This is a genomic window from Neisseria sp. P0008.S002, from assembly GCF_051962805.1.
In the GTDB taxonomy this organism is placed as follows: Bacteria; Pseudomonadota; Gammaproteobacteria; order Burkholderiales; family Neisseriaceae; genus Neisseria; species Neisseria perflava.
Map to the genome: position 1 here is coordinate 33158 of NZ_JBQCUY010000010.1, position 44658 is coordinate 77815.

Sequence of the window (44658 nt, forward strand, 5' to 3'; positions counted from 1 at the left end):
CCGTTACCGTCTTTGATGGTTACAGTGTGAGTACCGTTGCCGTTGTCTTTAACATCGGCTTCAGCGTTCTTACCGTCAGCACCGGTTGCACCAGTTGCGCCGGTATCGCCTTTGGCACCAGTTGCACCGTCTTTAATGATGGTAGTAGTGGTGTTACCGTTACCGTCTTTGATGGTTACAGTGTGAGTACCGTTGCCGTTGTCTTTAACATCGGCTTCAGCGTTCTTACCGTCTTTAATGATAGTAGTAGTGGTATTACCTTCGCCATCAGTGATAGTTACAGTGTGAGTACCATCGCCGTTGTCTTTAACGTCGGCTTTAGCATTCTTACCATCTACACCGTCTTTACCGTCTTTAACGATGGTAGTAGTGACTGAACCGGTCTCAAGATCAGTAATAGTGATTGTATGGGTACCGTCACCATTATCTACAACTTCACCTGTGATGCTGCCACCTTTTTCACCAGTGTCACCTTTATCGCCTTTGTCGCCTTTAGCGCCGGCTGCGCCAGTGTCACCTTTGTCGCCTTTAGCGCCGGCTGCGCCAGTAGCACCGTCTTTACCATCTTTACCGTTTTTACCGTCTTTAACGATGGTAGTAGTGACTGAGCCATCACCTAGATTAGTAATAGTGATGGTATGGGTACCGTCACCATTATCTACAACTTCACCTGTGATGCTGTCGCCTTTGTCGCCTTTAGCGCCGGCTGCGCCAGTGTCACCTTTGTCGCCTTTAGCGCCGGCTGCACCAGTGTCACCTTTATCACCTTTGTCGCCTTTAGCGCCGGCTGCACCAGTATCACCTTTGTCGCCTTTAGCACCGGCTGCGCCAGTGTCACCTTTATCGCCTTTGTCGCCTTTAGCGCCAGCTGCACCAGTATCACCTTTGTCGCCTTTAGCGCCGGCTGCACCAGTGTCACCTTTGTCGCCTTTGTCGCCTTTAGCACCGGCTGCACCAGTGTCGCCTTTGTCGCCTTTGTCGCCTTTAGCGCCGGCTGCACCAGTGTCACCTTTGTCACCTTTGTCGCCTTTAGCGCCGGCTGCACCAGTGTCACCTTTGTCGCCTTTGTCGCCTTTAGCACCGGCTGCACCAGTGTCGCCTTTGTCGCCTTTGTCGCCTTTAGCGCCGGCTGCACCAGTGTCACCTTTGTCACCTTTGTCGCCTTTAGCGCCGGCTGCACCAGTGTCACCTTTGTCGCCTTTAGCGCCGGTTGCACCAGTGTCACCTTTTTCGCCAGTAGCACCGTCTTTAAGGATGGTAGTAGTGGTATTACCGTTACCGTCTTTGATGGTTACAGTGTGAGTACCGTTGCCGTTGTCTTTAACGTCGGCTTCAGCGTTCTTACCGTCTTTAACGATAGTAGTAGTGGTATTACCTTCGCCATCAGTGATGGTTACAGTGTGAGTACCATCGCCGTTGTCTTTAACGTCGGCTTTAGCATTCTTACCATCTACACCGTCTTTACCGTCTTTAACGATGGTAGTAGTGACTGTACCGGTCTCAAGATCAGTAATAGTGATTGTATGGGTACCGTCACCATTATCTACAACTTCACCTGTGATGCTGCCACCTTTTTCACCAGTGTCACCTTTTTCACCAGTGTCACCTTTATCGCCTTTGTCGCCTTTAGCGCCGGCTGCGCCAGTGTCACCTTTGTCGCCTTTAGCGCCAGCTACGCCAGTGTCACCTTTATCGCCTTTGTCGCCTTTAGCGCCGGCTGCGCCAGTGTCACCTTTGTCGCCTTTAGCGCCGGCTGCACCAGTGTCACCTTTGTCGCCTTTAGCGCCGGCTGCACCAGTGTCACCTTTATCGCCTTTGTCGCCTTTAGCGCCGGCTGCGCCAGTGTCACCTTTGTCGCCTTTAGCGCCGGCTGCACCAGTGTCACCTTTAGCGCCGGCTGCGCCAGTGTCACCTTTGTCGCCTTTAGCGCCGGCTGCACCAGTGTCACCTTTGTCGCCTTTAGCGCCAGCTGCACCAGTGTCACCTTTAGCGCCAGCTGCACCAGTGTCACCTTTGTCGCCTTTAGCGCCGGCTGCGCCAGTGTCACCTTTATCGCCTTTGTCGCCTTTAGGGCCAGCAGGACCGGTATCGCCTTTTTCGCCTTTAGGACCAGTAGCGCCGGTTGCACCAGTAGAACCGCCACCGATTACGCTCAGGGTGTACTCGTTAGTGCCGTTTGAGGTCATTGTCAAACCGTTACCGGCGATCAGTTTCAGAGTGTTATTGGCATTTGATTTAGGATCGTATTTGTATGTACCTTCAGCTGGTGAGCTACCGCTACCATTATGGCCTGAGAATACAAACGGATTCAGGTTTTCGATGCGGTTTGCAACAGCGTACAATTGAGAGCCGTTGATTGCATCGGTAGAAGTTGCAGAGATACGACCTGCAGCAACGTTTTGGATTTGACGTTCGTTACCTGCAGAACCTACAGACAATACTGCGCCATTGCCCAAACCGCTGGTTGCACCTGCGAAGCCGCTGTAAGTGTAGCTGCCAACAGTAGCAGTGTTAGTAGGTACGAAGTTGCTGGTTGTAGAACCGTTACCCAAAGCTACGCTGTTTTCGATAGTAGATTTAGCTTCTGTACCCAAAGCCAGAGTGTTTTTAGCTGTTGCTTGAGCACCGTTACCCAGAGCAGTTGCATATTCACCGCCATTAGCTTGAGCACCACGGCCCAATGCAATTGCTTGTTTAGAAGCAGCGTTACTTTGTACGCCCAAAGCTACTGAGTATTTACCAGTTGCTGTAGCAGCAGGACCGAATGCTGCAGCAGAAGTACCGTCAGCTACGGAACCACGACCGATTGCTACGTCAGAACCTTGTTTGGCTTGAGCGTCGCCACCCAATGCTACCGCGCCGTTTGCCAGAGCTTTAGAGCGCTCACCGATGGCTGTTGCTACGATACCGGTTGCTTGAGCTTCTGTACCGATTGCCATTGCCGAACCGGCATTATTTACTACGCCGTCGCCATCAGCGCCAGTAGAAGTACCGTCAGCTGTAGCAGAATGACCTACGGCAACGTCAGCAGCTTGCTTAGCAGTTGCACCGTTACCTTGAGCGATAGAGTTATTGCCAGCAGCTTTAGATTGAGTACCCAAAGCGATAGAGTTGTTACCGATTGCTTTAGCAGCAGAACCTGCTTTATTACCGAAATTACCATCCATCGCACCGCCAATAGCTACAGAATTTTCACCTGTTGCTTGAGCAGATGCACCACCAGCAAATGAGCCTGTGCCATTAGCTTGAGACAACACGCCGATAGCGGTAGCACGGTGAGCAGTTGATTCAGCATAAGCACCGACACCAATTGCGTTATCACCTCTAGAAACTGATTTAGTACCGACAGCAATGGAGTTATTGTTAGACGCAGTGGCAGTTTGACCCACAGCAATAGAGTTAGACTGAGCAGCAGTAGCGTTAGAACCTACAGCAATTGCAGCTTCTTTATTGGCTTGCGCATATGGACCAACTGCAACTGTCAGATTACCTTCTGCTTTTGTATATGAACCAACGCCGACAGCTTGAATACCTGACGCATTTGCGCTAGTACCTGCTGCAATCGCGTGGTCTTGGCTTGCCACAGTATCTTTACCGACAGCAATAGCATTGGTCCAAGCACCATGAGCGTTGTTACCAATAGCGATAGAATCTTGTTTTTCAGCGTTTGCATGCGTACCTACAGCAACTGCAGCAGCATTTGCATTGGAGTTATCACCAATAGCTGTTGCAAATTGTGCACCAGCATTTGCACGGTTACCGAATGCACTTGCGGAGTCTTGAGTAGCAGTTGCACGGTTACCTACTGCAGTCGCACGAATTTGAGTTGCTTGGGCTACATTACCGATTGCAACAGAAGCTTCACCACTTGCAACAGAGCTTACACCCATTGCAGTCGATGCACCGCCGGTTGCGATATTGTTATTACCTACTGCCAATGCTGCGTTTGCAGTCGCAGTATTGTTCGCACCGTAAGCGATAGTGCCATCTTGACTGCTGGCAGTATTTTGATAACCCACTACAACAGAGTTGACACCAACGTTTCTGTTAGAACCGTTGTAAGTACCATCAGGAGTAATGTCTACTGCACTACCTCCCAATCTTACAGCGGCCTCTACTCCGCTAGATGCCATCAAAGCACCTGCAGCAACCACCGCAGCAGCTACGGCTTTACGCTTGTCAGAAGCGGATTTTTTGCCGTGTGCATGGCTGATTTCGGAAACCGCGGTCCATGTCTGGGTCGCGTGGTTCCAAATGACTTTAAAGACTTTATTCATATCGATTTTCCTGTAAGGGGTTTGATTTCTTTTGGGACGTGTTGCTCGGCTGTAAACCGCCTGTCCACACATTTGCCGCATTTCAGAGTTTCCCCTTTATGCGGTTTCATGCCGTAATCTCCTGTATGCAATTCCCGTGCCAAAAGTCTCCACTCGGCCGAATGGCAGCTAAATTCCTGTTTTATGGGATTTTATGCTGATACATTTTGGGAAGCTTGTGAAGTTTGGGAAACGATGTGCCGTTTTTTGTCAGCTTGTTTCTTAACCAGTCACTTTTTGTCAGCTTCTTTCAATGCATTCGGAATCCTTGTCCAAATTTTATATGCGTTTGGTTTCGTAAATCAACTCTTCCGATAAAGTGTTATTTTTTCGCCCTCAACGGTCATGCTGGTTAGATTTACTTGTTGCTTTTTTTAAACGCTTTTTTATAATTATATGATTTTTATTGAAATTTTCAAACAATAATGATTATTAAATAATATGTTAACAGGATAGTTATTTTAGTGATAGATTTAGATGTCAGCTTTTATTTAGAGAATTAATGAGATTTGTATTGAAGGTTGATTTGAATCATGTGATGGGTTTATACAGTCTGTTTTCAGACGGCCTTTAACGTTTTCTAACATTTAAATGGCGGCTTAATGATGCGAATTGATGCGTTATTGAGCCGCTAAATAGTATAAAAAAGGCAAGTGTAAAACTTGCCTTTACGTTTGGAATCGGTCTGTTTTCTATGGTGTAACACCATGCCGTATTTCAGACGGCCTTACCAACGGAATGTTTGGGTCACGCCTGCGGAAGCGCCGTTGTTTCCGGCATAGCCGTAGCCGCCGGTATGGCTGGAGGCGCAGGCGGTGAGTGTGGCGAGGGTCAGGATGAGGAGGATGTGTTTCATGTTTTTTCTCTGAGTGGGTTGGTTTTAGACTTGGGACGTTTTGTTGCCGTATGAATCGGAATAGATATGGCTTTGTTGCTTTGTCTTGATTTAATGTATTGAAAAAGGCCGTCTGAAATCGGTTTTCAGACGACCTTTATTTTATATCAGCTTATCAGTGGCGGAAATGGCGAATACCCGTTACTACCATCGCAATACCGTGTTCGTCCGCTGCGTCGAAGACTTCTTGGTCGCGCATGGAGCCTGCGGGATGGATGATGGCTTTGATGCCCTGCTCGGCAATGACATCTACGCCGTCGCGAAATGGGAAGAAGGCATCGGAAGCGGCACAGGCGCCGTTTAAGTCTAAGCCTGCGTCCTGCGCTTTGCGGGCGGCGATGCGGGTGCTGTCCACGCGGCTCATTTGGCCTGCGCCGATGCCGTAGGTTTGGCCGCCTTTGCCGAAGACGATGGCGTTGGATTTGACGTATTTGGCGACGTTCCAGACGAACATCAGGTCATTCCATTCTTGCTCGGTCGGTTGGCGTTTGGAGACGACTTTCAAATCGGCGCGGTTGAGGCGGTGGATGTCGGGGGTTTGTACCAATAGTCCGCCGCCGACGCGTTTGAGTTCAAAGCGGTTGGCACCTGCTTCGAGCGGCACTTCCAATACGCGCACGTTTTTCTTGGCGGCGGCGATTTCGAGGGCTTCGGCGGTGAACTTCGGCGCCATAAGGACTTCCATAAATTGGTTGTCGGTAATTTGTTTGACGGTTGCGCCGTCCACTTCGCGGTTGAAGGCGATGATGCCGCCGAATGCGCTGGTGGTGTCGGTGGCGTAGGCGAGTTTGTAGGCATCCAAGGTATTGGAGGCGATGGCTACGCCGCACGGATTGGCGTGTTTCACGATCACGCAGGCCGGCGCGTCAAAAGATTTAACGGCTTCCCATGCGGCATCGGCATCGGCGATGTTGTTGTACGACAATTCTTTGCCTTGCAGTTGTTTGTAGGCAGAAAGGCTGCCTGCGGCGGGGTAAATATCGCGGTAGAACGCGGCGCGTTGGTGCGGGTTTTCGCCGTAGCGCATGTCTTGCACTTTAATCCAGCTTTGGTTGAACTGGCTTGGGAATTCGCCGATTTGTGGCTGACCGCTCAAGACGTCGTCTGAAAGCGAGGTCAGGTAGTTGGAAATCATGCCGTCGTATTGGGCGGTGTGGCTGAATGCTTTGCGTGAGAGGTTGAAACGGGTTTTGTCGCTCAAGGCGCCGTTGTTGGCTTCGAGTTCGGCGGCGATGGCAGGGAAATCGGCTGTGTCGGTAACGATGGCGACGTGTTTCCAGTTTTTCGCGGCAGAGCGCACCATGGTCGGGCCGCCGATGTCGATGTTTTCAATCGCGTCTTCCAGTGTGCAGTTTGGTTTGGCAATGGTGGCGGCGAAGGGGTAGAGGTTGACGCACACTAAATCGATATTGCCGATGCCGTGTTCTTCCATCTTGGCGACGTGTTCGTCCAAATCGCGGCGGCCGAGGATGCCGCCGTGGATTTTCGGATGCAGGGTTTTCACGCGGCCGTCGAGCATTTCGGGAAAACCGGTATAGTCGGCAACTTCGATAACGGGAACACCTGCATCAGCCAAGAGCTTTGCTGTACCGCCGGTGGAGAGGATTTCTACACCGAGCTTGGTCAGGGTTTGGGCAAATTCGACTGCGCCTGTCTTGTCGGACAGGCTGATCAGGGCGCGTTTGATGGAAGACATGAGATTTCCTTTGTTGAAGGTTTAATCGATATGGGATGAATTTTCAGGGCGGTATTATCCGCTATTTTCGCCTTTTTGGCAGTAGGTTTTTATAGATATTGTTGACAATTTTATTGTAAAAGGCCGTCTGAAACTCGGTTTCAGACGGCCTGATGTTTTTGACTATTTAAATCCCATTTTCTTCGCCACGCATACTGCGCCTGCCATGCCTGCGCATAAGGGCATGAGCAAGGCAACGGGGGCGTAGGTGAGTTCTAAAACAAAGACGATGGCCGTCAGGGGCATTTTGAGGGAAACGCCGAGGAAAACGGCGGCGCCGACAACGGCCGCGCTTTCGGAGGACATGGCAGGAAAGAAAGTATTCCACGCGGCTGCGGCGGCAAAGGCAATGGTGCTGCCGAGCATCATGGACGGGGTAATCAGGCCGCCGTATGCACCTGCCGCCAGCGCCATCAAGACGACCAGCCATTTGACGGCGGTCAGCTCAAGGCTGTGTTGCCAGTCGGTCAATCCGCCAAAGGTCAGTTGGTTGCCTGCTTTGCCGTTGCCCAAAATTTCGGGAAACCAAACGGAAATCGCGCCAATGAGTGCAAACATACAGACGGCCAAGGGAATGATTTTGATGTTGTCGCGCTTGATGAAGGGGAACTTTTGGGCAGTACGCTGGAAAAAGACGGCGGTTGCGCCCAGTACTGGGCCGATGATGACGGAAAACCAAAGTAATGATGTGTTGATGGAAAGGTTAGCCGGATGATATTGCTGCACGTCGCCCAAGCCGATGCGCGCGACGGCAGTGGCGATGACGGAAGTCAGCAATGCGGCGGCGACGGCTTGCTGAGTCCATAAGCCCAGCATGGCTTCGAGGATAAAAAGTGTGGAGGCGAGCGGCACGTTATACACGGCTGCCAAACCTGCACCCGAGGCGCAAGCAATGACCAGCCTTGTGTCGTCTTCGCTCAACCCGAAACGGTTGACGCCTACTGAAGCAAAGGCAGCAGTCATTTCGCGCGGCGCAACTTCGCGGCCGAGCGGCGAGCCAAGCCCGACGGTAATGATTTGCAACAGAGCATGACTGACGGTTTCAAAAAACGGAAAACCGGCGAGCGGATTTTTAACCACAGCTTTAATGCTCGGTTGCGGCCTGCCGTAGCGTTTGAGCAACCACCACCCCAAGCCGACCACCGCGCCGCAAAAGGCCATCACTCCGATACGCCGCGCAGGACTTGCCTGCGATACGCCCTCTCGGAATGAAACGTATAGGCCGTCTGAACCGTAACCGTAGGCAAGATGTTGAATTGTATGCATGATTTCGGTTAATACAATGCCGACTATGCCGCCGATAATGCCGGTAATGATGAGGGCGGCCCAAAGTTTATGCGTTTCTTTCACGGGATTTGACTTGAGGTAGTAGTGGTTTGATCAAAGCGTTTTTCGAGGGAACTATTGTCCGCCCAAGGGATAGTTTTTGGGGGCGACGTGGGTTTTGCCGTTATAAGGGAAAATATATTTCTGATTTTTATAATTTTTCTTTCCTGATACGCCGCTGAGTTTTGCAGTCAGCGCCCATACGCCGGATACGGCAGGACGGCTTTTGTCAAAAGCAATTTTGGCTTCCAGACTGGTATATCTGTCTTTGCAGAGGCGTTTTTCACGCCCTTTCAATTCATCGCAATCGCCAAAATATGCGCCGTTATCGTTACCGCTGATCATGACGCTGTTGCGGATTCGGTTGCTATCATCGGTAAACAGGAAGTTTTGCGAAGTCGTCGTGTCGCCTTGGCCTGTATAACTTGATTCGGCAACATAGCCCCAGTTTTGTGCGCCCACCTGAACAAACTTCCATTCCTTATTCTCCGGCGGCTCGCCCCATGCGCCGATTTTATCTTTTCCGTGCTGTTTGATTGCCCACTTGCCGTCTGTTTTCTCCAAAACAAACAATTCTGCCAGACCGGAAGAAACATGAGCGTCCTGTTTTACTTTTTGTTCCATATCGTAGGCAAAACCTGTGTACAACACATAGCGCGCGGCTTTGCCGTTGCGCGTTACGGTATGATCGGCAACAGGTTTCATGCAATACATAATGTTGTCAGATGCTGTCTCACTGTCTTTCGGCGGCTTGGCGAGCTGGCATTTGTGCGCGGCAAGCGGTCGGTTGTAATACTTGGCAATGACGGCCTGTACAGCGGCTTTGTCGTTATCGGGTGCAGCCGACGTCAAAATAGGGCAGGCAAGCAAAAGCAGGGAGATAATGCGTTTCATAGAAATTTTCCCAAAATGTTTTATTGAAAAAAGTACTGCTTACTTCAGGCCGTCTGAAACCGTTTTCAGACGGCCTTTTTGCGTTTGTTGCTGACACGCGCCAACATACCGGCGACAAAAGTGGACGCAATAACGACGGTAATGCCCATCGCAGACATAGCACTTAAATGTTCGCCCAAAATTAACACCGCCATGATAACGCCAATGACAGGCTCAAGCGAAATCAGCAGGCCGGAGACGTTGGCAGGGACTTTGTTCATGCCTTTGTTCCACAACAGATAGGCAAGCCAGCTGCAACCGATCCCCATATACAAAATCGACAGCGTACCGCCCCACGACCAATTGATTTGATAGCTGTCTGCCAACACCAGCGAAAACGGCAGACACAACACCGCCGCCACCACCATAGAAGCCGCGGTAAATGCAGGCGCACCGATGCGGGCAATCATCTGCTGGCTCGGTCGTATCACGCCTGCAAAACCCAATCCCGCAAGCAAAATCAGCAAACAGCCGAACCAATCAATCGTACCACCCTCTTCCGCGCCGCCCATTACCATCATGCCCACGCCGGCAAACGCCGCCGCGCCGCAAATCCAGTGGTAAATTTTCGCTTTGTCGCTGAAAAAGAAATGACCGACAAAAACCACCAGCAAGGGTTCCAGCCCAACCATGGTAATCGCGCTGGCAGCAGACGTGTATTTCAAACCGATAAACTGAAGCATCAAAACGACAACGTAGTTGACAAAGGAAATCCATAACAACGGCTTCCACTCGCTCCGCGGAATCCTTCCCAAATGACGGCGGCACGACGGCAGCACCATCAACGCGGCAATCAACAACCGTGCCTCAACCATCAGCGCAGGGTCGATCATCTCGTAAGAATACTTGGCAGCGATAAAAGAGCTGCCCCAAATCAGCAGGGCAAGTATTTGATAGAACATGGTCCGACCTTTTAAAAAGGGTTAATCGTTTCTTCTCTATATTTATTATTCAGACGGCCTGGAGGGTTGGCCTTTTTTATTTTGTCTGCGTCAGCGAATCCAAAAAGTCGAAGAGTTTGGCATTCATTTCACTGAAATCCGCCGCTTCGATTTTATCCGGATGCTGGACATAAGTTTGGGCTTGGCTTTGTTCGGCCACATTTTCGCGTCCGTCCGCCGCAATCAGCAGCCCGACGGCTTCACGGTCAAACTCCAAATGAGCCTGGAAGGCATAATGTTTGGGCGCAAAACGGATAATCTGGCGCGGACAGCCTTTGCTGGTTGCCAACACAACCGCCTCATCCGTCAAACCGGGCATATCGCCGTGCCAATGGCCGGTATTCAGGGTTTTGCCCAACAGGGAAACATGGGCATCCGCCAAACCTTCCGCCGTCAGCTCAATCGGATAAATGCCGATTTCACGCTCAGGGCTGCGCGTGTGGCGCGCGCCGTAGGCAACGGATAAAAGCTGCGCACCCAAACACACGCCGACAATATATTTATCCGCCGCCATCGCCTGACGCATCAGGCGCAGCTCGGATTGGGGGTCGTAATACGGGAATGCCTGCCTGTCTTCATCAGGCGATTGCGGCCCGCCCATCACAATCAAAAAATCTATATCGTCCACATTGTCAGGCAGGGCTTCACATTCGTACACTTTGGTTGCACTGATGTTATGTCCGCGCCATTGCGCCCATTTCAAATATGCGCCCGGCACTTCAAATGCCTCGTGCAGGATGAAATGGATATTTAATTTATTCGGATTTTGCATTGTTATTTCTCCTTCGACCGTCAGGACGGATTGCCCTGCCGTATTACAGCATACCGTGCTGTTGTAATTTTTTACGCAGGGTATTGCGGTTCAAACCCAAAATAACGGCCGCTTTAGACTGGTTGCCGCCGCATTGCTCCATCACGCAGGCAAGCATCGGCTTTTCCACTTGATGCAATACCATATCATACACGCCGCAAGGTTCCGTACCATCCAAGTCTTTGAAGTATTGTCGTAAGTTTTGTTCAATACATTGCGCAATGTCAGTCGTCGTTTGATTCATCGTGATTGTCTTTCTTTAGATTTGTTTTTAGATGATGAGTCCGTCTGAACATTCAGACGGCGTTTATTTAATTTGATTGAGAAATTTACTCTATTCAATTCTTATTTTTTATCAAAATCTTATACTGCAATAGATTTCTGTAATTTACTATCCCAAAATGCCCGCCATATCCCGTTTTCTTGAGCCAGATAGATAACAAATTCATTATTGGCATGATCGGCAACGTAACGAATGGAATACGGTTTTTCTTCACAATTGACTATCCAAACATGAAATTTCCGTGCTTTTTCCCAAGATTGGCGGTTATATCCTATTTCTTGATACGCTCTAGGAATAGGCGATTGAGCCTCTTTTTCCAGAGAGGTTTGAACCTGATTATCCCATGCGTTCAAACTCTGCAGGATTTCCATACATTGAGCTTCATCCCCTGAGGTAAAATACAGCAGGATATTATGCGCTCCCTCACTTAACTCCAGCTCAACCGTATTACCCTGCTCGTCATAATGCCCTTCATCATTGACCAGCCGACGAGTGGCATCAGCCAATTCCTGTTCCCAATCCACATGTTCGAAACGATTGCGCGGAAACATGGAATCAGCTTGATGCTTTTTAGAAAATATACGTTTAATCAACTGAAACATAGGGTTTCCTGAAACCATCTCCTCACACAACCTACTCCTCAAAGCAAGTAATCTTACCAACCTTTTCTCCGTCAGGTTCGATTTCTGCTACATTATCTCCATATTTATTACCCCAAAAGAAACGCCCGTTCTCCTCATACAAAGGCTTGCCCAGAACATACCAAGCCTTATCCAAACTATCACTGGGACGGATGGTTTCGCATGTTGCTTTATCCTTACCTGCACTCAGCATACAAGCATCATGTTGACGACAATCAGGATTCATGCACCTGCCCTTGTCTTCATTCCAATAGCGATCCATTAATTTACAGGCTATCAGATTGTAGTCATAAGCATAAATACCAAATCCTGTCAGCAACAGCGCGGCTATGCCGAAGCGTTTGAACCGTGAGGTCAATTTCATATTTACTTCCCAAAAAGAAAAAGGCCGTCTGAAACCCTTTAGCCTTCCCGATAGCGGCATACCCAGCGGTCGGTTTTTTCTGAAAGCGTCTCAAAATAGGCGGCAAGGGTGTCGTATTGTGCTGCGGCGCTGTCCAAGCGGTTGATGTCCCGGCGTGTTTGTTCGCCGTCGGGCATTTCGTCGATGTACCAGCCGATGTGTTTTCGGGCGATGCGTACTCCGGCAATTTCTCCATAAAATTCATACATAGCGCGGATGTGGTTCAAAATGGTGGCGTTGCATTCTGCCAAGCTTAAGGCCGGCGGTAAAACGCCGTGTTCTGCATAATGTTTTAAATCACGGAAGAGCCACGGCTTGCCTTGTGCGCCGCGCCCTATCATGATGCCGTCGGCAGCGGTTTGCTTGAGGACGGCGGCGGCTTTTTGCGGCGAAGTAATATCGCCGTTGACCCAAACGGGGATGTTCAGACGGCCTTTGGTTTCGGCAATCAGTTCGTAACGCGCTTCGCCTTTGTACATCTGTGTGCGGGTGCGGCCGTGGATGGCAAGGGCTGCGATGCCTGATTCTTCGGCGATTTTGGCAATGGTCGGCAAGTTTTGATGTTCGTCGTGCCAGCCCAAACGGGTTTTTAGGGTAACGGGTACGTCCACCGCGTTGACAACGGCTTCCAAGATTTCGGCAACCAAAGGCTCGTTTTGCATTAATGCGCTGCCTGCCTGCACATTACAGACTTTTTTGGCCGGGCAGCCCATATTGATGTCAATCACCTGCGCGCCCAAGCCGACGTTATACCGCGCGGCTTCCGCCATCTGCTGCGGATCGCTGCCGGCAATCTGCACGGCCACCACTCCGCCCTCGCCTTCAAAATCGCTGCGGCGCAAAGTTTTTTTGGTATGGCGCAAGCTCGGATCGCTGGTCAGCATTTCGCATACCGCCCACCCTGCGCCAAACTCGCGGCAAATCCGGCGGAACGGTTTGTCCGTAATGCCTGCCATGGGGGCAAGTGCGATAGGATTGTCAATGAAATAGCCGCCGATGTGCATGATATTTGCGCCGAATTGAAAGGGCTGAAATTGTACAATTTTTAAGCAACTTTTCCAATCGTATTTACATGTTGCACAATGAAAAAGGCCGTCTGAAACTGAGTTTCAGACGGCCTTTTCAGCCAAAACATTTAAATAAACAACATGACAACCATCCGCACTGCGTCCTGAATCATGGCAATAATCGGCCAAATCAGTTTGGCCAGCAGGCCGGTAAACAACAGGATCAGGATAATCCATGTGCCGTATGGCTCGATTTTACGGAACTGCATGGACTGTTTGGCGTTGAGAAAGGTATCGATAAAAATACCGCCGTCCCAAGGCAATATCGGAATCAGGCTGAATGCGACCCAAATCGAGTTCACCATCACGCCGTAACCGGCCATCTGCGCCAAGGGCGCTTGATAAGACTCAGGCACATACGCAGCAAGTACGACGACAAAGCCCCAAAAGAACGCCAAAATCAGATTGGCTATCGGCCCCGAAATCGACACCCAACGCCACGCGCGGCGCGGATCACGGAAATTGCGCGAATCAATGGGCATAGGACGCGCCCAACCAAACAAAAAACTGCCTATCATCAGACACACCAGCGGCACGACAATCGTACCGACAGGGTCGATGTGCGGCAGCGGATTGAGGGTCAAACGCCCAAGCTGCTCGCCGGTATGGTCGCCCCAATACCGCGCCGTATAACCGCGTGCCACTTCGCGCACGGTAATGGCCAACAACACGGGCAATACTGCCAGCAGAAATACGCCTAAATCAAAATTTGCAAACATGGTTTTCCTTATCAAACATGCCGTCTGAAAACAAAAAATATCCTTTCAGACGGCCTGAGGCTTTAATCTTCTTCTGTCTTATCCGAATCGAAAGACTCTTTCAGCTCTTCCCAAGTAATGCCCTTACCTTGCGGATTTAGTTTGAAGACTGGTTCACTATAAAGTAATGGCGAATATCTTTAATAAAAGACCTGTCATGCTGAAATTTAACACGCAGTACCAATTCCATAAAGGTTTTCAAACAGTATGATTCATTGCTTCTCGCAATCATACCCAATTCGAGCACCCCATTTATTTCAAGCCTAAAGGCCGTCTGAAACTTCAAATCCAGTTTCAGACGGCCTTTGATTTCCTATTTAAAATGCCTCAGCTGTTTTACAGGCTGTAATACATTTCAAATTCCAGCGGATGCGGCGCCATGCGGATGCGGCGGACATCTTCCTCTTTAAAGGCAATGTAGCTGTCGATCCAGTCTTTGCTGAACACGCCGCCGCGCAGGAGGAATTCGTGGTCGGCTTTGAGGGCGGCCAATGCTTCTTCCAAAGAAGCGCAAACGGTTGGCACCAATGCATCTTCTTCCGGAGGCAGGTCGTACAGGTTTTTATCGGCAGGATCGCCCGGATGGATTTTGTTTTGAATACCGTCCAAACCGGCCATTAACAAAGCGGCAAATGCCAAGTATGGGTTGGCGGTCGGATCAGGGAAACGCGCTTCGATGCGGCGTGCTTTGCTGCTGTTCACAGACGGAATGCGGATGGAAGCGGAACGGTTTTTGGCGGAATATGCCAGTTTGGTCGGCGCTTCAAAGTGCGGCACGAGGCGTTTGTAGGAGTTGGTGGACGGATTGGTAATCGCGTTCAGGGCTTTGGCGTGTTTGATGATGCCGCCGATGTAATAAAGGGCGGTATCGGATAAACCGGCATAGCCGTCGCCTGAGAACAGGTTTTGACCGTCTTTCCAAATGGATTGGTGAACGTGCATACCGCTGCCGTTGTCGCCCATGATGGGTTTGGGCATAAATGTGGCGGTTTTGCCGAAGTTGTGGGCAACGTTTTGAATCACGTATTTCATGTCTTGGGTTTGGTCGGCGCGTTTGACCAAAGTGGCAAAGCGGGTGCCGATTTCCATTTGGCTGCCGGTACCGACTTCGGCGTGATGAACTTCCACTTCGATGCCGAGTTCTTCCAAAACATTGACCATGGCAGAACGCAGGTCTTGGCCGCAATCAATCGGCGCAACAGGTGCGTAACCGCCTTTGACGATTGGGCGATGGCCGGTGTTTTGACCGTCCATGTGCAGGCCGCTTGACCATGCGCCGCTTTCGGAAGTGATTTCGTAACGGGTTTTGTGCATGTCGGTTTCAAATTCTACGCCGTCAAAAACGAAGAATTCAGGCTCGGGGCCGAAATAGGCGGTGTCGCCGATACCGGAAGATTTCAAATAGGCTTCGGCGCGGCGTGCGATAGAGCGAGGGTCGCGGTCATAGCCTTGGCCGTCAGCCGGATCGATGACATCGCAGGTGAGGACGACGGTGGTGTCGTCGTAGAAGGGGTCGATGAAGGCAGTTGCGGGGTCGGGGCGCAACTGCATGTCGGATGCCTGAATGCCTTTCCAGCCGCCGATGGACGAGCCGTCAAACGCCTGACCGTTTTCAAACCACTCTTCAGGGTCGTCGAGGACGATGCGGGCGGGGATGGTGAAGTGGTGCTGCTTGCCTTTGGTATCGGTAAAGCGCAAATCTACGAAGCGGGCTTCGCTTTCTTCAATCAGTTTTACAGCGTCTTTGATGGACATCTTCAGCTCCTGAGGGATTGGGTTTAATTTGTTATTCTATCACGGTAAGGCCGTCTGAAATACATCAGGGCACCCGTTTTTACGCAATGAAATATAGTTTCAGACTGTTTGATTGTCAACAATTTTACATTACGCTTTCTTAACATAAAGACCGCTATAATAAGCACTCTTTTCTTTTGTTTTTTCAGACCCATTTTATGAACAACACTCCGCGTTACGCCGTTTTCGGCAATCCCGTTGCACACAGTAAATCGCCGCAAATCCATCAGCAATTTGCGCTGCAGGAAGGCGCGGCCATTGAATATGGGCGCATTTGTGCCGAAATCGGCGGTTTTGCCGAGGCTGTTGCGGCGTTTCGTGCCGAGGGCGGGCAAGGTGCGAATATAACTGTTCCGTTCAAGCAGGAAGCTTTTGCGCTGGCAGACGAACATTCCGACCGCGCCTTGGCTGCCGGCGCGGTCAATACGCTGGTGTGGTTGGAAGACGGCAGAATACGTGGCGACAATACCGATGGTATTGGTTTGGCCAACGACATCACGCAGGTCAAAAACATTGCCATCGAAGACAAAACCATTTTGCTTTTGGGTGCAGGCGGCGCCGTGCGCGGCGTGATTCCGGTTTTGAAAGAACACCGCCCTGCCCGTATCGTTATTGCCAACCGTACTCATGCCAAAGCCGAGGAATTGGCGCAGCTTTTCGGTATTGAAGCCGTCTCGATAGCAGATTTGAACGGCGGTTTTGATATCATCATCAACGGCACGTCCGGCGGCTTGAGCGGTCAGCTTCCTGCCGTCAGCCCTGAAATTTTCCGCAACTGCCGCCTTGCCTACGATATGGTTTACGGCGACGCGGCGCAGGCGTTTTTGAACTTTGCCCAAAACAACGGCGCGGCCGAAGTTTCAGACGGCCTGGGCATGCTGGTCGGTCAGGCTGCCGCCTCTTACCATATTTGGCGCGGATTTACGCCCGATATCCGCCCTGTTATCGAATACATGAAAGCCCTGTAACCATGTTCCGCATCATCAAATGGCTGATTGCCCTGCCCATCGGCATCTTCATCTTCTTCAACGCTTATGTGTACGGCAACATCATTACCTACCGCGCCGTCGCGCCCAGCAAAACCGCCTTCATGTCCATGCGCATGAGCCAGTTTGCAAAAGAAGGCCGCGATGTCGAGCTGGATTACCGCTGGGTGCCTTACGACCAAATCTCCGTCAACCTCAAAAAAGCCCTGATTGCTTCCGAAGACGCTAACTTTGCCGAACACAGCGGCTTTGACTGGAACGGCATCAAATACGCCATGAAACGCAATAAGCAAAGCGGCGAAGTCAAAGCCGGCGGTTCGACCATCAGCCAGCAACTGGCAAAAAACCTGTTTCTCAACGAAAGCCGCAGCTACATCCGCAAAGGCGAAGAAGCGGCAATTACCGCGATGATGGAAGCCGTTACCGACAAAGACCGCATTTTTGAGCTGTATCTGAACTCAATCGAATGGCACTACGGCGTATTCGGCGCGGAAGCTGCGTCCCAGTATTTCTACAAGAAACCTGCCTCCGCCCTCACCCGCCAACAAGCCGCCAAACTCACGGCGCGCGTTCCGGCTCCGCTGTTTTACGCAGACCACCCTAAGAGCAAACGGATGCACAACAAAACCAATATCATCTTACGCCGGATGGGTTCGGCAGAATTGCCCGAAAGCGATATGGATTAATTAAAAAGGCCGTCTGAACATTTCAGACGGCCTTTGTTTTTAGGCTTTCTCTTCCGGCTCCGGTACGTCAAACACTTGGCGCAGGTAAGCAAGGAAGGTGTTGTTGGTGGTCATGGTTTTGCCCGGGGAGTCGGAGAGCTTGGCGACGGATTGTCCGTTACACTCGACGAGCTTCAAGACAATGTTCAAAGGCGTGTGTCCCAAGTCGTTGGTCAGGTTGGTACCGATACCGAAACTGGTTTTGAAACGGTCTTTGAAGTATTGGTGCAACGCCCATGAACGCTCAATATCGAGGCCGTCTGAAAAGGTCAGCATTTTGGTGCGGCTGTCGATTTTGAGTTTTTTGTAATGCTCGTAGGCTTTGTCGCCCCAAACATAAGGATCGCCGCTGTCGTGGCGCAGGCCGTCGAAGAGTTTGGCGAAGTACAGGTCGAAGTCACGCAAGAAGGCATCCATGCCGACTACGTCGGTCAGGGCGATGCCGAGGTCGCCGCGGTATTCGTGTACCCAGCTTTCCAGCGCGGCTTTTTGAAAGTTGCGCAAACGTACGTCCAAGGCTTGGAAGGCTTGGAGGAACTCATGCGCCATGGTACCGATGGGTGTGATGCCGAGTTTTTTGGCCAGATAAACGTTGCTGGTACCGCGCACGATATCGGGAGCAGCTTCCAGCAAGGTGCGGATAACGTGTTCCTGCCATGCAAGGGTGTAGCGGCGGCGTGTGCCGAAATCGGAAATCAGGAACGGCGGATCATTCGGATTTTGAGTGGCCGCAATTTCTTTCAGCTGTTGCGCTTTGGCCTGCAGACGGCGCTCACCCTCTTCGATGACGGCAGGCGTTTCCAAGCGGCGGAAATAGAGTTCGTTGACGATGGCAAGAATGAAAATCTCGAAGAACATCGCCTGTATCATCGGGCCTTCGATGCGGATGTTCAGACGGCCTTGATCATCAGGGCTGACTTGGACGAAGCGGCGTTGGAGTTGAAAAAGTTCGAGATAATCGACAAAATCGCTTTTGATAAAACGCAGGCTGCGCAGATAGTCGAGTTCGTCATGGGTAAAGCGCAGCTGGCACAGGGCGTTGAGCTCGCGTTCCAAGTCTTCTTGAATATCGGCCAGCGGATACACCATCTCTTTGTTGCGGCAGCGGAATTCGTAGAGGCTGTGGGTTTGCGGGAATTGGTGCAACACGACTTGCAGCATGGTGAATTTGTACAGGTCGGTATCAAGCAGGGATTGGATAATGGGCTGATAAGCAGACATAAGTTTTCTCTGAGTAAACGTGGGCGTTGAGGTATCGATTTTAATGGGAAAGGCCGTCTGAAAGAAACCTTATTCAGACGGCCTTTATCTTATTAATCCAGCTGCGCTACGGAAACCGGCAAAGAGCGGATGGTAGACAACATCGTGCTGGCATCTTTTTGCTGTTTGCGGAACGCGGCCATATTGGTCGGGGTCAATTTCGGCGTCGGCAGGGCGACGGTAGTCGGGTTGACCGGCTGGCCGTTGACGCGTGCTTCGTAGTGCAGGTGCGGGCCGGTCGAACGGCCGGTTGTACCGACAAAACCAATCACTTCGCCGGCGCGGACTCTGCCGTCGGCAGGGCTGAACGCGCTCATGTGGCCGTACAGGGTTTCCACACCGTTGGCATGTCGGATCATCACGGTATTGCCGTAGCCGCCTTTCCAACCTTTGAAAATCACTTCGCCGTCGGCAGCAGCCTTAATAGGCGTACCGGTCGGCGCGGCATAGTCGATACCGGTGTGCATACGAACGGTATGCAAAACCGGATGGACACGGTAGCCAAACGGGGAAGAAATGCGCGTGTATGCAACAGGCTCGGTATTAAAGCCTTCTTTTTGTTGCAGGGACTTACCGTTTTGGTCGTAGTAGCTGCCGCTTTCTTCGTCGCCTTTGCCTTGGCTGTAATAATAGGCTTGGTAGGTTTTGCCGTCTTTAACCACTTCAGCCGCCAAAATATCGCCGACCGCCATTTGTTGGCCGCGGAAATACATGCTGTTGTACAAAAGACGCACGGTATCGCCTTCTTTCAAATCGCTCATATTAAACGAGTCGGCAAAGATTTCTTTGAGCTGGATATACACTTCGGAAGGGATTTCGGCACGGAGCATATCGCCGATGGCGGAAGTGCGGATTTGCACAGAACGCAGGGTCGGCATGGTTTTCATGTCGATTTCGGCATTGGAGATGCGCCATTTACCTTTGACTTTTTCCAAAGCCACCAAGTTGCGTTCCAATTCTTCATCAGTAAAGAATTGAACGTCGGTCACTTGGCCTGAAGAATCGATGCGGATGTTGACGGATTGGTTGGTCCGCAGGTTTTTCATGTCGAGGTTGGCATTGTTTTTCGCCATGATTTGCTTGATGTCTTCTTGGTTGACACCCATACGTGTCAAAACGTCTGCCAAAGAGTCGCCGGCTTGGACGGCTTCTTGCGCCCAATAGCTGGATTGATAGGTATTGGTTTCCACATAAACGGCAGGCAGCTCTTCGGAAATACGCTCGACTTTAAAATCGGTTTGTGCAGGTTGAGGGTCGGTAATGGCGTATGCGGTCATGATGCCTGAAGCCGGCAGCAGAAACGCTAAGAGGGTTGCTTTGAATCGAGTGGAATATTTGTTTTTAATCACGCGTTATCCTTAATGGGGCGGTCTGTTTTTGAGGTTTGCAGAATGCCGGCACATCCGGCCTGCTGCGACCGCCTGCTGGTTTAAACAGTTTTGGGGATAAAGGACTTTGAGTCTTTTTTCCGATCTGAAAATCAGGTTTTCATTCGGAATGAATGAGGTCGTGTTTGAGATTGACGTTATTATCAGGGCTATTGTGTTGATTTACACCCTGTTTTTCTGAAATTTACGCCACGCATTTTAGCATGGCAGCCCGTTTTTTCCAAACCGGCCGTCTGAACGGCTCTTTTTGAGTACGTGAGGGCAAGGTTCCGAAACGCATCATTTGTCGCGTAAAATAACGGTTTTTCTATCTATTTGCGCTTATGAAGCTGACCCTCGCCCTCCCCTCACTCAACCGCTTTGCCGACGAATCCGTCCCTGAGCTTGCCTTACCTGCTTTTAACCGTCTTTTGCGTTACGGCACATTACGCAAAGAAACACTCAGGCCGTCTGAATTTTACGGACGCCATTTGTGGGGCGGCAGCCTCATTGCCCAAGTGCAACGTTTACGCCACACAAGCCAAAAACGCACAGCCGCTTTTGCCTCTCCGGTTTGGCAACAGATGGGCATGCACCATGTCAACATTATCAGTGGCGAGTTTATCGGCATCCAAAAAGAGGAGGCGCAACGGTTATGTGCGGACTTGTCGGCGTTTTATCAAGATAAAGATTGGCAATTCGAGCCGCTTTGCGAAAGCATGTGGCTGCTCAGTATGCCGACGATAGAAGATTGGGGGGCGGAATGTGTTTTGGATGTGTGCGGGCAGCCGGAAATGGACGGTCAGGCGCACGGCAAAGATGCGGTGTCTTGGTTGGCCGTGCAGACGGAAATCCAAATGTTTCTCCACTCGCATCCGATTAACCAAGCGCGTGAACAACAAGGATTGCCGGAAATCAACGGTTTGTGGCTGTGGAACGATGCGAACGGCACACAGTCTGCGGATATTGTCGCCTCAGACAGCGCATGGGCGCGTTTTTTAGATACGCCCAAACTCGATGCGCCGTATGATTTGAAGGCTTGGTTTGAGATGGTTCAAGAAACAGGCAGCACAGTTTCAGACGGCCTTATCTTTTTGGACGACTTGGTTTCCACCTTACAGACAGGCGATGTTTGGGCATACAAAGATATTTTGGAAAGCTGGGAAACCCGTTGGTTTTCGCCTTTATGGGACGCACTCGCCTCAGGCCGTCTGAAAACTGTATGCATTACCACAGACGGCGAAAACGGCGGCACGCTGGAAATCGGCCGCCGTTCCAAATGGGCATTTTGGCGCAAAGCTAAAACGTTTAACGGATCGTGGTAAGCGGTTTTAAGCCTCCAACGCCTCCAATTTGGCAGAAATTCTATCCCACACATCCTGCAAAGGAATCGCTTTCAACAAACGTGTCGGATCGTTGGTATCGATACTGTCGGGGTGAGGCAGTTCGGCATAATCGCCGGCATAAATGACTTCGGCCTGCTCGGAATACGGACGCCATTTATCCACCCATGATGCGCCAAACAAAGCGATTTGCGGTTTATCCAAAGCTGCAGCGATGTGCATCGGTGCGGAATCGACACCGACAAACAGCTTGGCGCCCTCAATGGCCGCCGCCAATTCACGCAGGCTCAAACATCCGGACAACACATATACTTTTCTGCCTTCCGGAATATTCAGACGGCCTATAATTTCCTGAAGCATGTATTGTTCGACAGTGTCGGGAGAAGCAGTCAATACGACATTCTGTCCGCTGTTGAGCAGAAGTTGTACGATGGCGGCGTTTTTGCCGTCTTCCCAACATTTGAAATGCCAACGCGCACCCGGGTGCAGTAACACATAATCTTCACCGCTCCACCCCTGCTCACGCAATTTCTGCTGCATGCTTTCCCTTGCATCTTGTGCTACCCAAAGGCGTACCTTCGCATCGGCGACGTCTTCAGGCTGGATAAGCGGCGCAAGGATATTCAATTGGTTTTCAACGATATGATGGCTGGGATCAAGCTCATGGTTGATAAAATCATGACAGAAACGCCACCAAAAACCGTCGCGCTTGATGCAGTCAAAACCCACACTGCAACGGGCGCACAGTTTGGCGATTATTGCCGCGCGCCATTGGTCGGACAGGTTGAAAGCCCAGTCGTAATCGCGCGCCTTCAGCTTAGACAAAAGGTTTTTCTCACACGCCAACTGCTTGAATACGCCTAGCTTCTTCCAATTTCGATCAATGGTCAAAATCTGCGCAATCTGCGGATTATCAGCAATCAGCTGCTCCGTACCGGCATACACCAGCATATCGATTTCGCAATCGGGGAAACGGGTTTTCAGCGCATCGACCACCGGCGTGCTCAAAAGCACATCGCCATGATGGCGCAATTTGATGATCAGAATACGTTTGGGTTGGGCTAAAGACATACAAAACTTTCAGACGGCCTGTTGATTGGCTGCTATTGTAAAGCGGAAAACAGGTTTCATAAAATACAAAACAGGCCGTCTGAAAGCTATCCTGCTGATTCATCGCTATAAAATCCGCACAAGTCATGCAATTTATATTACAATCCGCACCCCGTGGTTCGAAAACCTCCCACATTAAAAAACTAAGGAAACCTCATGTCCCGCAACAACGAAGAGCTGCAAGGCATCTCCCTTTTGGGCAACCAGAAAACCCAATACCCAAGCGAATACGCGCCTGAAATTTTGGAAGCGTTCGACAACAAACATCCAGACAACGACTATTTCGTCAAATTCGTCTGCCCCGAGTTCACCAGCCTCTGCCCGATGACTGGCCAGCCCGACTTTGCCACCATCTACATCCGCTACATCCCCCATATCAAAATGGTGGAAAGCAAATCACTGAAACTCTATCTCTTCAGCTTCCGCAACCACGGCGACTTCCATGAAGACTGCGTCAACATCATCATGAAAGACCTCATCGCCCTGATGGATCCGAAATACATCGAAGTATTCGGCGAATTCACACCGCGCGGCGGCATCGCCATTCATCCGTTTGCCAACTACGGCAAAGCAGGCACAGAGTTTGAAGCTTTGGCACGCAAACGCCTGTTTGAGCACGATGCACAATAATCCTATTCAGACGGCCTAACGCCCTTTTCATTGCAAGACTTCATTTATTGCACAGTCTTGCAAGGCTTCATGCCGTCTGAAAAACTTCCGAAAGATTTCCATGTACGAATTTACTGCCGCACAGCAGAAGAAAGCGCTCTTCTGGCTGGTGCTTTTCCATATTTTTATTATTGCCGCCAGCAACTATCTGGTGCAGTTCCCCTTTCAGATTTTCGGTATTCTTACCACTTGGGGCGCATTTTCCTTCCCCTTTATCTTCCTCGCTACCGACCTGACCGTGCGCATTTTCGGCGCGCCGTTGGCGAGACGGATTATTTTTTGGGTGATGTTCCCCGCCCTTCTGCTCTCTTACGTCTTCTCCGTCCTCTTTCATGACGGCAACTGGACAGGCTGGGCATCTTTGGCCGAATTTAACACCTTCGTCGGCCGCATCGCATTGGCCAGCTTTTCCGCCTATGCGCTCGGGCAAATCCTCGATATTTTCGTGTTCAACAGATTACGCCGTCTGAAATCATGGTGGGCTGCCCCTACTGCTTCCACCGTGGTCGGCAACGCTTTGGACACGCTGGTGTTTTTCGCCGTTGCCTTTTATGCGAGCAACGATGAATTTATGGCGGCAAATTGGCAGGGCATCGCATTTGTCGATTATCTGTTCAAACTTGCCATCTGCACCCTCTTCTTCCTGCCCGCCTACGGCATCGTATTGAGCATCTTGACCAAAAAACTGACTTCCTTAAACGTCCGTCAAGAAATGCCCGAATCGGTTTTAGCCGAATAAGCAATAGATAAAAAACAAGGCCGTCTGAAACTGTAATCGTTCAGACGGCCTTTTATGTTTTCAAATGATTAACCGGTCAATTGTTTGGTAATCAGTTTTTTCAGCGGCGGGAAGTTATTGCTTGCACGCAATACCAAACCGCGCAGCAGTTTCGCCGGAGCAGTTTCATTGGTAAAGAGTTTCAGCAGCATATTGGTGCCGTGGTAAATCGGATGGGCGTGGAGCATATGCTTGGTGCTGTATTTTTCCAGCAGGCTCTTCGCACCAATATCCTGACCGCGTTGCTCTGCTTCGAGAACCAATTTAGCCAAAAGATCGGCACTTGCCAAGCCCAAGTTGAAGCCGTGCGCAGTAACCGGATGCATACCGACCGCAGCATCGCCGATCAACGCACTGCGTTTGCCATAGAAACGTTGGGCAATCATGCCGACCAAAGGATAATTGTGAATGGTGCTGGCCAATTCCATATCGCCCAAACGGCCTTTGAGTTGCTCTTTCACGCTGGCTGCCAATTCTTCCGGCGACATGTTTTTAATCGTCTCGGCTTTATCGCTGTCCACCGTAATCACCGTATTGGTTAAATGCTCTTCCAAAGGCAGCAACGCAATGGTACGGCCGTAGTGGAAGCATTCATATGCGGTATGCAGATTAGACAAAGTATGCTTCATGCGGCACACAAACATAGTGCGGCTGTAATCGTGCATATCGGAAGAAATGCCCAATTGACGGCGCGTTTGCGAGAAGCGGCTATCGGCGGCCAACAACAGACGGCCGGTCAATACTTCGCCGCTTTCCAAAATAACTTGCGCCTCATTGTCGGAAGTTTTAACTTCTTTAACATTGGTGCCGGTCAAGATTTTGACGTTATCCAATTTGGACACGACTTCATAAGCGGCTTTACGGATGTTGTGATTGGAAATCAAATAGCCCAAGCAGTCCGCAGGCTCACCGCGTGCCTCTGTCGGTTGCGGGAAGTGGAGCTGGTAATCGGAATGACCGTTCAACACTTTGGCATCGCGCAAAGGATAAATTTCGTCTTTTGGAATCAAATCCCACATACCCAATCGCTGCATGATTTCGCGCGACAAGTGCGTCAGTGCGATTTCACGGCCGTCATACGGCGGATTTTGCAACACTTCTAAAGGACTTCTTTCAATCAGGGTTATGTTCAAACCGCTTCCGGCCAACTCTGCGGCAAAACTTAATCCGGCAGGGCCTGCGCCGACGACGAGAATATCACTGTGTAAGCTCATGGGAGGAATTCCTTGTATTCAACTGATACGGATTTTTTCAGACGGCCTTAAGTTTACTGTGTTTAGCTACATGAGGGTAAATCAAAGGCATTTGATAGATTATATAGAAAGCATTGATAGAATAAAACAAATGTTATCAATTGTAAGCGCGTTTTTACTTTGGCCTTAATATAAATCAAGCTTCACGACATACGGATTTTATCAAACGGACAAACATTCAGATAAACAAAAACCGCATTCCGAAAAGGGAATGCGGCTTTCAATCGTAAAACGATTATTCTTCAGAACCGGTGTAAGGACGGATGCTGACAGTTTTACGGTTCAGCGCGCCTTTGGTTTTGAATTCAACGTAACCGTCGACTTTAGCAAACAAAGTGTGGTCTTTGCCCATGCCTACGTTGTCACCTGCGTGGAATTTAGTACCGCGTTGACGAACGATGATGGAGCCTGCCGGGATCAGCTCGTTGCCGTAGGCTTTAACGCCCAAGCGTTTGGCTTCTGAATCGCGACCGTTGCGGGTGCTACCGCCTGCTTTTTTACTTGCCATTTGTAATACTCCTGAACTTACTTGAAATTAGGCGATTGCCACGATTTCGATTTGGGTGAAATTTTGGCGATGGCCTTGGCGTTTTTGGTAGTGTTTGCGACGACGCATTTTGAAAATGCGTACTTTCTCGCCACGACCATGAGCAACGACTTTGGCTGTTACTTTTGCGCCTTCGATAAAAGGTGCGCCTACTTTTACAGATTCGCCGTCAGCAATCATCAAAACTTCAGTCAGTTCGATTTGGCTGTCGAGTTCGGCTGGTATCTGTTCTACTTTCAATTTTTCGCCAACGGAAACTTTGTATTGTTTACCGCCGGTTTTTATGACCGCGTACATACTCAACTCCATGAGAATTAGGTTAACATTCCGCACACCATGTGCGAAACGAGCTATTCTATTTCTATTTGCCTATTTTGTCAAAATTTATTTTATTTACAACTGAAAAGGCCGTCTGAAAGATATGTTGCATGCTTTTTAACTGATATAATCACGCGCTGGATTGCTGATATCTTTATGCAACGTTATTACCCCGACCGAATGTACGGGTTTAAACAGATTCATTGGAGCCTCCGCTCCGTTTTATCAACAGAGAATGTTTTATGCTCGAAAACCTGCCTTACTTCCAACGCCACCTGCCCGATGACCTTGCCAAAGTGAACGCGGTCATCAACCAAGCTGTTCAATCCGATGTCGCGCTGATTTCGCAAATTGGCACATACATCATCAGCGCGGGCGGTAAGCGACTGCGTCCGATTATTACCATTTTGGCAGGCAAAGCAGTCGGGCATGACGATGAAAAGCTGTATTCGCTGGCAGCGATGGTGGAATTCATCCACACCTCCACCCTCCTGCACGACGATGTCGTTGACGAAAGTGAATTGCGCCGCGGCCGTAAAACCGCAAACAATCTCTTCGGCAACGCAGCGGCCGTTTTGGTCGGCGACTTCCTCTATACACGCGCCTTCCAACTGATGGTCGGTTCAGGCAGTATGCGTATATTGGAAGTGATGGCCGATGCGACCAACATCATCGCCGAAGGCGAAGTCATGCAGCTGATGAACATCGGCAATACGGATATTACCGAAGAGCAATACGTCCAAGTTATCCAATACAAAACAGCAAAATTGTTTGAAGCGGCCGCGCAAGTCGGCGCAATTTTGGGCAAGGCTTCCCCCGAACACGAGCAAGCCTTGAAAGACTACGGCATGTACGTCGGTACGGCTTTCCAAATCATTGACGATGTTTTGGACTATTCAGGCGAAACCGAAGAAATCGGCAAAAACGTCGGCGACGATTTGGCAGAAGGCAAACCTACCCTGCCATTGATTTACCTGATGCGAAACGGCTCCGAGCAGGCCGCCAACGATGTGCGCTATGCTTTGGAAAATGCCGACCGCAGCTATTTTGAAAAAATCCACGACTATGTCGTCAACTCCGACGCTTTGCCGTATTCGATTTCTGAAGCGAAAAAAGCCGTTGACAAAGCCATCGCTTCATTGGACGTGTTGCCTGACAGCGAAGTCAAAGAAGCCATGATCCAACTGGCAAAAGAATCTTTAGCCCGAGTATCTTAATCCGATGAATTTCAGCTTTGTCCCTTTGTTTCTGGTTACGCTGATTTTTTTGGGCGTCGTCAGCAACAACAACTCGATTACGATTTCGGCGGCGGTATTGCTGCTCATGCAGCAGACGGCCTTGTCGCAATATCTTCCCTTGGTGGAAAAACACGGTTTGCATCTGGGCATCATCCTGCTGACCATCGGCGTATTGAGTCCGTTGGTTTCCGGTAAAATCCAGATTCCGCCGGTTTCCGAGTTTATCAATTTCAAAATGATTGCTGCCGTCCTTATCGGCATTTTGGTTGCCTGGCTTGCCGGACGCGGCGTTCCATTGATGAGCGAACAGCCTGTTTTGGTAACCGGATTATTAATCGGCACGGTCATCGGCGTTGCCTTTGTCGGCGGCATTCCGGTCGGCCCTTTGATTGCCGCCGGCTTATTGTCTTTTTTTGCTGGAAAGGTTTAAAATCCCCTCCTTTACCGCCTCGCCATAGTTCAACGGATAGAACGTATGCCTCCTAAGCGTAAAATACAGGTTCGATTCCTGTTGGCGAGGCCACAGTTTCAAGAAAAGCCTTCATACTTTGAAAGGCTTTTTTATTATCAACAATAAAGGCCGTCTGAAACTTTTCAGACGGCCTTCTCATTTCGCCAAACCGTTAACCCGGACGACCATCCGAACGCGGACGGATCAGCCAAGGAATATATTTCCATGCGTACAACAGCAAAGAGGCGGCAAACAAAGCGGCGGAGCAACGAATACTGTGCGTGTATGCCGTACCGCTCACAAAGGTAGCCAAAACACGGACAACCGTTGCGGCAATCATCAGCCAAAAGGCGACAGGAACCACTTTAGGCGGCGGATAAATGGAGTTGCCGGTATGGCCAAGCGCAGTTCGCGCCATCATGCCCAAAGTCAGCACGCCGATACCGCCAACGCCGATAAGGTGCACACCCAAATTCAGGAAACTTGGAATCCAATAAGAAAGACCGACCGCAATCAAGCCCAAGCCAGTAAACAGATAGCCGGCAAACAAAATCCAAAGCATAGGCTCTTTCAGCACGGCTTTATACCACCAGCGGTACACCTGCACGGTAAAAATCACACCGGCAGCCAACGCAAACAACGCGGCCAGTCCCGGCAAAATGTTATGCGCCATCAGCATGGCGGTCAGCATAGGCAGCCAAAGTGAAGCATGCGCCACCCATTGAGGGCTGGGGATTTGCGGCACGTTCAGGCGTTTGGACGTAAAGAACGAGATAATCCGCATACCGATCAAACCAATAAAACCGGCCACCATAATCAAACCGGATTGCAAACCGGTCATCAGCGCAATGGCATCAAACGGCTGCACTTTCAGATGGAAGGCGAAATGGGTGCCGCCCAAAACAAAAATAGCGAACACGGCAACATAGTTGCGCTTGTTTTGAGAACGAATTACCGGCAAAGCCATGCATACCGCGCCATACCAGAAAAAGATCGTACCGAATATGCCGCTTGCCGTTACCCCCCAACCAGGAATAAACATACAAATGCGGGCCAACAGCCAAAATGCGGTCAAACCGGCCAAAGCCTTACCGCGTGTCGGCGGCTGGCCTGTCCAAGTCGCCACGGCCGTCAATAAAAATGCAATGACAACCAATCCGGCATAGCCCCAAATCATTTCATGGGCATGCCAATAAAAACCCGGCAACTCAGGCGTACCCTGAAAGCCGAAGCCCCAAAGCAGTATAGACAATGCGCCATACAAAGCCGCCAACGAATAAAACGGGCGGAAGGCCATTGCCCAAACCGGGTGTTTGAACAAATCGGTCATGGTGGTTCCTTCAATTTTTATATCATCATAAAACAGCAACAGAGGCCGTCTGAAACTTTTCAGACGGCCATCAATTCCCTTTCCTGTTACACATTCTCAGGCAAAGGCAAAAAAGGTTCAATCGCAGGGAAAAGCTCGCGCTCCTCAAAGCGCGCATGATCGCGCAAAGTGACAGCAAACTCCTTATTCCATGATTCATTCATATATTCAGGATGAGCCATCATCGCACGCAACTTGGCATGATCGCATTCAAAACGCTGCCTCAACGCCGGATCAACCTTATCCCAATACGGCGCAAACATGGTTTCCTCCTCCAAAAAATGTGGCTCAAGTTCCACAAAATGAGGATCCAGCTCCGCTTGATGGCTTTGCTCCGGCGTACGCAGGAGGCGGACACACAACGACAGCGAGCCATGATGCTCACGGGAAAGTTCTATTAAGGCAGGGTGGCGTTTCAAGGGTTTCATAAGTTCGTTATAATAGCAACAGTCTGTCAAACTGGATTAATTCAAATGTTTCAGATATTATGAAACCCAATCCCACATAAAGTCAAACAGCCCCTCTCCAAGTACTACGCTTTTGACATATAATAAAAATATCTAAAGAGCCAGCCATGTATCTGACCCAACATACCGATTACGGATTGCGCGTATTGGTTTATACCGCCATCAATGATGACACCCTCGTCAATATCAGCACCATTGCCGAGACTTACAATATTTCCAAAAGCCATTTGATGAAAGTGGTTACCTCATTAGTCAAAGGCGGTTTTCTGGTCAGCGTGCGCGGCAAAGGCGGCGGTTTGCGCTTGGCAGACAATCCTGAAAACATCAATATCGGTGCAGTGGTGCGCCATCTTGAGCCGATGCAAGTTGTCGAATGCATGGGCGATAACAACGAATGCCTTATCACCCCCTCCTGCCGACTGACCGGCATCATTACCGGCGCCATCAAAGCCTTCTTCAACCATTTAGATCAATACTCCCTGCAAGATCTTTTGGACAAACCAACCTACGACATACTCTATACCCCGCGCATCCCCATCAACGAAATACGCAGAATGGTTGATTAAATCTTCAGGCCGTCTGAAAACAGTCAAGCTATATCGAAATAATCATCAGCCTCTCAATATAGGGGCATGTAGTATTACTCGGAAAAATTAATAGTAGAAAGATATCGACCAGAGCAAGCAAAAAGTAACTGCTCTCCATTTACTTATTCCCTAGTCAAAAAGTACGCCAAGTATCTTCCCAATCAACGTAACGGTCTTTTTCCAATACAAAATTGGGAATGTTAGTAAAACTTTCGTAGCCATGATGAACATAATTTTGATTATGAGTCCATAGAGTTTTACCTTGTAAATATTTCTTTAGAATATAAAATACCGTCTGGATTGTGAAATCTCAGACGGTATTATTTTGGTTTATAAAATATCAACCATTAAAATGATTACACTTTTTCTACAGATTAACCTTCTGGCAATGGTAATGAAGCCAAATACCGTAGAGTAATTACATAATCAATCTAACGTCCTTAAAATAACAATAGCATTTTTATCATTGCTGAATATTCTATCTGCGTGTGGTATTCCGCGCGATGAAGTGCTTCGATCGTACTCAATATACACTCTTTTACCTGATGGAAGCGTTGCTTTCAAGTCTGGGCGACATATTCCTACACGACAAAAATTTCCATACTGCTAATCTACGTCAGCCCCAAAAACAAAGATTTGTTTTTTTCATTCAACATATCTATCCTAAATACGCCATCACTCCATTGAGTTTTTAATTTGTATTTCGCTCTTGTTAAATGTTTTTCTGTTTGCCGATTTCTTTTGCTAATGTAAAAAATACTCTACCACTCTCATTGGTTAAAGTTTTCAAGTATTCATCAACATCAGTAACATTAATAACAACTGTTTCATTTGTATGTTTATTAAATTCTAAATCAACAATAATATTCCCATTAACCAATATTTCATATATATCTTCTTCTTCAGGCAGCATAGACAAACAATAAGCACTTGAAGCTGAAAACTCTTTTTTCAGATACTGAAGAAGAAAAGTATTTTTAATTAAAACATCATTAAATTCATCTAATGATTGCTTGACTTCTTTCGTTGTCCAATTTTTAACATTATTCTTCATTGTATTCTACCTGGGGTCGTAGTTATGGGGCTTAGGAAGCAAAATCACAAAATATAATGATAAGCTTCTAACAGAAAAATAATTGTAGCAAAGATACAATTTATTCTCAATGCCTTTAAATAAGATCTATTTGATATTTTTTCCACCCAAATAAAACCCTAAAAAACTTAAAACTCATAAACCTAGCAGTAATGAAATACTCAAAAAAACTTAAGGTCATTCCTTCTGATTTTAGAATTTTATAGACCAATACAAAATTAGTTACTATAGTAACAAGATACAAAAATATCAAACCAAAAAATATATAAGGTATTAATGCTATCATTTAATTTTTCCTTACATTTGCACTAAACTTAGATATTGGTGCTTTTAATCTTATATTTGGTGTTTTTTTCTTAAATGCTGTCCATTGCCACCCTATAGTTCCATTTGTCGAAAATCCACTACCTAAACCTAATTTTGCAGTGTAAATTATCTCTTCACCTTTATCAATTTGAATCTTAACCCCATCAAAAAAACAATGAATAAAAAATGCCCGAAGCCAAAAGCCTCGGGCATTTTTAATATTTGGTGGGTCCGGTGGGTTTCGAACCCACGACCAAGGGATTATGAGTCCCCTGCTCTAACCCCTGAGCTACAGACCCGTCAAGAGTAGATGCGGATTATAGCATAACTTGTTGCTTGTTCAAGATACCGGGCCAATGTTTCAGACGGCCTGTTGGTTTTCTATTCGGGTATTATGCCGATATGCCCAATGCTTCCCAAACTTTCAAAGCGTCCGATGTTGCTTTGACATCGTGAACACGGATGATTTGCGCGCCTCTAGCCACTGTGGCCAAAGCGGCTGCGACGCTGCCGTGTACGCGTTTGGCGGCATCTTGTTCGCCTGTCAGTTCGCCAATCATACGTTTGCGCGATACGCCGATCAGAAGGGGGAATCCGGTTGCGTCCATCAACTCAGGCAAATGTTGTATCAGGGTAATGTTGTGTTGCAGGTTTTTGCCGAAACCGAAGCCGGGGTCTAGCGTGATGCGTTCAGGGGCAATGCCTGCTTGAACGCATTCTGCCGCACGTGCTTTCAAATAACGCGCGACTTCTTCGACGACATCTTGATATTGCGGATTCAGCTGCATGGTTTTGGGCAAACCCTGCATGTGCATGAGACACACGCCTGTATTCGGCTGTTGCGCCAGCAATGCGACTGCACCTTCATCACTCAATGCGGCAACATCGTTGATAATATCGACGCCGCCTTGCACCAAGGCTTTTTCCATAATCACCGTGCGGCGCGTGTCCAAGCTGACGGGAACATTCCACTTGGCGACTTCCGCCAAAACCGGCTGCACCCTAGCCCATTCTTCTTCGAGAGAAACATCGTCCGAACCTGGACGGGTAGATTCGCCGCCGATATCGAGAATATCCGCACCGTCTTTCAGCAGCTGCTCAGCATGTGCCAATGCTATTTGGACATTTTGCGAATAGGTGCCGCCATCGGAAAATGAATCGGGGGTCAGATTAACGATGCCCATGATTTTGGGTTTGTCTAAGGCGATTTCAAATCGGCCTGCCTGCCAAATGTGCGTGTTCATAATGCTTCCATTGATGAAATAATAGGATAGAGGCCGTCTGAAACTTTTCAGACGGCCTTTAGATTTTGACTTCAAACAGTCAATTACATTCCGCCGTAATTCGGTCCACTCGCGCCTTCGGGACAAATCCAAGTGATGTTTTGCGTCGGGTCTTTGATGTCGCACGTTTTGCAGTGAACGCAGTTGGCGGCATTGATTTGCAGACGCGGGCTGCCGTTTTCTTCGACGATTTCATACACGCCGGCCGGACAATAGCGGGTTTCGGGCGAGGCGTATTCTTTGTAGTTTACGTCTATCATGACTTGCGGATTTTTCAGCACCAAATGGTCGGGCTGGTTTTCTTCGTGCGCAAGGTTGGCAAGGAAAACGCTGCTCAAACGGTCGAAGGTCAAAACGCCGTCGGGCTTCGGATAATCAATCGGCTTGCACGCGGCGGCTTTTTTGAGCTGCTCGTTGTCTTTGCCGTGATGTTTCAAAGTCCACGGGGCTTTGCCTCTGAAAATCATTTGGTCGATGCCGGTATAGATTGAGCCGAGGTAAACACCCCATTTAAATGACGGACGGACATTGCGCGCAGCGTAAAGCTCTTGATATAGCCAGCTTTGTTCAAAACGTTGCTGATAATCAGCCGCCTCTTTGCCGCTGTCGAAACTTTCCACTTCTTCGAGGTTTTCCAACAAAGGGAACACAGCTTCTGCGGCGAGCATGGCGGATTTCATGGCCGTATGGATGCCTTTGATGCGCGGCATATTCAGGAAACCTGCGGCATCGCCGATTAAAACGCCGCCTCTGAACGAGAGTTTCGGCAGGCTTTGCAAACCGCCTTCAATCAGTGTTCGCGCACCATACGCGATACGGCGGCCGCCTTCAAAGGTTTTGCGGATTTTGGGATGGGTTTTGAACCGTTGAAACTCTTCAAACGGCGACAGATAAGGGTTTTGATAGTCCAAACCGACCACAAAACCGACAGCGACTTTGTTGTCGTCGAAATGGTAAATAAACGCGCCGCCGTAGGTTTTGCTGTCTAGCGGCCAGCCTGCGCTGTGCATGACCAAACCGGGCTGATGTTTTTCAGACGGCACTTCCCAAATTTCTTTAATGCCCAAGCCGTAAGTTTGCGGCTCGCTGTTTTGGTCGAGTTGGAAACGCTCGATGATTTGCTTGGAAAGCGAACCGCGACAGCCTTCGGCAAATATGGTTTGCTGCGCCCAAAGCTCCATGCCGGGCTGGAATGAATCGGTCGGTTCGCCGTCTTTGCCCACGCCCATATTGCCGGTCGCAATGCCTTTGACCGAACCGTCTTCGTGATACAGCACTTCGGCGGCGGCAAAGCCCGGATAGATTTCCACGCCTAAACTTTCCGCCTGCTCCGCCAACCAGCGGACAACTTCGCCCAAGCTGGCAATATAGTTCGCATGGTTGTCGAAATTCGGGGTAACCGGCAGGTTGAAGGCTTTTTTCTCGGTCAGGAACAAAACCCTGTCCTTCGTCACTGTACGCGTCAGCGGCGCGCCTTTTTCTTTCCAATCAGGAATCAGCTCATTCAAAGAAATCGGATCGATGATGGCGCCTGCAAGCGAGTGCGCACCGGCCTCCGAACCCTTCTCCACCACGCAAACGCTGATTTCGCGTCCATTCTTTTCGGCAAGCTGCTTGAGTTTGATGGCGGCAGACAAACCCGACGGGCCTGCGCCGACAATCACGACATCGTATTGCATACTGTCGCGTTCGATGGTTTCTGTCATAGTGGTTCCTGTATTGTCATTATTCAATTTAATCCGCTAATTATACAGCCTGGACATATAGTTACCAAATACAACAAAAGGCCGTCTGAAACTTTACTCAAATTTCAGACGGCCTTTACTGTGTTCAAAAGATTACTGCGCTTTGGTTTCCGTTACAAAACCGATTTTGCTGATACCGGCTTCGCGCGCCGCTTGCAGGGCTTGGTTGACATAATCGTATTCAACCGCTTTATCCGCCGCAATCGCCACAATCACATCTTCGTTTTTCGCTTTGGCTTCTTTCAGCTTGGCAGTTACCGTTGCCAAATCCACTTTGTTATCCGAATCTCCGCCAACAACATAAGCACCATTGGCATCAATGCTCAAACGCAAAGGATCTTTAGGCTGCTGCTTATCCTCTTTCGCCGCTTTTTCCGAAGCAGTCGGCAACTCCAAAGGAATCGAGTGGGTCAGCACCGGCATGGTAATCATAAATACAATCAGCAACACCAGCATCACGTCCACCAAAGGTGTAACGTTGATATCCGACATCGGCGCATCATCGCCAGAATTCATTGATCCGAAAGCCATGATTTAATCCTTTTGATTCAGAAGGCGGACATGCAGGTCATGTGCAAATGCGTCCATATCTTGCGCGATGGTTTTTGTACCGCGATTGAGGAAGTTGTATGCCAATACAGCCGGAATCGCTACAAACAGGCCGACGGCAGTCGATACCAAAGCCTCACCAATCGGACCGGCTACCGCAGCAATGCTCATTTGACCGCTTTCGCTGATGCCGATCAGGGCATGGTAAATACCCCAAACAGTACCCAACAGGCCGATAAACGGAGCGGTTGCGCCGATGGAGGCCAACGCGGTCATGCCATAGTCGAACTGACGCATGGTTTGTGACATGCTGTTGCGGATGTGAACGACCAAGTATTCATTCAAAGGCAATTCGTCAATCAGCGATTTGCTTGTCGTTTGACGGTAGTTTTGGTATGCGCGCAGAGACTCATCGGCAACATTGCTCATCGGTGCTTCTACCGCTTTGGCTTTTTGTACGGCATCAGCCAGCGTAAACGCATTCAACATCAACTCTTTTACCTGAGCATTGCCTTTTTTCGCTTTGCGGTATTTGATGCAGCGAATCACAATGACACTCCAAGTCACCACACTCATCAACAACATCAGGACAAATACACCAATCAGTACCACATCACCTGATTTGAAAACTAAACTTAAATCCATAATTTTTCCAAGTTAAAAATAAAATTAAAATTTCTATCGGGTCATTTAAAAATATTCCCCAACAGCATATATTTTCCAATCAATCAGCTTAGTCCTAGATACTTATTCAAGCGTGAATTTGACAGGTACTTTAAATTCAGTCCAAACGCTTGCATGACAGCTACCATCTTTAACGGCTTTACGCGCTGCATTATCCAGACGACTATAACCACTTGATTTATTCACACTAATTGAATCCACTTTACCGCCGGGACCAACCAAGACTTTCAAAACAACCAAGCCCTCTTCGCCATTTTCAGTGGACAGTGAAGGATACGGAGGTCTCGGAATATGGCAGGTTCCTTTTGCCGGATTGCCTTTACTGCTGCCGGCACCTGTACCGCTGCCACCACCTCCGCCACCGGTACCGGAACCATGTTCGCCTTTCGCACCGCCGCTACCGGATCCGCCGCCTTCGCCACGGCCGCTGCCTGTACCTTTCGTACCGCCGCCGTTGCCTTTTCCTTCTCCACTCAAGGCTTTGCCTTCGCCGTTGCCTTTACCGTTTTCAGCAGTGTTCGGCCCGGTTTTGCTGCCTGAGTATTCAGATGCTTTAGGAGATGGTTTAGGTTCTGCCTTCGGCTCTGGTTTTGGTTCAGGTTTTGGCTCGGGCTTCGGCTCAGGTTTGGGTTCCGGCTTAGGCTCGGGCTTAGGTTTCTCGATAGGTTTCGGTTTTTCCTTTTGCTGCACGATATCCGCTTTTTCTTTTTTCGTTACCACAGGTTTGATAACAGGTTTGGGCGGTTCGACAGGCTTAGGTTTGGGTTTCGGCTTGGGTTTCGGTTGTTCTGGAGTAGGCTCGGGGGCTGCAGGTGCGCCTTCGCCTTCAGGGCTGCCGTCACCACCGCCGAAATCACCTAAATCGACAAATTCAATATTCGCCATTTCGACAGGAGGCGGTTTGTGCGCGTGCCATAAAAGTGCAACCAAACCGACGTGAATCAACGCAACGGAAGTCACGACGGCTGGAGTTAAAATTCGTTTTTTATCCATAATTCCGTTATGTTAATAGCAACAATTCCCGTTTGCAAGTCGTTTTACAGTCAAAATAAGCATTAATGCTTATAGAGAAAGTTTATAGACCTGCTGTTTTAAAGGCTGCATATCATAATATGATATTAGCTCTCATTACTAATATTATCAAACAAAAGGTTGTTTTAAAAGATAAGCGGTAAGACAAAACAGCCTATTCTTCCGGCGTTTATGCTATCCGCACATTAAACCAATATCGAAACTTCATCAGACCGATAAAAATTCAAATGGTTTCAAATCATCTGTATTTTTATCCATAAAACATCAGGCCGTCTGAAAGCGCTCTTCAGACGGCCTGATTCAAACAAAATCATTTTTTCCGTTTCGCCCTTGGGTGCGCCTCATCATAAACGCGCGCTAAATGGTCGAAATCCAGCTTGGTATAAACTTGCGTAGCGGAAAGGTTGCTGTGCCCCAACAATTCCTGCACAGCACGGATATCGCCCGATGCCTGTAAAAGATGGGTTGCATAGCTGTGGCGCATCATGTGCGGCGAGATATGGCTGGCACTGCCCACGCGCACTGCCCACGCCTGCAGGCGTTTTTGGATTTGACGTTGCCCCAGCCTGCCGCCGTTCTTATTGGTAAACAAGGCCTGCTCGCCCTCTTTGGCAATACGCACTGCCAAATAATCGCGCAATGCCGCAATGCTTTTAGCCACTAAAGGCACTTGCCGTTGCTTGCCGCCTTTACCCTTCACACTGACCCAGCCTTCGTCCAAGACGATACCGTCCAGATTCAAACCTTGTATCTCGCTCAGGCGCAAACCGCTGCCATACATCAATTCAAACATGGCCTTATCGCGCACGTCCAACTCATCATCAACCGGCGCATGGTCAAGGATATGGTTTAAAGGCTCTTGCGGCAGCGCTTTGGGCAGGCGTTCTGGCAGGCGCGGCGCTTTCATATTAAATGTCGGATCGCTTTCCATGACTTCTATCTGCACCAGCCAACTGCAATACTGCCGCCATACCGACAATTTCCGCGCCAAGCTGCTTTCGCTCAAGCCCTTTTGCGACAGTTTTTTCAATACCGCCACGAAATCACGGCGCTTCGGCAGGCCGTTTTCAAGATTATCGGGCAACAGACGCATCAATTCACTCAAATCGCGCCGATAAGCGGAAACGGTATGCTCCGACTTACCTTGTTGCAGCAAGGTTTTCAGATAACGCTCAAGATGAAGCGCAAAATTGTTTGATTCCGCCATTTCAGACGGCCTCCAATGCTGCTTTCAAGGCCGAAGGCAGACGACAGACACGCTGCTTGCCATAATCGAAACACACCATGCCCGTCTGCACTTTCGCCAGCACAAGGCCGTCTGAAATCCTGCGGATACGGTACAGCAAAGAAAAGCCCACACCGGCCACGCCCGCCGCCCCCATTTCCACCGACAGCTCATCACCATGATGACCTTGCGCCAAATACTGCACCGCCGCATCCGCCATAATCAGGCCAGCCCCTCCAGCATCCATTTCGCTCCAACCCAACGCCGCCAGCCAACGCATCCTCACTTCATGGCACAAACGCAACACCGCATCGTTCGCCAAATGGCCGCCATAGTTCACATCACTCACCTGCACCGTCAAGGCCGTCTGAAACAAAGGCTTATCACACTCGGCCACCGAAATCCTATCCATTTTGCACACCCGTTTTCAATACTACGCCATTATAAACCGAGACCCTGTTCGTTAATATATAAAAACAATGTAGCAGCTTGTAGTTTTTCATTTCAAAAAACATTATAATTTATCGGATAAATTTACCCTTCACTACTTCAGGAGCTCCTCATGGCACTCGTATCCATGCGCCAATTATTGGACCATGCTGCCGAAAACAGCTACGGTCTGCCCGCATTCAACGTTAATAACCTCGAACAGATGCGCGCCATCATGGAGGCGGCCGATCAAGTCAACGCCCCCGTTATCGTTCAAGCATCCGCAGGCGCACGCAAATACGCAGGTGCCCCATTCCTGCGCCATCTGATTTTGGCCGCAGTCGAAGAATTCCCGCACATCCCTGTCGTAATGCACCAAGACCACGGCGCATCTCCTGATGTGTGCCAACGCTCCATCCAACTGGGCTTCTCCTCCGTGATGATGGACGGCTCGCTGATGGAAGATGGCAAAACCCCTTCTTCTTACGAATACAACGTCAACGCCACCCGTACCGTCGTTAACTTCTCCCACGCTTGCGGCGTGTCCGTTGAAGGCGAAATCGGCGTATTGGGCAACCTCGAAACCGGCGAAGCCGGCGAAGAAGACGGCGTCGGCGCAGTGGGCAAACTTTCCCACGACCAAATGCTGACCAGCGTTGAAGATGCCGTACGTTTCGTTAAAGATACCGGCGTTGACGCATTGGCTATTGCCGTCGGCACCAGCCACGGCGCATACAAATTCACCCGTCCGCCCACAGGCGACGTATTGCGTATCGACCGCATCAAAGAAATCCACCAAGCCCTGCCGAACACCCATATCGTGATGCACGGCTCCAGCTCCGTTCCGCAAGAATGGCTGAAAGTCATCAACGAACACGGCGGCAAAATCGGTGAAACCTACGGCGTACCGGTTGAAGAAATCGTCGAAGGCATCAAACACGGTGTCCGCAAAGTCAACATCGACACCGACTTGCGCCTCGCCTCTACCGGTGCCATCCGCCGCTTCATGGCAGAAAACCCATCCGAATTCGACCCGCGCAAATACTTGAGCAAAACCGTCGAAGCCATGAAACAAATCTGTCTTGACCGCTACCTCGCATTCGGTTGCGAAGGCCAAGCCGACAAAATCAAACCGATTTCTTTGGAAAAAATGGCAACCAAATACGCCAAAGGCGAATTGAACCAAATCGTTAAATAATCCGTATCTCGGATTCACACTAAGGCCGTCTGAAAACTTGAAAATAAGGTTTCAGACGGCCTTAGCTTTTGGGAAATTTATAGTAAAATCTTCCACCGACTACACATCAAAACACATCGAAAGCAAACATGAAACTCGCCGTTATTTTGCCGGCCTATTGTGCCGAAGCTTATTTGCCCGAATGCTTGGATTCGGTATTGAATCAAACATTCCGCGACTTTTTCGTCATCGCCATCAACGATGCTTCAACAGACAAAACCGGCGAAATCCTCGAGGCTTACGCAGCCAAAGATTCACGTTTGCAGGTTTTCCACCTTCCGGAAAACAGGGGCGAGCCGTTTGCCTGCCAATTTGCCATGGATATGCTCAAAGACGTAAAGGTCGAATATATGGCACGAATGGACGCGGACGATATTTGCGCCTTGGATCGTTTTGAAAAACAGATTCAGTTTTTAGACAGCCATCCCGAAATCGATATTGTCGGCGGCCAAGCCACCATCTTTTTTGATGACCAAACCGGAAGAGAACCCGTTTTAAGCGACCTCCCCCTGCTCGACAAAGACATTAAAGCCTTTCTCTCCTTTGCCGCCCAAAACATGTTCAACCCCACCACCATGTGGCGGCACGACAGCATTAAAAACCTCGGGATAAACTACACCGCGACAGAAACCGCGCCCGATTTCCATATGTGGGTACAATGCGCCCTACATGGCAAAACCTTTGCCAACCTGCCCGAGCCTTTGTTGTCATACAGGATACACACAACTCAAGAAAGCAAAAAAAGAGACAAAATCAACAGATCCGTTCAATACACCATGGAGTTGTGGATCAGTCATCTCTTCCCTGATTTGAACGCGACGGAAGTAACGCTCTTAAGCCGCATCTTGTACGAAAAGCAACTGCGCTTGACCACTGAAGAGCTGAAAACCATTTTTGCCGCCTATGACAGAATCAGCAAAGACCGCAGCATTTCTTTGTTTGGCGAAGACCGCAATACCATGTTCGGCATGATAGACAATTTCTTCAATTTCTTAAAAAGCCGGTTGAAATTCACTTAAATTATAAAAGGCCGTCTGAAACCTCGGTTTCAGACGGCCTTTATCTATTTCAAAATCAATCTAAATCAGAACAAGCCATGAATCACGCCTTCCGCGTCCACATCAATTTTCTCGGCAGCCGGAACTTTCGGCAGGCCTGGCATTTTCATCATATTACCGCACAACGCAACGATGAAACCTGCGCCGGCGGAAACAGTGATACCGCGCACGGTAATGCGGAAGCCTTCGGGGCAGCCCAACAGTTTGGCGTTGTCGCTCAAAGAGTATTGGGTTTTCGCCATGCAGATCGGCATTTTGTCCAAGCCCAGTTTTTCCAGTGAAGCGATTTCGGCAGACGCTTCCGCGCTGAAATCGACGTCTTCCGCGCCGTACACTTTTTGGGCAATCGCACGGATTTTGTCTTTAATGCTCGATTCGACATCGTAGGCGAAGCCGAAGTTATTCGGTTGATTTTCGATGGCGTTAACGACTTTGTGCGCCAAGTCTGCACCACCCGCGCCGCCTTTGCCCCATACTTCAGTCAGGGAAACTTCGACGCCGTGTTCCGCGCAGGCTTTTTCAATCATGGCCAACTCAGCATCTGAGTCGGAAACAAAGCGGTTGATGGCAACCACCACAGGCAGGCCGAATACGTTTTTCAGGTTGGAAATGTGTTTCAAGAGATTAGGCAGGCCTTTTGCCAAGGCTTCGAGGTTTTCTTCGCCAAGATTGGCACGCTCCACGCCGCCGTTGTATTTCAAAGCGCGGACGGTGGCGACGACAACAGCCGCATCAGGTTTCAAATCCGCCAGACGGCATTTGATGTCGCAGAATTTTTCCGCGCCCAAATCCGCGCCGAAGCCTGCTTCGGTTACGGCATAATCGGCAAGGTGTTTCGCCAAACGGGTAGCCGTTACAGAGTTACAGCCATGGGCGATGTTGGCAAACGGGCCGCCGTGTACAAAGGCCGGAGTGCCTTCGATGGTTTGTACCAAGTTAGGCTTAATCGCATCTTTGAGCAATGCCGCCATCGCGCCATTCGCTTTCAAATCTTTAGCATAAACAGGGCTGCCGTCTTTAGCGTAAGCGACAAGGATGTTGCCCAAACGCTCTTTCAAATCACTGATGTCTTTGGCAAGACAGAATACCGCCATCACTTCGGAGGCAACGGTAATGTCGAAACCGTCAGGACGCATCACGCCGTCAACAGGTTTACCCATGCCGTCGATGATGTTGCGCAACTGACGGTCGTTCATATCGACCACGCGACGCCACAGCACGCGTTTCGGATCGATGTTCAACTCATTGCCTTGGTAGATATGGTTGTCGAGCATGGCGGCAAGCAAGTTATTCGCCGCACCGATAGCGTGAAAGTCGCCGGTGAAGTGCAGGTTGATGTCTTCCATCGGCAAAACTTGGGCATAGCCGCCGCCTGCCGCGCCGCCTTTAACACCAAACACCGGCCCCAAAGAAGGCTCGCGCAGGGCGATAACAGAGTCTTTACCGATATGGCGCAATGCATCCGCCAAACCGATGGTTACAGTGGTTTTACCCTCACCCGCAGGAGTCGGATTAATGGCGGTAACCAAAATCAGACGGCCTTGTTTTTGCGGCAACTTGAATGCCTCGGCAGGATTGATTTTGGCTTTGTAATGACCATAGGGCTCGATGTTGTCAACGTTCAAACCCAGCTTGGCGGCAATTTCACCAATCGGGCGCATGGTGGAAGACTGGGCAATTTCAGCATCGGTTTTGAAGCTCATGATTTTCCTTTATTGAGAGAGGGAAAGGCCGTCTGAAACAATATAATAAAGACGGCTGGAAGAAAAAGAATATTAGTTCTATTATAGCGTTTTCCAAAGACAAACCGCAGTGAAAATTTCGATATTTCATCAACAAGCGGATTCATATTGTCAACAATTTGAAACAAAGGAATAAAACATGAGCAGTAACGCATGGCTGTTTTGGGCATTAGCATCGGCAGGCTTCGCCTCATTGACCGCCATCTTCGCCAAAATGGGTTTACAAGGAATAGATTCCGATTTTGCCACCTTTATCCGCACCTTAGTCATTCTCGCCGCTTTAGTACTGTTTTTAACCTACACCGGCAAATGGCAGGGCGTGAACGGCTTTACCGGCCGCAACTGGACATTCCTCATCCTATCCGGCCTCGCTACCGGCGCATCTTGGCTTGCCTACTTCAAAGCCCTGCAACTGGGCAACGCCTCACAAGTCGCGCCCGTCGACAAATTCAGCCTAGTCTTGGTCGCCCTGATGGCCGTCGTTTTCTTAGACGAACGCCCAAGCACGCAGGAGTGGATAGGCTTAGGCTTGGTAACCGCAGGTGTGTTGACTTTAGCTTTGAAACGATAAAGATTGGGATATCAAAAAAAGGCCGTCTGAAAAATTTCAGACGGCCTTCGTTTCAACCAATCAGCTCACAATTAATTTGAACCGACTTTGATTTTTTGCCACAAGTTAACAGACAGTTTTTTCGCATCTGCGCTCATTTGAGGCATGACGAAACCGTCTTTCATGTCTTGCTCGTTCGGGAAAATAGAACGTGTGTTCACCAGCTCTGCAGGCATTTTTTCGCGTGCCGGTTTGCTGGCTGGGGCGAAGGTTACGGCGATACCGTTTTTCGCAGCCACTTCTGGATCAAGCGTGTAGTTGATGTATTTATGGGCATTAACGATGTTTTTCGCATCGGCCGGAATCAGCCAAGATTCAATCCAGAAGCCCATGCCTTTCGGCGTCAACACTTCAATGCCGACGTTGTTTTTCACTTCTTCGGAACGCGCTTTGGCCAAGTTCAAATCGCCGCCGTTACCTGCCGCCAAGCAGATATCGCCGCGCGCTAATTCGTCAATGATGGAAGGGCTGAAACGTTTCACGTCAGGACGGATGGTTTTCAAAACTTCTGCAGCCGCTTTCAAATCTTCAGGATTCGAGCCTTTAGGATCTTTACCCAAGTAGTTCAACAAGATTGGGAACATTTCGCTCGGGGTATCCCACAAAGCGATGCCGCAAGATTTCAGCTTGTTGGTGTATTCGGGTTTGAACAGCAAATCCCAGCCGTTTTCAGGCAATTTTCCGCCCAAAAGCTCCTTGCCCTTCGCCGTAATCGCAATCGTATTCACACCTGAGAAGTATGGAACGGCGTATTGATTGCCCGGGTCGGCGGTTTCCAACATCTTCAGCAATTCAGGGTCGATGTTTTTGTAGTTCGGAATCAGATCCTTATTGATTTTTTGGTATGCACCTGCCTCAATTTGTCGCGGCAGGAAGGCAATACCGGGTACAACCAAGTCATAGCCGGATTTGCCGGTCAGCATTTTGGCTTCCAGCGTTTCGTTGTTTTCATACAAATCGTAAGTCAGCTTCAAATTGTTGGCTTTTTTGAAGTCTTCGACTGTACTTTCGTCAACGTAGTTTGACCAGTTGTAGATATTCAAAGTATCGGTGGCGGCTGCTTCGGCATTGGCAGCAGGCGCGCTGCCTGCTTGAGGTTGCTCGGCTTTTTTCTCGCCACCGCCGCACGCGGCCAAAGACAATGCGGCCAATACGGCTAATACAGATTTTTTCATACGGGCAGATTCCTGATGAAAGAGTGGTTAATGTCAATAAATAAGGGGTAAGCGGATTAAATGGTTGATCTTACCTTTGCATGAGAGTGAGACAGACTAGCATCTCATCGGATTATCTG

42 protein-coding genes, 2 tRNA genes, 1 pseudogene and 1 riboswitch are annotated in these 44658 nt (G+C 49.4%); of the genes and pseudogenes, 12 read left to right on the forward strand and 33 right to left on the reverse strand.

The genetic code is table 11. From position 1 onward, the window contains the following. The 14 genes and pseudogenes from ACTHSA_RS10355 to glnA form a co-directional block, all read right to left on the reverse strand. Window positions 1-3584, reverse strand: a 3584-nt coding sequence (locus ACTHSA_RS10355) for a collagen-flanked surface repeat-containing protein (RefSeq protein WP_440378890.1), incomplete at its 3' end; no start/stop codon positions are given. A gap of 48 nt (window positions 3585-3632) precedes the next feature. After that, window positions 3633-4358 (reverse strand): annotated as a pseudogene (locus ACTHSA_RS10360) (ESPR-type extended signal peptide-containing protein); the annotation flags it as partial. A gap of 685 nt (window positions 4359-5043) precedes the next feature. Then, window positions 5044-5172 (reverse strand): hypothetical protein, encoded by a 129-nt coding sequence (locus tag ACTHSA_RS10365; protein WP_256388401.1) that lies wholly within the window; start codon window positions 5170-5172, stop codon window positions 5044-5046. Between the two features lie 154 nt (window positions 5173-5326). Then, complete coding sequence (gene purH, locus ACTHSA_RS10370) at window positions 5327-6907, reverse strand: bifunctional phosphoribosylaminoimidazolecarboxamide formyltransferase/IMP cyclohydrolase (protein ID WP_440378887.1); 1581 nt, start codon at window positions 6905-6907, stop codon at window positions 5327-5329. Window positions 6908-7069: 162 nt separating this feature from the next. After that, complete coding sequence (locus tag ACTHSA_RS10375; protein ID WP_440378888.1) at window positions 7070-8296, reverse strand: chloride channel protein; 1227 nt, start codon at window positions 8294-8296, stop codon at window positions 7070-7072. Window positions 8297-8347: 51 nt separating this feature from the next. Continuing rightward, window positions 8348-9166, reverse strand: a complete 819-nt coding sequence (locus ACTHSA_RS10380; protein WP_107737404.1) for a hypothetical protein — start codon at window positions 9164-9166, stop codon at window positions 8348-8350. 65 nt (window positions 9167-9231) lie between these two features. Continuing rightward, window positions 9232-10107: a DMT family transporter gene (locus ACTHSA_RS10385; protein ID WP_440367913.1), complete on the reverse strand. Its 876-nt coding sequence runs from the start codon at window positions 10105-10107 to the stop codon at window positions 9232-9234. Window positions 10108-10183: 76 nt separating this feature from the next. Continuing rightward, a complete protein-coding gene (locus tag ACTHSA_RS10390; RefSeq protein ID WP_440367912.1) occupies window positions 10184-10918 on the reverse strand; it encodes a glutamine amidotransferase-related protein in 735 nt (244 codons plus the stop codon). A 43-nt stretch (window positions 10919-10961) separates the two neighbouring features. Next, entirely contained in the window at window positions 10962-11201 is a 240-nt protein-coding gene (locus ACTHSA_RS10395; RefSeq protein WP_003684241.1) for a Fis family transcriptional regulator, read from the reverse strand. Window positions 11202-11320: 119 nt separating this feature from the next. Beyond that, a complete protein-coding gene (locus tag ACTHSA_RS10400; protein ID WP_070625044.1) occupies window positions 11321-11842 on the reverse strand; it encodes a hypothetical protein in 522 nt (173 codons plus the stop codon). 31 nt (window positions 11843-11873) lie between these two features. Continuing rightward, on the reverse strand, window positions 11874-12245 hold the full coding sequence (locus ACTHSA_RS10405) for a toxin (RefSeq protein WP_070625045.1): 372 nt from the start codon (window positions 12243-12245) through the stop codon (window positions 11874-11876). Between the two features lie 38 nt (window positions 12246-12283). Continuing rightward, on the reverse strand, window positions 12284-13288 hold the full coding sequence (gene dusB, locus ACTHSA_RS10410; protein WP_070625046.1) for a tRNA dihydrouridine synthase DusB: 1005 nt from the start codon (window positions 13286-13288) through the stop codon (window positions 12284-12286). A 131-nt stretch (window positions 13289-13419) separates the two neighbouring features. Beyond that, window positions 13420-14070, reverse strand: a complete 651-nt coding sequence (locus tag ACTHSA_RS10415) for a site-2 protease family protein (protein WP_004518789.1) — start codon at window positions 14068-14070, stop codon at window positions 13420-13422. Window positions 14071-14445: 375 nt separating this feature from the next. Continuing rightward, window positions 14446-15864, reverse strand: coding sequence for a type I glutamate--ammonia ligase (gene glnA, locus ACTHSA_RS10420; protein WP_070625047.1), 1419 nt, complete (start codon window positions 15862-15864; stop codon window positions 14446-14448). Window positions 15865-16061: 197 nt separating this feature from the next. Here glnA and aroE point away from each other — a divergent pair, with 197 nt between their 5' ends. Together aroE and mtgA are read left to right on the forward strand one after the other, a co-directional pair. Then, window positions 16062-16871 carry a shikimate dehydrogenase gene (aroE, locus tag ACTHSA_RS10425; RefSeq protein WP_070625048.1) on the forward strand — a complete coding sequence of 270 codons (810 nt, stop codon included), beginning with the start codon at window positions 16062-16064 and terminating at the stop codon, window positions 16869-16871. Window positions 16872-16873: 2 nt separating this feature from the next. Further along, window positions 16874-17575: a monofunctional biosynthetic peptidoglycan transglycosylase gene (gene mtgA, locus ACTHSA_RS10430; protein WP_003684244.1), complete on the forward strand. Its 702-nt coding sequence runs from the start codon at window positions 16874-16876 to the stop codon at window positions 17573-17575. Window positions 17576-17614: 39 nt separating this feature from the next. Here mtgA and pncB read toward each other — a convergent pair whose 3' ends face one another. Together pncB and ACTHSA_RS10440 are read right to left on the reverse strand one after the other, a co-directional pair. Continuing rightward, the gene (gene pncB, locus ACTHSA_RS10435) at window positions 17615-18835 is read right to left on the reverse strand and encodes a nicotinate phosphoribosyltransferase (RefSeq protein WP_070625050.1); all 1221 of its coding nucleotides are present in this window, start codon (window positions 18833-18835) and stop codon (window positions 17615-17617) included. Between the two features lie 92 nt (window positions 18836-18927). Beyond that, entirely contained in the window at window positions 18928-20223 is a 1296-nt protein-coding gene (locus tag ACTHSA_RS10440; RefSeq protein WP_003748435.1) for a M23 family metallopeptidase, read from the reverse strand. A 362-nt stretch (window positions 20224-20585) separates the two neighbouring features. On the opposite strand from ACTHSA_RS10440, the gene ACTHSA_RS10445 reads away from it, so the two are divergent. Then, window positions 20586-21566: a hypothetical protein gene (locus tag ACTHSA_RS10445; RefSeq protein WP_049337014.1), complete on the forward strand. Its 981-nt coding sequence runs from the start codon at window positions 20586-20588 to the stop codon at window positions 21564-21566. A 6-nt stretch (window positions 21567-21572) separates the two neighbouring features. Here ACTHSA_RS10445 and rfaQ read toward each other — a convergent pair whose 3' ends face one another. Beyond that, complete coding sequence (gene rfaQ, locus ACTHSA_RS10450; protein ID WP_049337016.1) at window positions 21573-22655, reverse strand: putative lipopolysaccharide heptosyltransferase III; 1083 nt, start codon at window positions 22653-22655, stop codon at window positions 21573-21575. A gap of 147 nt (window positions 22656-22802) precedes the next feature. Continuing rightward, window positions 22803-22847: riboswitch (PreQ1 riboswitch) on the forward strand. Window positions 22848-22850: 3 nt separating this feature from the next. Between rfaQ and queF the strand changes: the two genes are divergently transcribed. Further along, window positions 22851-23324: a preQ(1) synthase gene (queF, locus tag ACTHSA_RS10455; protein ID WP_003748427.1), complete on the forward strand. Its 474-nt coding sequence runs from the start codon at window positions 22851-22853 to the stop codon at window positions 23322-23324. Between the two features lie 100 nt (window positions 23325-23424). After that, entirely contained in the window at window positions 23425-24102 is a 678-nt protein-coding gene (locus tag ACTHSA_RS10460; RefSeq protein WP_070625051.1) for a 7-cyano-7-deazaguanine/7-aminomethyl-7-deazaguanine transporter, read from the forward strand. A 68-nt stretch (window positions 24103-24170) separates the two neighbouring features. Here the strand turns inward: ACTHSA_RS10460 and ubiM are convergent, their stop codons facing one another. The 3 genes from ubiM to rplU form a co-directional block, all read right to left on the reverse strand. Beyond that, window positions 24171-25355, reverse strand: coding sequence for a 5-demethoxyubiquinol-8 5-hydroxylase UbiM (ubiM, locus tag ACTHSA_RS10465; RefSeq protein ID WP_070625052.1), 1185 nt, complete (start codon window positions 25353-25355; stop codon window positions 24171-24173). Between the two features lie 274 nt (window positions 25356-25629). Beyond that, window positions 25630-25902 (reverse strand): 50S ribosomal protein L27, encoded by a 273-nt coding sequence (rpmA, locus tag ACTHSA_RS10470; protein ID WP_002212328.1) that lies wholly within the window; start codon window positions 25900-25902, stop codon window positions 25630-25632. A gap of 27 nt (window positions 25903-25929) precedes the next feature. After that, window positions 25930-26238, reverse strand: a complete 309-nt coding sequence (gene rplU, locus ACTHSA_RS10475; RefSeq protein ID WP_100066624.1) for a 50S ribosomal protein L21 — start codon at window positions 26236-26238, stop codon at window positions 25930-25932. Window positions 26239-26501: 263 nt separating this feature from the next. Between rplU and ispB the strand changes: the two genes are divergently transcribed. The 3 genes from ispB (at window position 26502) to ACTHSA_RS10490 (ending at window position 28020) form a co-directional block, all read left to right on the forward strand. Then, entirely contained in the window at window positions 26502-27476 is a 975-nt protein-coding gene (gene ispB / locus ACTHSA_RS10480) for an octaprenyl diphosphate synthase (protein WP_004518806.1), read from the forward strand. A gap of 4 nt (window positions 27477-27480) precedes the next feature. Continuing rightward, window positions 27481-27927: a DUF441 domain-containing protein gene (locus ACTHSA_RS10485; RefSeq protein ID WP_004518807.1), complete on the forward strand. Its 447-nt coding sequence runs from the start codon at window positions 27481-27483 to the stop codon at window positions 27925-27927. A gap of 18 nt (window positions 27928-27945) precedes the next feature. Beyond that, window positions 27946-28020 (forward strand) — tRNA-Arg (locus tag ACTHSA_RS10490). A gap of 100 nt (window positions 28021-28120) precedes the next feature. Here ACTHSA_RS10490 and ACTHSA_RS10495 read toward each other — a convergent pair. Then, complete coding sequence (locus tag ACTHSA_RS10495) at window positions 28121-29278, reverse strand: NnrS family protein (RefSeq protein WP_049344489.1); 1158 nt, start codon at window positions 29276-29278, stop codon at window positions 28121-28123. Between the two features lie 86 nt (window positions 29279-29364). Next, on the reverse strand, window positions 29365-29745 hold the full coding sequence (locus ACTHSA_RS10500) for a hemerythrin domain-containing protein (RefSeq protein ID WP_107768750.1): 381 nt from the start codon (window positions 29743-29745) through the stop codon (window positions 29365-29367). A gap of 146 nt (window positions 29746-29891) precedes the next feature. Between ACTHSA_RS10500 and ACTHSA_RS10505 the strand changes: the two genes are divergently transcribed. After that, the gene (locus ACTHSA_RS10505) at window positions 29892-30350 is read left to right on the forward strand and encodes an RrF2 family transcriptional regulator (protein WP_296186551.1); all 459 of its coding nucleotides are present in this window, start codon (window positions 29892-29894) and stop codon (window positions 30348-30350) included. 733 nt (window positions 30351-31083) lie between these two features. On the opposite strand, the gene ACTHSA_RS10510 is transcribed toward ACTHSA_RS10505, so the two are convergent. The 9 genes from ACTHSA_RS10510 to ACTHSA_RS10550 all read right to left on the reverse strand — a co-directional run bounded on the left by ACTHSA_RS10510 (window position 31084) and on the right by ACTHSA_RS10550 (window position 38700). Further along, entirely contained in the window at window positions 31084-31425 is a 342-nt protein-coding gene (locus ACTHSA_RS10510) for a hypothetical protein (protein WP_003686448.1), read from the reverse strand. 568 nt (window positions 31426-31993) lie between these two features. After that, window positions 31994-32069: transfer RNA gene (locus ACTHSA_RS10515), tRNA-Ile, on the reverse strand. A gap of 93 nt (window positions 32070-32162) precedes the next feature. Continuing rightward, window positions 32163-33014, reverse strand: a complete 852-nt coding sequence (gene folP / locus ACTHSA_RS10520; RefSeq protein WP_440344884.1) for a dihydropteroate synthase — start codon at window positions 33012-33014, stop codon at window positions 32163-32165. A gap of 83 nt (window positions 33015-33097) precedes the next feature. After that, on the reverse strand, window positions 33098-34759 hold the full coding sequence (locus ACTHSA_RS10525) for an electron transfer flavoprotein-ubiquinone oxidoreductase (RefSeq protein WP_440344885.1): 1662 nt from the start codon (window positions 34757-34759) through the stop codon (window positions 33098-33100). 132 nt (window positions 34760-34891) lie between these two features. After that, window positions 34892-35329 carry an ExbD/TolR family protein gene (locus ACTHSA_RS10530; protein ID WP_049344497.1) on the reverse strand — a complete coding sequence of 146 codons (438 nt, stop codon included), beginning with the start codon at window positions 35327-35329 and terminating at the stop codon, window positions 34892-34894. Between the two features lie 3 nt (window positions 35330-35332). Continuing rightward, complete coding sequence (locus tag ACTHSA_RS10535) at window positions 35333-35992, reverse strand: MotA/TolQ/ExbB proton channel family protein (RefSeq protein WP_049332314.1); 660 nt, start codon at window positions 35990-35992, stop codon at window positions 35333-35335. A gap of 102 nt (window positions 35993-36094) precedes the next feature. Then, the gene (locus ACTHSA_RS10540; RefSeq protein WP_049344498.1) at window positions 36095-37024 is read right to left on the reverse strand and encodes an energy transducer TonB; all 930 of its coding nucleotides are present in this window, start codon (window positions 37022-37024) and stop codon (window positions 36095-36097) included. A 349-nt stretch (window positions 37025-37373) separates the two neighbouring features. Next, window positions 37374-38270, reverse strand: coding sequence for a tyrosine recombinase XerC (locus ACTHSA_RS10545; protein ID WP_440367156.1), 897 nt, complete (start codon window positions 38268-38270; stop codon window positions 37374-37376). Between the two features lies 1 nt (window position 38271). Further along, window positions 38272-38700: an acyl-CoA thioesterase gene (locus ACTHSA_RS10550; protein ID WP_440367155.1), complete on the reverse strand. Its 429-nt coding sequence runs from the start codon at window positions 38698-38700 to the stop codon at window positions 38272-38274. A 150-nt stretch (window positions 38701-38850) separates the two neighbouring features. Here ACTHSA_RS10550 and fba point away from each other — a divergent pair, with 150 nt between their 5' ends. Together fba and ACTHSA_RS10560 are read left to right on the forward strand one after the other, a co-directional pair. Further along, window positions 38851-39915 (forward strand): class II fructose-bisphosphate aldolase, encoded by a 1065-nt coding sequence (fba, locus tag ACTHSA_RS10555; RefSeq protein ID WP_003686828.1) that lies wholly within the window; start codon window positions 38851-38853, stop codon window positions 39913-39915. 128 nt (window positions 39916-40043) lie between these two features. Next, window positions 40044-40973: a glycosyltransferase family 2 protein gene (locus ACTHSA_RS10560; protein ID WP_440367153.1), complete on the forward strand. Its 930-nt coding sequence runs from the start codon at window positions 40044-40046 to the stop codon at window positions 40971-40973. Between the two features lie 65 nt (window positions 40974-41038). On the opposite strand, the gene ACTHSA_RS10565 is transcribed toward ACTHSA_RS10560, so the two are convergent. Further along, on the reverse strand, window positions 41039-42715 hold the full coding sequence (locus tag ACTHSA_RS10565; RefSeq protein WP_440367151.1) for a formate--tetrahydrofolate ligase: 1677 nt from the start codon (window positions 42713-42715) through the stop codon (window positions 41039-41041). Window positions 42716-42893: 178 nt separating this feature from the next. Here ACTHSA_RS10565 and ACTHSA_RS10570 point away from each other — a divergent pair, with 178 nt between their 5' ends. Further along, window positions 42894-43325, forward strand: a complete 432-nt coding sequence (locus ACTHSA_RS10570; protein ID WP_003680126.1) for an EamA family transporter — start codon at window positions 42894-42896, stop codon at window positions 43323-43325. Window positions 43326-43396: 71 nt separating this feature from the next. Here the strand turns inward: ACTHSA_RS10570 and ACTHSA_RS10575 are convergent, their stop codons facing one another. After that, window positions 43397-44539, reverse strand: a complete 1143-nt coding sequence (locus ACTHSA_RS10575) for an extracellular solute-binding protein (protein ID WP_070625056.1) — start codon at window positions 44537-44539, stop codon at window positions 43397-43399. Between the last annotated feature and the right edge of the window lie 119 nt (window positions 44540-44658).

Coding starts and splice junctions, on each gene's coding strand:
- purH (WP_440378887.1), bottom strand. CDS start 6,907: ATGTCTTCCATCAAACGCGCCCTGATCAGCCTGTCCGACAAGACAGGC.
- ACTHSA_RS10550 (WP_440367155.1), bottom strand. CDS start 38,700: ATGGATAGGATTTCGGTGGCCGAGTGTGATAAGCCTTTGTTTCAGACG.
- rplU (WP_100066624.1), bottom strand. CDS start 26,238: ATGTACGCGGTCATAAAAACCGGCGGTAAACAATACAAAGTTTCCGTT.
- ACTHSA_RS10460 (WP_070625051.1), top strand. CDS start 23,425: ATGTACGAATTTACTGCCGCACAGCAGAAGAAAGCGCTCTTCTGGCTG.
- ACTHSA_RS10400 (WP_070625044.1), bottom strand. CDS start 11,842: ATGTTTCAGTTGATTAAACGTATATTTTCTAAAAAGCATCAAGCTGAT.
- ACTHSA_RS10365 (WP_256388401.1), bottom strand. CDS start 5,172: ATGAAACACATCCTCCTCATCCTGACCCTCGCCACACTCACCGCCTGC.
- ACTHSA_RS10570 (WP_003680126.1), top strand. CDS start 42,894: ATGAGCAGTAACGCATGGCTGTTTTGGGCATTAGCATCGGCAGGCTTC.
- ACTHSA_RS10545 (WP_440367156.1), bottom strand. CDS start 38,270: ATGGCGGAATCAAACAATTTTGCGCTTCATCTTGAGCGTTATCTGAAA.
- fba (WP_003686828.1), top strand. CDS start 38,851: ATGGCACTCGTATCCATGCGCCAATTATTGGACCATGCTGCCGAAAAC.
- aroE (WP_070625048.1), top strand. CDS start 16,062: ATGAACAACACTCCGCGTTACGCCGTTTTCGGCAATCCCGTTGCACAC.
- ACTHSA_RS10510 (WP_003686448.1), bottom strand. CDS start 31,425: ATGAAGAATAATGTTAAAAATTGGACAACGAAAGAAGTCAAGCAATCA.
- rfaQ (WP_049337016.1), bottom strand. CDS start 22,655: ATGTCTTTAGCCCAACCCAAACGTATTCTGATCATCAAATTGCGCCAT.
- ACTHSA_RS10540 (WP_049344498.1), bottom strand. CDS start 37,024: ATGGATAAAAAACGAATTTTAACTCCAGCCGTCGTGACTTCCGTTGCG.
- ACTHSA_RS10495 (WP_049344489.1), bottom strand. CDS start 29,278: ATGACCGATTTGTTCAAACACCCGGTTTGGGCAATGGCCTTCCGCCCG.
- ACTHSA_RS10530 (WP_049344497.1), bottom strand. CDS start 35,329: ATGGCTTTCGGATCAATGAATTCTGGCGATGATGCGCCGATGTCGGAT.
- dusB (WP_070625046.1), bottom strand. CDS start 13,288: ATGCACATCGGCGGCTATTTCATTGACAATCCTATCGCACTTGCCCCC.
- ACTHSA_RS10500 (WP_107768750.1), bottom strand. CDS start 29,745: ATGAAACCCTTGAAACGCCACCCTGCCTTAATAGAACTTTCCCGTGAG.
- ACTHSA_RS10445 (WP_049337014.1), top strand. CDS start 20,586: ATGAAGCTGACCCTCGCCCTCCCCTCACTCAACCGCTTTGCCGACGAA.
- ACTHSA_RS10525 (WP_440344885.1), bottom strand. CDS start 34,759: ATGACAGAAACCATCGAACGCGACAGTATGCAATACGATGTCGTGATT.
- ACTHSA_RS10380 (WP_107737404.1), bottom strand. CDS start 9,166: ATGAAACGCATTATCTCCCTGCTTTTGCTTGCCTGCCCTATTTTGACG.
- ACTHSA_RS10385 (WP_440367913.1), bottom strand. CDS start 10,107: ATGTTCTATCAAATACTTGCCCTGCTGATTTGGGGCAGCTCTTTTATC.
- ACTHSA_RS10485 (WP_004518807.1), top strand. CDS start 27,481: ATGAATTTCAGCTTTGTCCCTTTGTTTCTGGTTACGCTGATTTTTTTG.
- ACTHSA_RS10575 (WP_070625056.1), bottom strand. CDS start 44,539: ATGAAAAAATCTGTATTAGCCGTATTGGCCGCATTGTCTTTGGCCGCG.
- pncB (WP_070625050.1), bottom strand. CDS start 18,835: ATGTCTGCTTATCAGCCCATTATCCAATCCCTGCTTGATACCGACCTG.
- ACTHSA_RS10535 (WP_049332314.1), bottom strand. CDS start 35,992: ATGGATTTAAGTTTAGTTTTCAAATCAGGTGATGTGGTACTGATTGGT.
- ACTHSA_RS10565 (WP_440367151.1), bottom strand. CDS start 42,715: ATGAGCTTCAAAACCGATGCTGAAATTGCCCAGTCTTCCACCATGCGC.
- ACTHSA_RS10405 (WP_070625045.1), bottom strand. CDS start 12,245: ATGAAATTGACCTCACGGTTCAAACGCTTCGGCATAGCCGCGCTGTTG.
- ispB (WP_004518806.1), top strand. CDS start 26,502: ATGCTCGAAAACCTGCCTTACTTCCAACGCCACCTGCCCGATGACCTT.
- queF (WP_003748427.1), top strand. CDS start 22,851: ATGTCCCGCAACAACGAAGAGCTGCAAGGCATCTCCCTTTTGGGCAAC.
- ACTHSA_RS10415 (WP_004518789.1), bottom strand. CDS start 14,070: ATGTTTGCAAATTTTGATTTAGGCGTATTTCTGCTGGCAGTATTGCCC.
- ACTHSA_RS10390 (WP_440367912.1), bottom strand. CDS start 10,918: ATGCAAAATCCGAATAAATTAAATATCCATTTCATCCTGCACGAGGCA.
- mtgA (WP_003684244.1), top strand. CDS start 16,874: ATGTTCCGCATCATCAAATGGCTGATTGCCCTGCCCATCGGCATCTTC.
- folP (WP_440344884.1), bottom strand. CDS start 33,014: ATGAACACGCACATTTGGCAGGCAGGCCGATTTGAAATCGCCTTAGAC.
- ACTHSA_RS10395 (WP_003684241.1), bottom strand. CDS start 11,201: ATGAATCAAACGACGACTGACATTGCGCAATGTATTGAACAAAACTTA.
- ACTHSA_RS10560 (WP_440367153.1), top strand. CDS start 40,044: ATGAAACTCGCCGTTATTTTGCCGGCCTATTGTGCCGAAGCTTATTTG.
- glnA (WP_070625047.1), bottom strand. CDS start 15,864: ATGTCCATCAAAGACGCTGTAAAACTGATTGAAGAAAGCGAAGCCCGC.
- ACTHSA_RS10505 (WP_296186551.1), top strand. CDS start 29,892: ATGTATCTGACCCAACATACCGATTACGGATTGCGCGTATTGGTTTAT.
- rpmA (WP_002212328.1), bottom strand. CDS start 25,902: ATGGCAAGTAAAAAAGCAGGCGGTAGCACCCGCAACGGTCGCGATTCA.
- ubiM (WP_070625052.1), bottom strand. CDS start 25,355: ATGAGCTTACACAGTGATATTCTCGTCGTCGGCGCAGGCCCTGCCGGA.